Genomic DNA, 55,197 nt, shown 5'->3' with positions numbered 1-55,197 from the left:
CCCACAAGCGGTCCGTCGCGAAGAAATGAACCAGGAATTGATCGCCTCAGAGCGCGAGATCTATCGCAAGCAAGTGCTCAACGAAGGGAAGCCGGAAAAGATCGTCGACAAGATCGTTGACGGCAAGATCGAGAAGTATTACACCGAGGTCGTCCTGATGGAACAGCTGTTCGTCAAGGATAACGACAAGACCATTGGCGATATCGTCAAGGCGGCGGTCGCCAGTCTCGGTGAAAACGTCGCGATCAAGCGGTTTGCCCGCTTCCGCCTGGGCGAATAACCGATGGATACCGACTCACCTACACCTGCGTATAAGCGGGTCCTGATCAAGCTGTCCGGTGAGGCCCTCATGGGCCCCACCGATTACGGCATCCACACTCCCACTGTCGAATTTATCTGCCGTCAGATCGCTGAGGTCAAATCGCTCGGTATCGAGCTGGGCCTGGTTATCGGGGGCGGGAATATCTTTCGCGGCATGAAGGGGGCCGAGCGCGGCATGGATCGTGTCACCGGCGATAATATCGGCATGCTCGCGACTGTGATGAACTCTCTCGCCGTGATGGATATGCTCGAACAGATGGGGATCTACACCCGCGTTATGTCGGCGGTCAAGATCGAAGCGTTCGCTGAGCCGTATATCCGCCGTCGCGCCATTCGCCACATGGAGAAGGGGAGAACGGTGATCTTCGCCGCCGGAACCGGCAATCCCTATTTCAGCACCGATACCGCCGCTTCACTCCGGGCGATGGAGGTTGGCGCACAACTGATGGTCAAAGCGACCAACGTCGACGGCGTCTATTCCGCCGACCCGAAAAAAGACAAGAATGCTGTTTTCTTCCCGAAACTGTCGTATATGGATGTTCTCACGAAAGAACTCAAAGTGATGGATTCAACCTCGATCTCGCTGCTGAAGGATAACAAGATCCCGGTTCGGGTGATCGACCTGAATGTGCCGGGGATCCTCAAGCAAGTGGTTCAGGGAGAGAATGTCGGCACTCTCATTTGCTAGGCAGTCCGACAGGGTAAAGGAGCATTGATCATGATTGAAGAGATTCTCAAACAGACCAAAGAGAAAATGCACAAGTCGGTGGAAGCTATTCACCGCGAGTTGGGGACTGTCCGAACGGGCAAAGCCTCGACTCACCTGCTCGACACCGTACGTGTCGAAGCGTACGGCAGCCAGATGCCGCTCAACCAGGTCGGCACTGTCTCCGCTCCCGAAGCGCGCATGCTGACTATCCAGGCATTTGATAAGACGGTAGTGGGCGAGATCGTCAAAGCGATCCAGAAAGCCGATCTCGGCCTCAACCCTCAACCCGATGGCACGCTCATCCGTATCCCGATCCCCGCACTCAACGAAGAACGACGCAAAGAGCTGGTCAAGCATTGCAAGCATATCGCTGAGGAGGGGAGAGTGGCGATCCGCAATATCCGCCGCGACGCCAACGAGCATCTGAAGAAAGCGCTCAAGGATCACAAAGTCGCCGAGGATTCAGAAAAGGATGGGATCGATAAGATCCAAAAGATGACGGACGATTACATCCGTCAGATCGATGATCAGCTTTCGAAGAAAGAGAAGGAGATGATGGAGGTATAACTCTCCATCGTCATCTCAGATATCAGAAACCCCGGTCTTTTCGGCCGGGGTTTTTTGTTAAAAAGCACACCAGGCTGACCGCAAATACCAAAATACCTCTGCAACAAACGCAACCCTTCTCACCGGTCACGATTATACTCGTACAAAGGAACGATTGTTGGCTCTGAACGAAGAAAGGCTCCTCAAGGAGATTGAAGATGATCCTCGCAGATTCGGGGAGATCTATGATGCCTTTTATGGCCGGATATTCGGGTATGCCTTCCGCCGAACCGGCAGTTACGATGCCGCCAAGGACATTGCCGCCGAGACCTTTCTGAAAGCATATGCCGGTGTCGGGAAATTTAAGTGGCGCAATATCTCAGTCCTGCATTGGCTGTATCGAATCGCGACGAACGAACTCAACAAATACTCCCGGGACCGTGCCTATGCGCCGGAGTCGTTGAGCAGGATACAGGAAGAGTACGGGATCGAGATAACGGACTACTCGAACGCGGAGACAGAAAGGGCGCGGCTTGCCGAAGAACTGGCGAAACACCGGGAGTATCTCAGGATAAATGAAACTATCAAGAAGCTCGATCTCAAGTATCAGGAAGTCATTTCACTGCGGTTCTACGAGCAGAAATCGATAAAGGAGATCTCGCTCATTCTCGGAAAGCGAGAAGGCACGATCAAGTCGCTTCTGTCACGGGGCATGGACAAATTGCGAGGATATCTCACAGGAGAATAGTATGAAAAAGCCAGAAGATGAAAGTCCGTTTAACGGGATACGAGTGCCGCAAGTCGAGGGGGTGGAGCACCAGCAGGAACTAAAGATCCCTCTGCTCAGATACCGGAAATCTTCGCGGGCGGGCCTTTGGCTGCTCGCGGTACCTATCGTCTTTGCTCTTACTGTTGTCCTGAAGTACGAGTTGGGGGTCTCTTTCCCAGGCTTCGATTATCTGCATGACTTCTTTGACTACGTGAGCGCCAACCAGTTTCTTACGATACTCATTCCCATCATATTCGTTGGTCTGCCGCTGCTTGCCATGACCATGAATTTTCTGGCGATCTGCCATTTTGCTTCGGCAAAGGGTAAGAACGAACTTTTGATAACGATCAAATGGCGGCCGGTCAATTTGGCAATATTCCTGCTCTCGTTTGCGGTGCTGATCTACTACGTCTTGCCGGACAATTTGCCGTAAGGGTGTAGTCACGCTCAAATTGTGATGGAATGTCAGGCGCGCAGATAATCGACTTCGCTTTGCTTGTCGACCGCGCCTGACCTACACGACTAATCCCGAACGGTTGCGGGTTCCCTACCCCGGATAACTCCCATTGATATACTGCCACAAGTGACGGTTCTCGAATTCGATATCCGTCATCTGCGTTTTCACCACGTCGCCGATCGAGATCAACCCGACCAAACGATTCCCCTTTACGATCGGCACATGCCGTATTCGGTTCTTGGTCATCACCCCGGCGATATAGCTCACATCGTCCGTCTCCAGTCCGACAATCACATCCGAGGTCATCAATTCTCCCACAGCAAGTTCGGCGAAGCCGTGGCAGTCGTGGTAGGCGCGGCGGAAGATATCTTTGTCGGAGAGGATCCCTACCAGCTCCTGCTGGTCGTTCAGCACCGGCAGGCAACTGACCTCATGTTTGATCAGGAGATTCATGGCGCTTCGGATCTTGGTGAGAGGGGAAGCGATGATCACCTCGCGCTTGCTTTTGGATTGCAGCAGCTCACGTACGGTCATACTTTCCTCCTGAACTTCGCTTTCGACAGCCGTGCGATGGGGTGAAATGCTGGTTGTGGCTGCCGTCGGGAAATGATATGTTTGACTAACCTGGCCGGACAGGCAGGTCGTTAGTATAATAGATACGGATGGAACGGGAGAGATGTCAAGACAAAAAAGGTCTATAATAGTCTGCTTGCTCCTTTTTGTCACAAGCGCCGCATGGCTCGCCATGGCGCAAAATGACTCCGCACAGACTATCAGCAATGACCCTATCCTCAACTACTACTGGAAACGGGCCGATGCCACACTGACCACTGCCGACCCCAATCAGCGAGGTATCAGCTACTCGTTTCTCGCCACAAGTTACTACAAAGAGATTCGCGATGAAGGGGCTGTTGCCTGGGTGGATTCGGTGAAAACCGCCTACTTCTACAGTTTCGGCAAGCTTGATTCATCGGTGGTGCGACGTTCACCTTCGCGCAAGATTCGCGATGTGCGACTCGACTACGTGAATGTTTTCCATGACCGGTATTATCTGAATGACTTCCCCAACGACACCGGCGGAGCATCCCTGGCCATCGGATTTGATACTGATACGACTCAGCCGAAACTTCCGACCGGTATCGCATTGATCGACCGGACCAGCTATTTCCCGCGTTGGCTCTATTTGCATTATGCCGCTGAGCCGGGGTACCGACGGTTCACTCGCTCGTTCCGCTTTACGGTACAGGACGGGATGGTTTTCCCCGATTCGATCTGGGAGGTTGCCACCCAGGATGGGCTCTTTTATTCCACCAGTTACCGAATGGAGACTCGGTTCGATAGCCTGACGATCTACCGGTAGCCGCTTGCCGCAATTGCGCTTGCGTCAGACCACTCGCCCGACTACTTTGGACCCGCTATGACCGATCACTTAGACGACCTCAAGGCCAGGATACTGGCACGCCCCGACCGGATTCCGACGCATATCGCGATCATCATGGACGGGAACGGCCGGTGGGCCGCGCAGCGACAAAAGCCGCGCACATATGGACATGAACACGGGGTAGAGGCGGTCAAGCGGGTCGTCGGTGCCTCAGGCGAGTTGGGCGTGAAGTACCTGACGCTTTACACCTTTTCAGTGGAGAACTGGAAGCGTCCCAAGGCCGAGGTCGACGCCCTTATGTCGCTTCTCGCCAAAACAACGCTCGACAACATCGACGAACTGATTGAGAAAGATGTCAAGCTGATCACAACTGGTCGGATCAATGGCTTGTCGATGACCCGACGGGCTGTGCTCGGCGAAGCGGTCCGTCGCACGCGAGACAACAAAGGTCTGGTACTCAATCTCGCCCTCAACTATGGCGGACGAACCGAGATTCTCGATGCCGTCAAGTCGATAGCTACTTCGGTCAAAGCGGGAGTGCTCGATGTTAATGATATCGATGAAAAGCTTTTCTCAGAGTTTCTCTATACCGCCAATATTCCTGATCCCGACCTGCTGATCAGAACATCGGGGGAGATGCGCATCTCCAATTTCCTTATCTGGCAGACGAGCTATACCGAACTCTATATCATCGATACCCTATGGCCGGATTTCGGCAAGAAGGAATTATTCGAAGCGGTGCTGGCGTATCAGAGCCGTGACCGACGGTTCGGCAAAGTATCCGAGGAGACCGAGGATGAGCCGCAATCTGCTTAGCCGCATCGCGGTTGCCGCGGTTGCCATTCCGGTCATTCTCTGGATCTGTTTTCAGGGGGGGATCTGGCTTTTCGGCATGATTGCGTTGTTCGCCGCTGTCGCTACCTTTGAGTTTTTGCATGGCGAGGGCATCAGCCCAAAGCGATTCTTCTTCTGGTTCACGTATCTCGCGGTTGCCTCCTGCTTTTTTGTCGCGTATAAGGCGGTTCCGTTTGATGAGCCGACCAACTTCATCATGGTGCGTTTCTCTTGGATCATCTACCTGATCGCCGGGGGAGCGGTAGTGGTACCGTTTCTGCTGGTGACCGGTATGATCCTGGCTATGGGGAAAGATTCCCCCTCCGAGCTTTTCCGCCGTCACACGCGACTGGTCTGGGGAGTCGCCTATATCGGTATGCTATACCCGATCGTCTATTTGATCGGCAACGACTACCTGATCGCCGACATGATCAAACCATCAGTTAATGGCGATATGCTGATGCTATTGTTCGGCATTCTCTGGGTGGGGGATACCTCCGCCATGGGGATAGGGAAGTGGCTCGGCAAACACAAGCTTGCCCCAGCGGTCTCGCCCAATAAAACGGTCGAAGGACTGATCGGCGGGTTTGCTGGAGCGATAGTCATTAGTCTGATCGTATATTACTGGAAATTTCCGCATCTGCCTATTCACCATTTCCTGATCATCCCCGTACTCTGTTCGCTGTTTGGCCAACTGGGTGATCTGGTGGAGTCGATGTGGAAACGGTCGCTTGGGCTGAAAGATTCGTCAGCGATCATCCCGGGGCATGGCGGCGTACTGGACCGATTTGATTCACTCCTCTTTGCCGCGCCGGTGCTCTACTATTATTCGCATCTCTTCCTGAAATGAGTCGACTCGACTATATTTTCGCGGCCCGGCCAATGTTGCATTTGCCCGGTTGGTCGATCTTCCTGGTCGCCTTGCACTACCATCACCAACTCTCCGGCGACAGATTCTCGCTGGAGGATCTTCTGGTGTTGCTTGGTATTACCTGTATGACTGCCGGAGCGATGTACCTTAACCAGGTATTCGACAAAGAATCCGACGCCATCAACCAGAAGCTGGGCTATGTCTCCAATGGCATTATCAGCGAGCAAAAGATGATGCGTGCGTTTTTTTTGATATCCGGAGTGGGGCTTGCGATCGGCTATCTTATCTCGTTTGTCACCGCCGCTATCTTCATTGTCGCGTTTCTGCTCTCCTGGCTTTATTCGGCGCCGCCGTTTCGACTCAAGGACCGTCCGTTTTTGGGGCTGTTCGCTAATGGCTTCTCTATAGGTTTCTTGATTTCGATCGCCGTTATGCCCGATCTCAATCTGCACAATGCTGGACTGCTTGGCTGGGACAACCCGTTCTATTTCGGTCTCGTCGTCTCCGCCACCTACTGTCTGACCACTATCCCTGATATATCCGGTGACACAGCCACCGGCAAAAGAACAATTGCCGTAGCCTCGTCGCCACGCTTCGCCGCTTTGCTGTCTACTTTGCTGTACGCTACAGCGACTTATCTTGCCTACCGATCCGGCTATTCGGTCCTGGCCGTTCTTTCCGGATATGCGCTTTGCCTGGCGATTTGGTATCTGGTCACCCCCTCGATGAAGGCAGTCTTGATTGCGACGAAAATTCCGATCCTTATTCTCAGCGGACTGGCCGCTTATTTCTATCCCGCCTACTTTGTTTTTATGATTGTCATGATCTGGCTGACCCACCTATACTATAAGCGTCGCTTTAACCTGAATTACCCGAGTCTGAGATGACCTTCTGCCGCTTGCTCATCGGAATCGCACTTATCTGCCTGGTTGGTTGTTCACCATACCCGCGTTTTGCGCAGTATGGGTCTACCACGCCGGAACAGAAGAGTGAGACTGCCGAATGGCGCCGCACCGAAGACTACCTCAATTTCGGCGCGATCGTTCAGAAGTATCTTGGGAAACCATATGCCGGCAGTTCGCGTTATCAACCAGGAATAGATTGTTCGCTCTTCACGCAGGAAGTGATGCGCGAGTATGCGCGGATCATGCTTCCGCGGTCGGCCGCCGAGCAATACACCCAGGGGCTGGAGGTCTCGCGGCGCAATCTGATGTATGGCGACCTGGTCTTTTTTGAGACCGAACGAGGACGGATCACGCATGTCGGAATTTATATCGGTTTTGGCGAGTTCATTCACGCCTCCAGTTCCCAGGGGGTCATTATCAGCGCCCTCAATGAGACGTACTGGGCCCAGCGGTTTGTCGGCGCCCGACGGATCCTGCAGTAATCCAGTCCCGTGTTTCGCCATCAACTCTCTCCGCACCAACTGACAGGAATGTGATATCGTGGAACTGAAACTTGCCAATCTCCCCGAATCCCCCGGCGTCTATCTTTTCAAGAACGCCCAGGGGAAAGTGATCTACATCGGCAAGGCGAAAAACCTCAAGAACCGGGTCCGCTCCTATTTCCAGGATTCCCATCGTGATGTCAAAACTGCCGCCCTGGTGGCGCACGTAGCCGATTTCGAATTGATGGTCACGCACAATGAGATCGAGTCGCTCATCCTCGAAGCCAACCTGGTGCACGAGTATAAGCCCCGCTATAACATCTTTCTGAAAGACGACAAGCACTTCCCGTATATCAAAGTTTCCACTCAGGAACTCTATCCGCGGATCTTTGTGGTCCGCAAGCTGCAAAAGGATAACTCGCGCTATTTCGGACCCTACACCAACATCAAGAGTATTTACAAGACTCTGCAGTTTCTGGCTCGGCTGTTTAAGATCCGGAGTTGTCATTTGGTGATTCCCAATCCGACCAATAAAAAGTACAAGGTCTGTCTCGACTATCATATCAAGCGATGCGAAGGGCCATGCGAGGGGCTGGTGTCGCCCGAGGTCTATCGCCGCAATGTCGATTCGCTGATAATGATGCTCTCCGGCAAATCGAAAGAACTGATCCGTCAGTTGAGTGAGCGGATGGCCACAGCCTCCGACGAGACCCGCTTTGAAGAAGCGATGGCGATCCGCGACCAGATCGAGCAGATCAAAACGATGATGACCAGGCAGTCGGTTGATGTCGGCGAACTGGTCGACCGCGATGTGGTCAACCTGGCCCGTGAGGGGGGACTGACCGTGGCGGTGGTGATGCAGATTCGCGAGGGTGTGTTGATTGGCCGACAGGATTTCTATGTCGAATCCGAGGTTGCCGATGGCGACGACGAGGTGTTGCAGACCTTTCTCACTCAGTATTACAACCACCAGCCAAACCTTCCCGAAGAGATCGTTATCCCGACCGAGGTTCCGGACATGAAGCTGCTGCAAAGCTGGCTGAAAGAGAGCCGCGAATCGCGTATCAAATTGCTTGTCCCCAAGATCGGCGACAAGATGCCGATGTTGACTTTGGCGGCCAAGAACGCCCGGATGTTGCTCGATGAAAAGTTGATCCAGCGCAAGATGCTTTCCGAACGAATGAGTAAAATGGTCCTGGCCCTGAAAGACGAATTGAAGTTGTCCAGTTCGCCGCGGACCATGATCTGCTTTGATATCTCCAATACGGGGGAGACCGATGCCGTTGGTTCGGGGGTCTATTTCGACAATGGTAAACCGAAAAAGTCGGAGTACCGCCACTTCAAGATCAAGGGAGTGAAAGGGCAGGATGATTTTAAGATGATGCGCGAGGTGGTCGGGCGCTATTTCCACCGGATTCGCGAAGAGAACTTGCAGCCACCCGATCTGGTGATTGTGGATGGCGGCAAGGGACAGCTCTCCAATGCGCAAGAAGAACTAATGTCGTTAGGGTTTGACAAACAGATGATCATCTCGCTCGCTAAGCGACTGGAGGAGGTCTATTTGCCTGACCTCTCCGAGCCGATCACGATCCCGAAATCCTCTCCGGCTCTCAATCTGTTGAAGCGGATTCGCGACGAAGCTCATCGTTTTGCCATTACCTACAATCGCAAGGTCCGAACACAACGGACTATCAAGTCCGCCCTGGATGATATCCCCGGAGTTGGTCCGGCCAAACGGCAACTCCTGTTGACCGAATTCGGCTCGGTCGAACGGATCAGAAAGCTCTCTGTCGAAGACCTGACTCAGATCAAGGGGATCACGCCGAAACTGGCACAGGCGATATTACAGAAATTGACCGCCGAAGCGAGCTAATCGCTTTTGGCGCAAAAGTAATTGCCAGCCGAACCTCCTCATTCTATACTCGAACCATGACTCCACTGCCAGACAAAAAGGAACCTCGCGCCTATACGGTCACCGCCATTACGCGGATGATCAAAACCGCCCTGGAAGAGAGCTTTGTTGATCTCTGGGTGGAAGGGGAGATATCGGATTACAAACACCACACCTCCGGGCATCGTTACTTTATTCTCAAGGATGAAAATGCTTCGATCCGGGTCACGCTCTGGCGCGGAGCGGCCTCGGCCGTGAAGTTTGATATTCAGAATGGCCAGCATGTCCGGATCTACGGCGAGATCTCCGTCTACGAAAAGCAGGGGAATTATCAACTCAACTGCCGCCAGATCGTCCCGGTTGGTGTTGGCGCACTTGAACTGGCCTTTCGACAGTTGCATGAGCGACTGCAAAAGGAAGGGCTGTTTGATCCATCGCTCAAGAAACCAATTCCCGAGTATGCAACCAGGATCGGCATTGTTACTTCGCCGACCGGGGCGGCGATCCGCGATATCATCCAGATTAGTCGTCGACGAAACAGCTCAGTCGAGCTGATCATATACCCTGCCGCGGTACAGGGGGATGGCGCCGAGAAAACGATTGCGGCGGGAATTGACTATTTCAACAGTCGCGATGATATCGATCTGTTGATAGTTGGGCGTGGCGGCGGATCCCTCGAAGACCTATGGGCTTTCAATACCGAAATAACCGTGCGCGCTATCGCTCGCTCACGTATCCCGGTTATCTCCGCAGTCGGCCATGAAATAGATGTTACTCTGTCCGATCTGGTAGCGGACCATCGCGCGCCTACTCCTTCGGCAGCGGCGGAGATCGCCGTCTGGTCAAAGAAGGATTTTCAGGAGCAAGTGCGCGGGACGATCACCGCTTTGGCCGGCGAACTGCAATATCTTGTCGAGCAAGCTCGTGCGACCCTGACGAATCTGACGGACCGTCCGCCGTTTCGACGTCCGCTCGATCGGATACAGCAACTCCAGCAGACACTTGATTACACGCGCAAGGCGCTGGATAACGCCGGAAAATACCATTTTGACGCCCACAAAAACCGGCTATCTTTGTTCATCTCCCAGCTTGAGGCGCTGTCTCCGTTGAAAGTCCTGGCTCGTGGATATTCGGTGGCACGCAAGCTGCCTGCTGGTCCGGTGCTGGTAGCCCACAACGAAATAACGCCCGGCGATCGACTTGAAACTGTGTTAGCCAAAGGGAAGATAATCTCCGTGGTTGAGTCGACTACGGAATAACGGGAAACGATATGGCGACCAAGAAAAAATACGCGGATTTTGAATCCGCCATGAATCGCTTGCAGGAGCTGACCGCCACGCTCGAATCGGGTGAGGCAAAACTCGAAGAAGCGATCGATCTTTACACCGAAGGGCTGGAGATCGTAAAATTCTGCGATCAGAAACTGGCTGAAGCCGAGAAAAAGATCAAGATCATCACCGAACAGAACGGCCAGATGGTTGAAGCCGATTTCGAGGGAGAAAAATAGTGGCTCAAACCACTTCCCTCAATGGTCTGCAGTATCTCGAGCAGAATCGGATTCTGGTCGACCGTCTGTTGGACCGATTCACGCCGCCTGCCGACCAGCACCCGCAGTCGATCCATGCGGCAATGCGTTATTCGTTGATGGCGGGCGGCAAGCGGATCCGTCCTATCCTTTGCCTCGCTGCGTATGAATATTGTACCGGCGGGCGGGTAACTGATCTGGAAAACGTCTATCGCGCCATGGCCGGGCTGGAAATAGTCCATACCTATTCGCTGATCCATGACGACCTTCCGTGCATGGACGATGATGACCTCCGCCGCGGCATTCCAACCTGCCACAAGCAGTTTGGCGAGGCGATCGCGGTTTTGGCGGGGGATGCCCTGCATGTCGTCGCTTTCCAATTGATGGCCGAGACCGGCAACCCGCAGGTGGTGCTGGAATTAGCCGAGGCAGTCGGAACAAGCGGAATGATCGGCGGTCAGGTGGCCGATGTTGAGGCCGAAGGGAAACCGGTCAGCCAATCTGATGTTGTATATATTCATACCCGTAAGACGGGCGCTCTTATCAGAGGGGCGGTCAGGATCGGCGCCATTTTGGCCAATGCCGAACCGGCGATGCTCAAGCGGCTGACCAGCTATGGAGAAAAGGTCGGTCTGGCATTCCAGATCATCGATGATATTCTGGATATTGAGGGTGACCAGAAAAAACTTGGCAAACAAGTCGGGTCCGATTGTAAGAACCAGAAAGCGACCTACCCGGGGGCTGTCGGGTTGGAACAGGCAAAACGGGACGCGGGCCGTCTGATAGACGAAAGCCTGAGTCTGTTCGATGACGACAATATGTTGACATTTCTTGCCAGATTCATTGGACATCGTGAGCAGTAGGATTGTGTTGGCGCAACTATGAAATATCTGCCGAACATACATTCTCCGGAAGACCTGAAGAAGCTGACCCAGGAAGAACTGGTTGAGTTGGCAGCAGAGGTACGTCAGGAGATCGTTGCGGCCGTTTCCGAGACCGGCGGACATCTCGCCTCCAATCTGGGGGCGATCGAGCTGACGGTTGCGCTTCACTATCTCTTTGATTTCAAGCAGGACCGACTCGTCTGGGATGTCAGTCACCAGACCTATGCGCACAAATTACTCACCGGACGTGGCGAACGACTGAAAACGATTCGCCAATATGAAGGTTTGGCGGGTTACGCCAAAAGGACCGAGTCAGAGTACGATCATTTCGGCGCCGGGCATGCCTCGACCTCAATTTCCGCGGCGCTCGGTTTTGCCCTCGCTCGCGACCTGCAGGGAAAAGAGCATAAAGTTGTCGCGGTGATCGGCGATGGCGCCATGACCGGCGGACTGGCATTCGAAGGAATGAACAACGCCGGCTCGATGAAGAAAAATCTGCTCGTCATTCTTAACGACAATACCTGGTCGATCTCCAAGAATGTCGGCTCCATCTCCAAATATCTCACCGGAATCATGGCCGATGAGAAATTCCAGCGCCTTCGCACCGAGGTTTGGGAACTGACCGGCAAATTCAAACGCCGCGATAAGATCCGTGACACCATCAAAGGGATCGAGAACTCCATCAAGGGTCTGCTCGTCCCCGGAATGCTGTTCGAAAAACTCGGCTTCAAATATTTCGGCCCGATCGATGGCCACGATCTCCCGTTGCTAATCAAAACGCTCGAGGATCTCCGCAATATCCATGGTCCGGTGATGCTTCACATCGCCACCAAAAAGGGGAAGGGGTACCTTCCGGCCGAAGATGACGCGTTTAAGTATCATGGGATCGGCAAGTTCGACAAAGTAACCGGTAAAGCGGCGGCATCCTCCGCCGACCTTCCAGCCTACACACAGGTTTTTGGCAAGGTAATGTGCGAACTTGCGGAAAAAGACAAGCAAGTAGTCGCGATTACCGCGGCCATGTGTTCCGGCACCGGCCTGGTGGAATATTCGGAGAAGTATCCGGAACGGTTCTTTGATGTCGGTATAGCGGAAGGGCATGCCACGACATTTGCCGGTGGGTTGGCCGCCGACGGTGTCAAGCCGTACCTGACGATCTATTCGACTTTCCTCCAGCGCGCCTATGATCAGGTCATTCATGACCTTGCCATACAGAAACTGCCGGTCGTCATTTGCATGGATCGTGCCGGTCTGGTCGGCGAAGATGGCCCAACACACCATGGCGTCTTTGATATCCCCTATTTGTCGACTGTGCCTAACCTGACACTGTGTGCCCCCAAAGACGGGAATGAGCTTCGCGCGATGATGCACCACACCGCTGATCATCCGCAGGACGGAATTGTGGCGATCCGCTATCCTCGTGATATCGTCCCGACACCGATCGAAGAGGCTATTCAGCCGATCGATTGGGGGAAATGGGAGATGCTGAATGGTCAGTCCCAGGTAGCGATATTGGCGGTTGGTTCGATGGTGCAGCCGGCTGTTAAGGCTGCCGAAAAGTTCGCCGAACGTGGCATCGATATCGCCGTGATCAACGCCCGGTTTGTCAAACCGTTTGATCAGTCGATGCTCGATCAGGTCAAGACTGACGCCCGCGTGATTGTCACTATCGAAGAGGGACAGTTGCGGGGTGGATTTGGCCAGGCGATCGCGGAACATCTGTTGTCATCCGGGTGGGAAGGGAAATTCAAAGCTCTGGCGATCCCGGATGGATTCGTCACACACGGAAGCCGCGCCCAGTTGCTCAAAGATGTCGGCCTGGATACGGACGGCATCGTCAACTCGCTCGAACAATTCCTGCAACAGCAGGCGAAAACCAACGCGTCGCTCTTCCAGCGACTGATCCTCAACAATTTTTCTCGCCGCAAAGACTCGCTGAAGAATGTCGGCTAAGCCGGACAGACCTTTTCAGGCGCAGATGCATTCCATATTTGTTGACTTGATTTTGGTCGAATCGACCTCGTATGTTGTCTTATGCGCTTTGGACTAATAGCGAACCTCTCCCGGATCGGCGCCCGCAAGGCGATCGACACCGTCCTCACCTGGGCACAGCAGCAGAAGCATGAACTTGTTCTCTGTTCGGACCTGCAACAAGCGGTCCCCGGCGACTGGCGGTTCGTTCCACAGAACGAACTGGCTAACCAGGTAGATATGATCGTTTCGATGGGCGGGGATGGGACTCTCCTTGGCACTGGACGATCGGTTGGAGCCTCCGGTACGCCGATCCTCGGGGTCAACCTTGGATCGCTTGGATTCCTCACTACCCGCACTCCGGAACAGATCGTCCCCAGTCTGGAGGCCGTTGTGGCCGGGGAGTATACCATTGCCGAGCGTATGTTGCTGAAAGCACTGGTGTATGGCAAAGAAGTGACTGAGCTGTCGACCGCTCTCAATGATATCGTATTGGATAACGGACCGAGCAGTCGCGTGCTTGATATCAATCTTCGCGTGAACGGGGAAGATGTCGTCACCTACAAAGCCGATGGACTGGTGATCTCCACAGCAACCGGTTCGACCGCATATTCATTGGCAGTTGGCGGCCCCATCATGCATCCGAAAATGGAAGCGATGATCGCCGCGCCGATCGCCGCGTTTTCGCTGACCACCCGCCCGATGATCTTTTCCGGAGACGATATCCTGGAACTTCGCGTTTTGAGCCGGGGGAGAGTTGCCAACCTGACGCTGGATGGACAGATCGTGGTTGGAGTCAGGGAGGGAGAGCCGGTCACCATCAAAAAGGCCGATTTCAAATTGCGGTTTGTTTCGTTTCCGGAAAGCTCTTACTACAAACTGCTGAAGAACAAACTTCACTGGGGTGTCCCGCCGGATTACCATTCGGAAAAGGGATGAACTTCCAGTCAATGGCTTCTGTTTCACTAGTGAAAAAGCACTTGCACGGTACCGGCCTCGCCTGTACTTTCAGGGCAACCAGCGGGAGTAACTCAGTTGGTAGAGTCACAGCCTTCCAAGCTGTTGGTCGCGAGTTCGAACCTCGTCTCCCGCTCTTAATTTTCGGTGACCACCCGTGACACGCAGATCATTCCGTCTCGCATTCCTGTTCATTGGAACGTTGTCTGTTCTTCTGCTGAATGGCTGTATCGAGCGCAAGGCAGAGACCCAGAACAAAAAAGAATCCCCAGTCTCGGCGGAGCTGTTGTCCATGCTCGAAGAGCACCAGCAGATGCGATCTTGGAAGGACTACCCGGTCGATTTGTTGCGGGAGGCTGATCTGAGACATCGCCAGACGGTCTATCAATTATTAGCCCAGGCCTTGATTGTTGAGCCAGCCGATCTTTATCGAGCGGCGGTTCTGCTCCAATCCTCGGATTCTTCGTCCGGACCGGAGGAGATCATGCTGGCGTACTATTGTGCCTTGGAATCGGCTCGAAAAGGGAATAACGAGGCGCGACATCTGTCCGCCGAGTACCTCGATAAGTATTTGATAAAGAACGGCTTACCTCAGAAGTACGGTACCCAGAACTTCCTTGATTCGAAGGGGAATCGAGTGCTGTATCCGTACGACTCGAGTACGACGGACGCTGACCGTGCAAACTGGAATGTCCCCTCCCTTGATTCACTTAAGCTGTTGTTATCAAATAAGTAACGACAGTTCTTTGTTCTGTCGGGTGTTTTTGGCCCTGGCGGAACGATTTTACCCCTCCGGACATTAATGCCAAGTCGGGCAGTTACTTCTATCCAGTGAATCAACAAAAATACCCCTTGACACTTACGGGGGGGACGGATATTTTCTGGGTTCCACCAAGGGCGGGGTACGCCCGCTTTTGGCTTTTTTTGGCTTGTAGTTGTACCGTTGGTAACGATAAGCCCAGATAGCTCAGTTGGTAGAGCACATCCTTGGTAAGGATGAGGTCACCAGTTCGATCCTGGTTCTGGGCTCTTGTAGACGCAGCAGAGGAGCGTTCCTGATGGCGAAGGAGAAATTTGTTCGCAAGAAGCCCCATGTGAACGTGGGGACGATCGGTCACGTTGATCATGGTAAGACGACGTTGACTGCGGCGATCACGATGGTGATGAGCAAACTGACGGGTTCAGCGATCCGGACATTTGATTCCATTGACAATGCGCCGGAAGAGCGGGAACGCGGGATCACGATTGCGACGGCTCACGTAGAGTACGAGTCGGCGAATCGTCACTATGCGCACGTTGACTGTCCGGGTCACGCGGATTATGTGAAGAACATGATCACGGGTGCGGCGCAGATGGACGGCGCGATCCTGGTGGTGAGCGCAGCGGATGGTCCGATGCCTCAGACGCGCGAGCACATTTTGTTGGCTCGCCAGGTGGGTGTGCCGTTCATCATCGTGTTCCTCAATAAAGTAGATATGGTTGATGATCCGGAGTTGCTGGATCTGGTTGAATTGGAAGTCCGCGACCTGTTGACGACGTACGGTTTCCCGGGAGACGATATTCCGGTGATCCGTGGTTCGGCGTTGCAGGCGATGACTGCCGGTGCGGGTGGCGCGGCGGCGACTGATCCGGCGTTTGAGCCGATCAAGAAGCTGGTGCAGGCGTGCGATGAGTACATTCCTCAGCCGAAGCGCGAGGTCGAGAAGCCGTTTTTGATGCCGGTGGAAGACGTGTTCTCCATTACGGGTCGTGGGACGGTCGGGACCGGTCGTGTGGAGCGCGGGATCATCAAGCAGGGGCAGGAAGTCGAAGTGGTGGGGATCCGGGAGACGCGCAAGACGGTGGTGACCGGCGTTGAGATGTTCCGCAAGCTTCTGGATGAGGCTCAGGCGGGTGACAACGTAGGATTGCTGCTTCGCGGTATTGACAAGGAAGATCTGGAGCGTGGGATGGTGCTGGCGTGGCCGGGTTCGATCACACCGCACAAGCGCTTTAAGGCTGAGGTGTACGTGTTGAAGAAAGAGGAGGGTGGTCGTCACACGCCGTTCTTCAACGGGTATCGTCCGCAGTTTTACTTCCGTACGACGGACGTGACGGGAGTGGTGAAGATGCCCGAAGGCGTCGAGATGGTGATGCCTGGGGATAACACGACGATGGAGATCGAGTTGATCATGCCGATCGCGATGGAGAAAGAGCTTCGTTTCGCGATCCGTGAGGGTGGCCGTACGATCGGCGCCGGCGTCATTCACGAGATCCTCGAATAGAACGTAGAGACCTTTTATAGATTGGTGAAATTGTGCCACGAGATCGCGTAACATTGGCCTGCGGTGACTGTAAACGCCGCAATTACGACACGATGAAAAACAAGCGGTTGCATCCGGAACGCGTGGAGTTCCGTAAGTTCTGCCCGCATTGTAATAAGCATACCGCCCACAAGGAGACCAGGTAACCAGGGTTCGTGTTAGGCCAGTAGCTCAATTGGCAGAGTTCCGGTCTCCAAAACCGGCGGTTGGGGGTTCGAGTCCCTCCTGGCCTGCCAGACTTTATTGAGGAGTATGTTGGAGAAGATCAAACGATATCTCAAAGAAACGGCTGCCGAACTTCGGAAGATGACCTGGCCGACCATGGATGAATTGAAGGGGTCGACTATTGTGGTGATCATCGTGTCGTTGGTGGTTGCGATTTTCATCGGCGTGGTGGATCGAGTCCTCACGTTTATGGTCCGAACCATTTTTGGCGGGACACTGGGAGGTTAAGTGACGTTACGTTGGTACGTTGCGCATACATATTCAGGGCATGAAGCCAAGGCCAAGCGTTATCTCGAGTCCGCCATTGAAAATGCCGGACTGACCGAACGCTTTGGTCAGATCCTCATTCCGACTGAGCAAGTGACGGAAATGAAGCAGGGAAAGCGCGCAACCTCTACCAAGAAGTTCCTTCCCAGCTATATCCTGATCGAAATGGATCTCGACAAAGAGACCCAGAACCTGGTGGTGAATACCCCCGGGATCACTAATTTCGTCGGCGCGGCCGGTAAGCCGCAGCCGCTTCGCCTCGAAGAGGTACAGCGGATAGTCGGGCAGATCGACCGTAGCCGCACCGAAGAGGTGCAGGAAGTTCCGTTCCAGGCCGGTGATCCGGTGAAGGTGAAGGATGGTCCGTTCCAGGATTTCTCCGGAACGGTCAGCGAAGTCAATATGGAACGTCGCAAAGTCAAAGTGATGGTTTCCATTTTCGGCCGGCCGACGCCGGTCGAGCTTGATTACCTCCAGGTGGAGCTGGTCAAGGCCAAGGCGTGATGAAGAGTATTTTTAAGGGATAGATTACACGTGGCAAAGAAGATCACAGCATTCGTCAAACTGCAGATTCCTGCGGGCTCGGCCAATCCGGCCCCGCCGGTTGGTCCTGCGCTCGGTCAGCGCGGTGTCAACATCATGGAGTTCTGCAAGGCGTTTAACGCCAAAACTCAGGGTGGTAACGGCATATTGACACCGGTCATTATCACCGTGTACTCCGACAAGTCGTTCACCTTTGTGACCAAAACCCCGCCGGCATCGACGCTGCTTAAGATGGCAGCCAAACTGCAAAAGGGTTCGGCGATCCCGAATAAGGATAAGGTGGGACGAGTCTCTCATGACCAGGTAAAAGAGATCGCACAGAGCAAAATGGCCGACCTCAATGCTGCCTCCTTGGATGCAGCCATCAAGATGGTTGAGGGGACCGCGCGCTCTATGGGGATCGAAGTAATATAATTGAACGCTAACCGTTCGTTACCACCTGGGCTGCCGAGACGGCAACCGCAGGGAGAATAGGAGCCTATGCACCATTCGAAGAAGTACCTCACGTTCCGTGAGAAGATCGACCGTCGGAAGCGGTACCCGCTTGCCGATGCGGTCAAGCTTCTCAAGGAGAACAAGTTTGCCAAGTTCGACGAGTCCGTAGAGGTCTCCGTGCGGTTGGGTGTCGACCCGAAGCATGCTGACCAGATGGTTCGTGGAACAGTCGCGCTTCCCAATGGCACTGGTAAAACAGTGCGCGTCGCGGTTTTTGCTGCCGGTGATAAGGCAAATGAAGCTCGCGAAGCCGGCGCTCAGCATGTCGGCGCGGAAGACCTGGCTGAAAAAGTGAAAGGCGGTTGGACCGACTTTGATGTCGCCGTCGCAACCCCTGATATGATGAGACTGCTCGGTCCGCTGGGAAAAGTCCTCGGTCCGCGCGGCTTGATGCCGAATCCCAAAACCGGCACCGTGACGATGGATGTCGCTCGCACAGTCAAAGAACTGATGGGCGGCCGAATCGAATTCGTGTTGACCGTCAGGCCAACATCGCGGTTTCGGTAGGGAAGATTTCGTTCGATGAGACGGCCATTATGCAAAACGTACAGGCGTTCATCGACGCCCTCATGCGTGCCAGACCGGCGACTGCCAAGGGGACCTATCTCCTGAGCATCTCCCTCTGTTCTACCATGAGCCCGGGCATCAAGCTTGATCAGAGCGAGCTACAAGCTTCGCTGAAGAAGTAAGGAGAGGAATAGCTAGCATGCCGAAACCAGAGAAAATTGAGACGGTAGCCGAGCTGAAGGACGTCTTTACGTCTGCTCCCTCCTACTTTGTCACGGACTACCAGGGGCTCAACGTGGCGGATATCTCCGCACTGCGTAAAAACCTCCGGGAAAACGATGTCCGATTCGTCGTGGCGAAAAATACGCTTTTCCGGATCGCCGCTCGCGAGGCCGGAATGCCCCCGTTGGACCAGCACTTCAAGGGTCCGACCGCCGTCGCTTTTGCGATGAAAGATGCCTCGGCCGCTGCCAAGATCTTGCAGGATTCCTTCAAGGAAAAGCAGCTCCCCCGCATCAAGGCGTTTGTCTTCGACAAGGAAATTCATGGTCCAGACAGAGTTGCGGCCCTCGCCGAACTGCCGTCGCGTGACGTTCTGTTGTCGATGGTTGTGTCTGCCGTCGAGGCTCCGCTGACCCAGTTGGTCTCCGCCGTTGAAGCGGTGATGATCGAGCTGGTCCGGTCGGTTGATGCCGTGGCGGAACAGAAGAAGGGCGTAGAACAAGCCTAAGGTGAGACGACCAGGCCGCCACCGACCCATGCTTCTAAGCGGATTCGTCTCGCCGCTTGGGCTCGGAGCAGCCACGATAAAAACGAAGAAAATAGTAAGCGTTAATAGTTGATTGAGAGGTTAGTACAGTGGCAAACGCAGTAATTGAAGAAATCGTCGACAAGATCGCCGGTTTGAGTGCGATGGATCTCGCTGATCTGTCCAAAGCGATCCAATCCAAGTTCGGTGTCACCGCGGCCGCCCCGATGATGATGGCCGGTCCGGCTGCCGGCGGCGGCGCGGCTGCCAAAGCTGAAGAGCAGACCGAGTTCACCGTCATGATCACCGGTTCCGGCGACAAGAAGATCCAGGTGATCAAGGTCGTGCGCGAACTGACCAGCCTGGGCCTGAAGGAAGCCAAGGACCTGGTTGACGGCGTCCCCGCCAAGCTCAAAGAGGGTGTCTCCAAGGCCGAGGCCGATGCTGCCAAGGCGAAACTTGAGGAAGTCGGCGCAACTGTCGAGATCAAGTAGTTTTCCGATTCCAGCCGACCGGGAACCAATTGACCCCCGGTCGGTTGTAGCTTGCACGAAGGTAGGAGTTAGTATTTCCCCGTTTTGTCGTTTAGATTGGTTGATTGACTGCATTTCTGGCTCCCCAGCACTCAATACGAGGCGGGAGAATTAAGTGTAGATGACAGGATCACCAGACGTTTTGAACAGATTACCAGCGGAATGTGCCCAGAGCGGGAAAGCCTCGCTTTGTCTGGGCGTTCTGTCTTTGTAGGAGGGTATCGACTTGGCCCGATCAGGAGTGATCACTCGCAAGAATTTCGCGTCGATTCCCGATGCGACCGACATGCCCAATTTCCTGGAAGTCCAGATCAAGTCTTATGAGGACTTCCTCCAGGCCGGCCTCCCTCACGCCAAACGCGAGATGCAGGGTCTCCACCAGATATTTACGGATATCTTTCCCGTAACCGACATTCACGAAAATTACTCCCTTGAGTATGTCGGCTTTTATCTCGGTCCGACCCGTTACAGCATCGAAGAGTGTCGCGAACGGAACATGACGTTCGCCGCGCCGCTCAAAGTGACCATGCGCCTGGTCACCCGTCAGGGCGAAGGCCAGCAAAAAGAGATCAAAGACATCATTGAACAGGATGTCTACCTCGGCGAACTGCCGCTGGTGACCGAATGGGGAACGTTCATCGTCAATGGCGCCGAACGCGTTATTGTCAGCCAGTTGCACCGCAGCCCGGGTGTCTCCTTCGATGAAGAGATCCACCCCAACGGCAAAAAACTGTTCTCCGCCCGCGTTATCCCGTATCGCGGAAGCTGGGTCGAATTCAGCATGGATATCAACGATATCATGTATGTCTATATCGACTCGAAGCGAAAGCTGACGGTTACCACGCTGTTGCGCGCTATCGGCTATTCCACCGATGACGAACTGGTGAAGCTATTCTATACCCCCGAGAAACTCTCTCTGACCGGGAAAAAAGAGAAAGAGTTCGAAGGCGTTTTCCTTTGCGAGAACCTGATCGACAAGGAGACCGGCGAGATCGTTTTTGGAGTCGGCGAGCCGATCACCGAAGCGATCGCCGAGAAGATGGTCGACAAGGGATTCAAGTCGATCCATATCGTGCGCCAGCATGACAAGAAGGAGACGATGGTCATCCTGAACACGCTGCGCAAGGATCCGACCAAGTCTCGCGAAGAAGCATTGATGCGTATCTACAACCTGGTTCGTCCGGGTGAAACCCCCACGCTCGAAATGGCCGAAGGGTTGATTGAAAAGCTTTTCTTCAACAATAAGCGATATGATCTCGGCGAAGTCGGCCGGTATATGATCAACCAGCGCCTGAGCCTGGATATCCCGACCGAGAAAACGGTCTTCGACCCGAAAGACTTCGTGGCGATCGCCAAATATCTTATCGGCCTGCGGAATGACGATGGATTCACCGATGATATCGATCACTTGGGGAATCGTCGCTGCCGCACCGTCGGTGAATTGCTCTCCAACCTGTTCTCAGTTGGTCTGTCGCGTGTCGCCCGTACGATCCGCGAACGGCTGTCGCTGAAGGATCAGGAGAATGTGACTCCTCAGTTGCTGGTCAATGCCCGTACGGTTTCGTCGGTCATTGACACCTTCTTTGGATCGTCACAGCTCTCGCAGTTCATGGATCAGACGAACCCGCTGTCAGAACTGACCCACAAGCGCCGTCTCTCGGCTCTTGGACCGGGCGGTTTGACGCGTGAGCGCGCCGGATTCGAAGTCCGCGACGTGCACCATACCCACTACGGTCGTATGTGCCCGATCGAGACTCCGGAAGGTCCGAACATCGGTCTTATCACGTCGATGGCGACTTTTGCACGGATCAACAAGTACGGATTCCTCGAGACGCCGTATCGTCGTGTCGAAAAGGGTATCGCGACCCATAAGATCGATTACCTGTCGGCCGACCAGGAAGACCGCTACTTCATCGCCCAGGCGAATGAACCGTTGGCCGAAAACGGCGCGATCATCTCCGAATATCTCGTCGCGCGCCGTCGCTCCGACTATCCGCTGGTGAATCGCGATGATGTGCAGTACATGGACGTTTCGCCGCGCCAGATCGTTTCGGTGGCGGCGTCGCTCATCCCGTTCCTGGAGCACGATGACGCCAACCGCGCACTGATGGGCTCCAACATGCAGCGCCAGGCCGTGCCGCTTCTCAAGACCGAAGCGCCGGTGATCGGCACGGGCATGGAGCGCAAAGTAGCGCAGGATGCCGGTGTGGTGGTCCGCGCTCGTCGCGGCGGCAAGGTCGTACATGTCGACGCCGAGCGCGTGATTGTCCGCCCCAATGTCAAATCCAAGGCGGGTGAACTCGGCTACATCGAAGATGACGAGTATCGCCTGACCAAGTATCGCCGCTCGAACCAGGATACCTGTATCAGCTATCGCCCTGTCGTTTCTCTCAATGATGAGGTGAAAGAAGGGGATACGCTGGCAGACGGCCCGGCTGTCGATCGCGGCGAACTCGCCCTCGGCTACAATACGTTGGCTGCTTTTGTACCGTGGCGCGGATATAACTACGAAGACGCTATCATCCTGTCTGAACGCCTCGTTCACCAGGATATCTTCACCTCGATCCATATCGAGGAATATGAACTGCAGGTACGTGACACCAAGCGCGGCGCCGAAGAGATCACCCGCGAAATTCCCAACGTCTCGGAAGAGGCGCTGTTGAATCTCGATGAACAGGGGATAGTGCGCGTCGGTGCTGAAGTTGAGGCCGGCGATATTCTGGTCGGCAAAGTCACGCCCAAAGGCGAGACCGAGCTTTCGCCTGAGGAACGGCTCTTACGAGCTATCTTCGGGGAGAAGGCCGGCGACGTACGCGACGCTTCTTTGAAGGCGCCGCCCGGCATGAAGGGGATCGTCATCAAGACGCGTGTTTTCTCCCGCAAGGAGCGGACAGAAGACGCGAAAAAGCAGGAGAAGAATGATATCGCGGCCGTCAAGAAGGTCTACAACAAGAAGATCGCCGATATCACCGCTCTCCGCGCCAAACGTCTGGGCGAGCTGCTCGATGGGCAGACCTCGCGGATGATCCGCTCGGCCATAGATAATTCCGTTATGGTGCGAACCGGTCACAAGTTCAAAGCGGAAGAATTCGAGTCGTTTGATGTCGAAAACGCCATCGCGCCCGAAGGCTTCAGCAATGAGAACAGCGTCAACAAGCATGTTGACCGCATCATCGAGGAATCGACCGGTCTGATCAACCACAAGAAGGCTGAGTTGGAGATCGAGATCGACAAGATCCAGCGCGGCGCCGAGCTTCCGCCCGGTGTCAAGCAACTGGTCAAAGTGACGATCGCGATCCGCCGCAAGATCTCGGTGGGTGACAAGATGGCCGGACGCCACGGGAACAAGGGTGTCGTGTCGAAGATCGTACCGATCGAAGATATGCCGTATATGGCGGATGGAACGCCGGTTGATGCCGTGTTGAATCCGCTTGGCGTACCGTCGCGTATGAACGTTGGCCAGATCCTGGAGACTCACCTTGGGTGGGCCGCCAAGCACCTGGGCCAGCATATCGCGACACCGGTGTTTGATGGTGCGACCATTACCCAGATCAAACAGGCTTTGCGCGAGGCTGGCCTTCCGGAAAACGGCAAGGTCACCCTGTACGACGGCCACACCGGCAACTCTTTCGATAATCCGGTGACGGTCGGGTATATGTACATGCTCAAGCTGTCGCATTTGGTTGATGATAAGATCCATGCGCGGTCGATCGGGCCGTACTCGCTCGTCACACAGCAGCCGCTGGGTGGTAAAGCGCAGTTCGGTGGACAGCGTTTTGGTGAAATGGAAGTCTGGGCTCTTGAAGCGTACGGCGCCGCCTATACGCTGCAGGAGATGCTGACGGTGAAGTCGGACGACGTCACCGGGCGCAGCCGTGTCTACGAAGCGATCGTCAAGGGAGAGAACCCGCCGGAGCCGGGCTATCCCGAAGCGTTCAATGTTCTGGTGAAAGAGCTGCAGGCATTGGGCCTGGACATTAAGTTGATCGAAAAGTAGTCGTGCGCGGGAGCTTCCGCTCCCGCGTCGACCCGTTATAAAGGAGTATGCCGTGGTCGAGATGATGGGCAAAAATCCAGCGCCTCAGAAAAAGCCTTCGGATTTCTCGGCGATACAGATTCAGATCGCTTCACCCGAAGTGATTCTGTCATGGTCGTACGGCGAAGTGACAAAACCGGAAACCATCAACTACCGGTCGTTTAAGCCGGAACGTGATGGTCTTTTCTGCGAACGGATCTTCGGTCCGGTCAAAGATTGGGAATGCAACTGCGGTAAGTACAAGCGGATCCGCTTCCGCGGTATCGTGTGCGATCGCTGCGGCGTTGAAGTCACCCAGTCCAAAGTCCGGCGCGAACGGATGGGTCACATCGAACTGGCCGTCCCCGTCTCGCATATCTGGTATTTCAAGTCGCTGCCGTCACGTATCGGCCATATGCTGGATCTGTCGATCCGTGAGCTGGAAAAGATCCTCTATTATGAGGCGTATATCATCGTTGACCCGGGCAACACCTCCTTTGAACAGGGAGATGTTGTCACCGAAGAAGAGTTCCTCGAACTGGAAGAAGCCGGCAAGCAGTTCGACGCCCGCATGGGCGCCGACGCCATTCGCGAACTGCTCCGCCGTATTGATATGGATGAGATGGTCGCCACCTTGCGCGCCCAGGTGAAGGTCGAAACCTCCGCCCAGCGTAAGAAAGATCTGCTCAAGCGTCTTCGTATTTTCGAGGCGTTTCGTCAGTCGCAGAACCGCCCCGACTGGATGGTCATGTCGGTCATCCCGGTCATTCCTCCGGACCTTCGTCCGTTGGTGCCGCTCGAAGGCGGACGATTCGCGACCTCAGATCTGAACGACCTCTATCGCCGCGTTATCAACCGTAATAACCGGTTGAAAAAGCTGATCGAGATCAAGGCGCCCGAAGTGATTCTGCGCAATGAAAAGCGCATGTTGCAGGAAGCGGTCGACGCATTGTTCGACAACGGTCGTCGCACCCATTCTGTCCGCGGTGACTCCAAGCGCCCGCTCAAGTCGCTCTCCGACTTGCTGAAAGGAAAGCAGGGACGTTTCCGTCAGAACCTGCTCGGTAAGCGTGTCGACTACTCCGGTCGTTCGGTTATCGTCGTTGGTCCTGAACTGAAACTGCACCAGTGCGGTCTGCCGAAAAACATGGCACTCGAGCTGTTCAAGCCGTTCATCATTATGAAGCTTGAAGAGAAGGGCTACGTCCAGACCGTCAAGTCTGCCAAAAAATTAGTGGAAAAAGAGCGCCCCGAAGTTTGGGACATTCTCGAGGAGATCATCGAAGATCATCCCGTGATGCTCAACCGCGCCCCCACGCTGCATAGACTCGGTATTCAGGCCTTCTACCCGGTGTTGGTCGAAGGTAAGGCGATCCGTCTTCACCCACTCGTTTGCGCGGCCTTCAACGCCGACTTCGATGGTGACCAGATGGCCGTTCACGTGCCGCTATCATTCGAGGCTCAGCTTGAAGCGCAGGTGCTGATGTTGTCGACCAACAACATTCTGGTGCCGTCGTCCGGTCGCCCGATCGCGATCCCGAACCAGGATATCGTTATCGGCTGCTATTACCTCACCAAGTCCCGTAAGGGAGTTAAGGGAGAGGGAATGATCTTCCGCTCGGTCGATGAGGCGCTGGCCGCATACGACCACGGTTATGCCGACCTGCATGCGGTGGTCGATATTCGTCTGACGGATGGGACTCTGTATCGGACTACTCCTGGTCGTGTGATCTTCAACAATATCCTTCCCAAAGGTATGCCGTTCTTCAACGACAGCACCTCCAAGGGGAAACTGGAAGATATCGTCAGCCGCTCGTTCTGGCTGTTTGGCCAGAATGAAACGGTCGCCTTGCTCGACCGGCTCAAACAGACCGGATTCGAATTTGCGACCCGCGGAGGCGTGACGGTTTCCATCGATGACCTCGTGGTCCCTGATGAGAAAGACCAGTTGATCGACGAGGCCAAGAAGGCGGTCGCCAAGATCACCAAGCAGTACGAAAAAGGCGCCATCACCAATGGTGAGCGTTACAATAAAGTCATTGACCAGTGGACCAAGACCACGAACGAAGTTTCCGAGGTGATGTTCGCCAACCTGGCGGCACAGAACCAGGGCTTCAATCCGGTCTTTATGATGGCCGACTCCGGCGCTCGTGGATCTCGCGAACAGATCCGCCAGCTCGCCGGTATGCGCGGTCTTATGGCCAAACCGCAGAAGAAGATCACCGGTGGCGTCGGCGAAATTATCGAGACCCCCGTTATCTCTAACTTCCGCGAAGGTCTCACCGTGCAGGAATACTTCATTTCCACGCACGGTGCTCGTAAGGGTCTGGCTGATACCGCCTTGAAGACGGCCGACGCCGGTTACCTGACACGCCGTCTGGTCGACGTGGCGCAGGACGTGATCGTCCGCGAGATCGACTGCGGTACCATTCTCGGTCTGGATGTCCAGGCACTCAAAGAAGGTGAAGAAATCATCGAATCGCTCCGCGACCGAATCCTCGGACGCGTGGCTCTTGATGATGTGTATGATCCGATCTCTGAGAAAGTGCTGATCGAAGCCGGCGGTGAGATCAACGAAAAAGAAGCGACCGCGATCGACGATGCCGGCATTGAGTCGGTCCGCATCCGGTCAGTGCTGACCTGCGAAGCCAAGTGGGGAGTTTGCGCCAAATGTTATGGCCGAAACCTCGCCTCTCGCAAACTGGTCGATATCGGCGAAGCGGTCGGTGTGATCGCCGCCCAGTCGATCGGTGAGCCGGGTACGCAGTTGACGCTCCGTACGTTCCACATCGGTGGCGCCGCGGCCCGTATTGCCGAACAGTCGCAGACCCGGTCCAAGTACGAAGGTACTATTAAGCTTGAAAATATTCACACCGTCCAGAAAGAGGACGGGACTGAGATCGTCGTCAGCCGTGAAGGCATCGGCGAGGCTCACATCATAGATAACCGCGGACGTGTCCGGACTCGTCTCAAAGTCCCGTATGCGGCCCACCTGCTGGTCAAGGACGGCCAGGAGATCCACAAGGACGATATCATCTACGAATGGGATCCGTACACCGGCTCGATCGTTTCCGAACGTGGCGGTAAGGTGAAGTTTGAGGATATCATCCCGGATATGACGATGCGCGAGGAAGTGGACGAGCAGACCGGTTTGTCGGTTATGCGAATTGTCGAATACCGCGATCGTACACTCTTCCCGCGAGTCACTATCGTTGATGTGAATAACGAAGCGAAAACCCAGGCCAGCTATCGCATCCCGACGGATGCTCAGTTGCAGGTACACGACGGGCAACTCATCAGGCCCGGCGATATCGTGGTCAAGATGCCGCGCGTGATCTCGAAATCCCGAGACATCACCGGCGGTCTCCCGCGCGTCGTCGAGCTGTTCGAAGCCCGCCGTCCGCATGACCCGTCAGTTATTTCCGAGGTTGATGGTATTGTCGAATTCGGCAAGATCGTCCGCGGCCAGCAGCAGATCATCGTGAAGGGCGAGCAGGACGAAGTCCGCGAATACCTTGTCCCGCACGGCAAGCACATGATGGTCCACAATGGCGACTTTGTGCGCGCCGGTGACCGGTTGTGCGAAGGCTCCGTGGATCCCCACGATATCCTCCGGATTCTCGGCGTTTACAAGGTGCAGGAGTACCTGGTGAACGAGATCCAGGAAGTGTACCGTCTCCAGGGCGTGAAGATCAACGACAAGCATATCGAAACGATCGTTCGTCAGATGTTGCAGAAGGTCGTGGTCGATCATCCCGGTGACACCAATTTCCTTGAGGGAGAGAAGGTTGACAAGATCTCCTTCTCAGAGGAAAACTCTCGCGTTATCGCCGAGGGTGGCGATCCGGCGACCGCCGAGTCGTTGCTCCTTGGAATTACCCGAGCTTCATTGTCGACCGAATCGTTTATTTCGGCGGCCTCGTTCCAGGAGACAACACGTGTCCTGACCGAAGCGGCTATTTCCGGTAAAGTCGATTATTTGCTTGGACTTAAGGAAAACGTGATCATTGGTCACCTGATTCCGGCCGGTACCGGAATTGAGCGGTATCGAAATACCGAGGTGATCGACGACTCGCCGGCCTTCGATGACGAGGAAGAACAGGTCGTAGAGACGACCGTTGCGGACATTTTCAAAGAAAACGCTTGACAGTTCTCGCGTTAGGACTAAATTGCGAGTCTCTTTGCGAGATATAGGCTTTTTGTAAGGATTGTTCAGGAGATAATGTGCCCACAATAAACCAGTTGATTCGTATTGGGCGTCGGGTTGTTGAAGAGAAAACAAAGACCCCGGCACTGGCAGGCTCACCGCAGAAGCGCGGCGTCTGTACCCGTGTCTATACCTCTACTCCCAAGAAGCCGAACTCGGCGCTTCGAAAAGTTGCCCGTGTTCGACTGACGAACCAGATGGAAGTGACCGCGTACATTCCGGGTGAAGGTCACAATTTGCAGGAGCACTCGATCGTGTTGATTCGCGGTGGTCGTGTCAAAGATCTCCCGGGCGTACGCTATCATATCATTCGTGGTACGATGGATACTTCAGGTGTGTCGGATCGCCGGCGTGGACGCTCCAAGTATGGGGCAAAGAAACCTAAATCGTGATTCGGGTAACGGACTAGTAATATGCCTCGTCAAATCTCTCTGGGACATCGCCGACCGATCGAGTCGGATTTCAAATACAACGACCGAGCGGTCGCTGAATTTATCGCCTGCCTCATGAAGCAGGGGAAACGTTCGACCGCCGAGCGCATCATGTATGGTGCCATCGACCTGGTCGAGAAGAAGTCCGGCCAGGCCGGGATCGACCTCTTCCGCAAGGCGTTGAACAATGTCAAGCCGGTACTGGAAGTGAAGTCCCGCCGCGTTGGCGGCGCCACCTACCAGGTGCCGACTGAAGTCCGCCCCGATCGACGGACCGCCCTCGCTATTCGATGGATCATTTCCTACTCGAAGAGCCGCGGTGAAAAATCTATGGCTGAAAAACTTGCGGCAGAGTTCCTCTCCGCCGCCAATAATGAAGGCGCATCCATTAAGAAGAAGGAGGATACTCACAAGATGGCCGAGGCTAATAAGGCCTTCGCCCACTTCAAATGGTAGAATTGCTCTCTAAAGAGAGAGGTTTTCTCTCTCTGCAGTTTACATCGTAAACCATACGAGGGTGACTTTGCGCGCCTTACTTACGCGGATATGATGAGAAGCTGACTCTCAGGTCCATCCGTCCCCTGCTGACCGGACGAAAACCTTTGTGTCGCTTCTGTGATGATAAGCACTGAAGGTTTTGTATAGGAGTTAGACAGGGATTTTTTATGCCCGTTGATGCAGATCTGAAAAAGGTGAGAAATATCGGGATCATGGCCCACATTGATGCCGGTAAAACCACCACAACCGAGCGTATCCTGTTCTACACAGGTAAGTCGCACCGTATCGGGGAAGTCCATGAGGGCGCCGCGACGATGGACTGGATGGAACAGGAGAAAGAGCGCGGTATTACCATTACCTCGGCTGCGACGACCTGCCTCTGGGACGGACACATTATCAATATCATTGATACTCCCGGTCACGTTGATTTTACGGTCGAAGTAGAGCGCTCCCTGCGCGTCCTGGACGGCGCGGTTGCGCTGTTTTGCGCAGTCGGCGGCGTGGAGCCGCAGTCGGAAACCGTCTGGCGCCAGGCCGACAAATACAATGTCCCTCGCCTCGCGTACATCAATAAGATGGATCGCGTCGGCGCCAATTTCGCCCACACCCTCCAGGAAATGAATGAGCGCCTGTCGTCCAATTGCGTGGCGATCGCCGTTCCGGGTGGCGAAGGGGAGATGTTTGCCGGCGTTATCGACCTGCTTACTATGAAATTCCGCGTCTTCCATGAGGACTCTCAGGGAATGACGTTTGAAGATGTAGATATTCCGGAAGACCTTATCGGTATGACCAACGAGTATCGCGAAAAGATGCTCGAAGCGGTCGCGGATTTCGATGATCATCTGCTGGAGCAGTTCCTGCACGATGAGCCGATCGACCCGAAAGATGTCATGATTGCGGTCCGCAAGGCCTGCATCGCCGGCAAAATGGTTCCGGTCCTCTGCGGTTCTTCCTTCAAAAACAAAGGGATCCAGAAACTGCTCGACGGTATCGTCGACTTCCTGCCGTCCCCGCTAGACAAGTTCCCGGTCAAGGGTCACCGTATCGATGACACCGAGAAGTTGATGGAGCGCAAATCGTCGATGGACGAGCCGACCGCCGCGCTCGCCTTCAAAGTACAGACCGACCCGTATGTCGGCCGCCTGACCTACATCCGTGTTTACTCCGGTAAGGTCGAGGCAGGCTCGTATCTGTACAATCCGAACAGCGATGTCAAAGAGCGCATTGCGCGTCTGCTCCGCATGCACGCCAACAAGCGCGAAGATATTCAGGTCGCATATGCCGGCGATATCGTCGCTGCCATCGGCCTACGTAAGACGACCACGGGTGACACGCTCTGCGATGTCAAGCACCCGATCGTCCTTGAAAAAATGTCCTTCCCTGAGCCGGTGGTAGCGGTCTCGATCGAGCCGAAATCCAAAGCCGACCAGGATAAGCTGACCGATGGTTTGGTCAAGCTGGCCGAAGAAGATCCGACATTCCGCGTTCGTCAGGATGACGAGACCGGCCAGACGATCATCAGCGGGATGGGGGAATTGCATCTCGAGATCCTGGTGGATCGCCTGATGCGCGAATTTGGTGTTGGCGCTTCGGTTGGCCGTCCGACTGTCGCCTACAAAGAGACCATTACCCGGGCCGTTGAGTGCGAAGGGAAGTTCGTTCGCCAGTCCGGTGGTAAGGGTCAGTTTGGTCATGTCTATATGCGGATGCGTCCGACCACCGATGGCACCGAGTTCCATTTTGAGAATAAGGTGATCGGCGGCAAGATCCCGCGCGAATATATCCCGGCAATCGAAAAGGGCGTGAAGGAAGCGATGACCAATGGTGTCCTCGCCGGCTATCCGCTCACCGGCATTCACTGCGAAGTGTATGACGGCTCGTATCACGAAGTTGACTCTTCCGAAATGGCGTTTAAGATCGCCGGATCGATGGCCTTCCAGGATGGCGCCAAAAAAGCCGGCGCGATCATTCTGGAACCCATCATGGATGTTGAGGTGGTGGTCCCCGAAACCTACATGGGCTCGGTGGTCGGCGACCTCAATTCCCGACGCGGCAAGATCGGCGGCATGGTCGCTCGCGGTGACCTGCAGGTGATTGCGTCGCACGTTCCGCTGTCTGAGATGTTCGGGTATGCCAACCAGCTCCGCAACATCACCCAGGGACGCGCGGTCTTTACTATGCAGTTCAGCAAGTACTCGCCGGTCCCCCAGGAAGTGTCTAAGAAAATGTTGGAAAAAGTGGCCTTATAGAAATGCAAGAGGAGCGTTCCTGATGGCGAAGGAGAAATTTGTTCGCAAGAAGCCCCATGTGAACGTGGGGACGATCGGTCACGTTGATCATGGTAAGACGACGTTGACTGCGGCGATCACGATGGTGATGAGCAAACTGACGGGTTCAGCGATCCGGACATTTGATTCCATTGACAATGCGCCGGAAGAGCGGGAACGCGGGATCACGATTGCGACGGCTCACGTAGAGTACGAGTCGGCGAATCGTCACTATGCGCACGTTGACTGTCCGGGTCACGCGGATTATGTGAAGAACATGATCACGGGTGCGGCGCAGATGGACGGCGCGATCCTGGTGGTGAGCGCAGCGGATGGTCCGATGCCTCAGACGCGCGAGCACATTTTGTTGGCTCGCCAGGTGGGTGTGCCGTTCATCATCGTGTTCCTCAATAAAGTAGATATGGTTGATGATCCGGAGTTGCTGGATCTGGTAGAATTGGAAGTCCGCGACCTGTTGACGACGTACGGTTTCCCGGGAGACGATATTCCGGTGATCCGTGGTTCGGCGTTGCAGGCGATGACTGCCGGTGCGGGTGGCGCAGCGGCGACTGATCCGGCGTTTGAGCCGATCAAGAAGCTGGTGCAGGCGTGCGATGAGTACATTCCTCAGCCGAAGCGCGAGGTCGAGAAGCCGTTTTTGATGCCGGTGGAAGACGTGTTCTCCATTACGGGTCGTGGGACGGTCGGGACCGGTCGTGGAGCGCGGGATCATCAAGCAGGGTCAGGAAGTCGAAGTGGTGGGGATCCGGGAGACGCGCAAGACGGTGGTGACCGGTGTTGAAATGTTCCGCAAGCTTCTGGATGAGGCTCAGGCGGGTGACAACGTTGGGTTGCTGCTTCGCGGTATTGACAAAGAAGATCTGGAGCGTGGGATGGTGCTGGCGTGGCCGGGTTCGATCACACCGCACAAGCGCTTTAAGGCTGAGGTGTACGTGTTGAAGAAAGAGGAGGGTGGTCGTCACACGCCGTTCTTCAACGGGTATCGTCCGCAGTTTTACTTCCGTACGACTGACGTGACGGGAGTGGTGAAGATGCCCGAAGGCGTCGAGATGGTGATGCCTGGGGATAACACGACGATGGAGATCGAGTTGATCATGCCGATCGCGATGGAGAAAGAGCTTCGTTTCGCGATCCGTGAGGGTGGCCGTACGATCGGCGCCGGCGTCATTCACGAGATCCTGGAGTAAAGCAGAACTACTGCGAGAGAACTATGGAAATGCAGAAAATCAGGATTCGCCTCAAAGCGTACGATCACTATTCGCTCGATCGCTCCACCAAGGAGATCGCGCGGACCGTGCTCCGGACCGGCGCCAAGATCGTTGGCCCAGTCCCGCTTCCGACCAAGCGCACTGTTTACACGGTGCTTCGGTCGCCTCACGTCGACAAAAAGTCGCGCGAGCAGTTTGAGACCCGAGTCCATAAGCGACTCATAGACATTTACGATTCGACTCCGCAGACGGTGGACGCGCTGATGAAGCTCGACCTCCCGGCCGGTGTCGATGTGGAGATCAAGACCTGAGAAGGTTGCCGTCATGAAAGAGATTCTTGGAAAGAAAATTGGCATGACCCGTATCTTCAAAGAGACGGGGGAGATGGTCCCGGTTACCGTGATCGAGGCCGGTCCCTGTTCGGTGGTTGCGAAATCATCCGCCAAGGGAACGATCGCGTATCAGGTTGGCTTCGAGGCCCGTCGTGCCAAATTGATCAACAAGCCGCTCGCCGGCATTTTCGCCAAGGCAAACGTCTCGCCGACCCGTTGGCTGCGCACCATTCGTTTGGATGGTACGGAGCTCGAGCCGGGCGCAGTCGTTAATGTCGACATCTTCAAAGAGGGCGAAAAAGTGGATGTTACCGGTATCTCCCGCGGATTGGGATTTGCCGGCGCAATGAAACGGCATCATTTTGCTGGTGGTCCGGTCACGCACGGTCAGTCCGATCGTCTGCGCGCGCCGGGTTCAGTCGGTTCCTCTTCCTATCCGTCACGCGTTTTCAAGGGAATGCGCATGGCCGGTAAGATGGGTAAAGACCGAGTGACCACTCTCAACCTGCCGATCGTCAAGATCATCAGCGACCAGAACCTCATGTTGGTGCGTGGCGCCGTCCCGGGGTTCCGTGGTTCACTGGTGACAATCCGGTTGTCGAACCGGGGCAAAAAGTAGTGGATGCAGGCAATGAACGTTAAAGTCTACAATCAAGAAGGTGTGGCGGTCGGTTCCGTCGAGCTCAGCGAAGCCGTTTTTGGCGTCGAGCCGAACGAAGGAGTCGTCCACCAGTACATCACGAATTACCTCGCGCGTCAGCGCCAGGGGACTCACGATACGAAAACTCGTAAAGAGGTCTCCGGCGGCGGCAAAAAGCCGTGGAAGCAAAAGGGAACTGGTCGCGCTCGCGCCGGTACGATCCGCTCGCCTCTGTGGCGTGGGGGTGGTACTGTGTTCGGTCCGCATCCGCGCAGCTATGGCTACGAGTTTCCCCGCAAGATGAAGCGCGTCGCCATCCAGTCCGTTTTCTCGGCGAAAGCCAAAGCGGAAAAGATCATGGTCCTGGACAAGCTCGAATTGTCCGCGATCAAGACCAAGGCGATGGCCGGTATTCTCGGCAAGCTGCAGGTGGCCGGTAAGAAGTGCATCATCCTCGATGAGGGGATCAATCAGAACGCCACGTTGTCGCTGCGCAACATCCCGAAAGTGACCTACCGTCGTGCCGCACTGGCCAACGGCTACGAGTTGCTGCATGCCGACCTGATCATCATGACCAAGGCCGGTCTGGAGAAAGTGCACGAGGTGTTCGCATGAGTTACGATCCGCGTCACATCATCAAAGAGCATATCACCACGGAACGGACCACCCGTCTCAAAGAGATCTCGGGCGAGTACGTGTTCGTCGTGGATAAAAAGGCCACCAAGCATACCATCAAGGATGCTGTGGAGAAGGCCTTCAATGTCAAGGTGCTGGAAGTCCGCACCCTGATCATGCCGGGCAAGACCAAGCGTCTCGGTCGGTATGAAGGTAAGTCGTCAACCTGGAAGAAGGCGATCGTTCGCCTCAAAAAAGATCAAACCATTGCGTTGTTTGATAATGTCTGAGTGGTGCAGTAGTTATGGGAATTAAACGTTTTCGTCCGATCACACCTTCGACCCGGTTCCGTACGGTTCCGACTTTCGAAGAGATCACGTCGACCGTCCCCGAAAAAGGTCTGCTCGAGCCGTTGCGCAAGAGCGGTGGCCGCAATAACAAGGGACGTGTGACTGCATTCCAGCGCGGCGGCGGCCACAAGCGTTTCTATCGTATTATCGACTTCAAGCGCAACAAGCGTGACATTCCCGCTCGCGTTGCCTCGATCGAATACGATCCGAATCGTTCTGCCCGCATCGCCCTGCTGCACTATGCCGATGGCGAGAAGCGCTATATTCTGGCGCCGCTCGAAGTCAATGTCGGTGACACTTTGGTCAGCGGCGAACAGGCCGATATCCGCACCGGCAATGCGATGCCGCTGAGCCGTATGCCACTCGGCACCAACGCCCACAATATCGAAATGCGTCCGGGCAAAGGCGGCCAGATGGCCCGCTCCGCCGGATCGTTCGTCCAGGTGGTCGCCAAAGAAGGCAGCAAAGTTATTTTGAAGATGCCGTCCGGCGAAGTCCGCACGGTGCCGGCCGAGTGCTACGGCACGATCGGCCAGCTCTCGAACATCGATCATAAGAACCTGGTCCTTGGCAAAGCCGGTGCCTCGCGCTGGCGCGGCCGTCGCCCGTCCGTCCGTGGCGTCGCCATGAACCCGATCGATCACCCGATGGGTGGTGGAGAGGGCCGTACGTCGGGAGGTCGTCACCCTACCACGCCGTGGGGTAAACCAACCAAGGGTTACAAGACGCGAAAGAAGAAAAAATCGCTTTCGCACCTGATCGAAGATCGTCGCAAGAAGAAAGTCTGAGTCTGGAGTAGATAGATTATGCCCCGTTCCTTGAAAAAAGGTCCGTATGTGGACGAACCGTTGATGTCGAAAGTGGAGTCGATGAACAAGTCCGGCGACAAAAAGGTCATTAAGACTTGGTCGCGCCGGTCGACCATCACGCCCGATTTCATCGGGCACACGTTCGCCGTGCACAACGGCAACAAGTTCATCCCGATCTATGTGTCCGAAAACATGGTTGGTCACAAGCTGGGCGAATTCGCCCCGACCCGGACCTTCCGCGGCCATGGTGGCAAGCTTGTGGAACGGGCCACGGCGGTGAAAGGATAAGGCCTCCGAGCATGGCATTACCACGTCAAAATGAAGTAGCGAAATCCGGCCTCCTGGCTGTTGTTCGCCAGATGAATACCGATGGCGAGAAGCGCCCGATCAAGACCTCGGCCAAATCGGCGACCGTCCGCCGTGAATTTGTCGGTCACACGATCGACCTGTTCAACGGACTGAAGTACGAACGCATTCATATCACCGAAGAGATGGTCGACCGTGAACTGGTCGAGTGCCTCCCGAAAGGGATCACCGCCCGGTTGTCGTTCGTTTCGATCCCGGCGCGCAAGATGCGCTTCGTGGCCGACGTCATCAAAGGGATGCCGATCCAGAAGGCCATGGATGTGCTGAACTATACCAAGCGTGTTGCGGCGGGTCATATCGCCAAGACACTGAAGGCCGCCGCCGCCAACGGCATGTCGGTCTCCGGTACCGCGCATATTCGCCCCGAGGATCTGTACGTCAAGAATGCGCGAGTCGACGAAGCCCCGACCGCCAAGCGGATCCGCTTCCAGTCAATGGGTCGCGTCTTCCGCTATCGCAAGCGCTATTGCCACCTGATCATCGAACTCGAAGAGCGCGCTGATCACAGAGCTGCCGTGACAACCGGCAGCAAAACGAAGAAAACCGACGCCGCTGATGCGACTTCGACGACCAAGCCAAAAACCGGAGCGCGCAGCAAATCTGCCAAAGCGCCGGCGAAAAAGGCCGCGGTGAAAAAAACCGCCAAGAAGTCAGCGACGAAGAAAACCAAATAGATGACGTTAGCGAGTTAGGTTACAAGGAGATACTTTGGGACAGAAAACCCATCCGATCGGTTTGCGCCTTGGCATCATTAAAGCCTGGAATTCCAGGTGGTATGCCCCGGATCGGCTCTTCGCCGACCTGGTTCATGAGGACATGCTGATCAAGCGCTACATCAATCGGCGCTTGGATAATGCCGGCATCTCGAACGTGCTGATCCAGCGGCAACCCAAGAAAGTGACGGTCGACATCCTGACCGCTCGCCCCGGTATCGTCATCGGACGCCGCGGCGCTGAGGTCGACAAGCTGAGAGAAGAACTCCAGCTCCTCACGCACAAGGATATCGCCCTCAATATCGTCGAGGTCCGCAAGCCGGAACTGGACGCCAAACTGGTCGCCGATTCCATCGCCCGCCAGCTCGAGGGACGCGTCTCCTTCCGTCGCGCCATGAAAAAATCCATCAGCTCCTCCATGAAGATGGGAGCCGAAGGGATCAAGATCCAGTGCGGTGGACGTCTCGGTGGCGCTGAAATCGCTCGTACAGAAAAGTATATGGAAGGCCGTGTGCCGTTGCATACCCTTCGCGCGGATATCGATTACGCTACCTCCACCGCGAATACCACCTATGGCACGATCGGCGTCAAAGTCTGGATCTGCCGAGGTGAGGTACTCGATGGCGGCATGCGTCAGAAGACCGAAGATGCCAAGGCGGAAGCCGAGAAGATGGCCCAGATGCCGCAAGGTGGTGGTCGCCCCGGACGTGGTCGTGATGACCGCGGACCTGGTGGTGGCGATCGTGGGCACCGTCGCCCGCCGCGTGGCCGTGTCCGTCGCCCCGAAGGCGGTGGCGATAACCGTCCGCCGCGCGGACGTCGTCCCGATGCCCCCCGTGGTGATAATCGCGGTGGTGACACCGGTGGCAGCCAGGGTGAGAAGAAGTAGCAGTCAACGGTGCGTGCAAGGAAATAACCTATGTTGATGCCCAAAAGAACAAAGTTCCGCAAAGCCCAGCGCGGCCGGATGACCGGACTCGCTAACTCGGGTGCAGCGGTCGATTTTGGCGAGTTCGGCCTGAAGGCGCTCGAACCCTGCTGGTTGACCAACCGGCAGATCGAGGCGGCCCGTGTCGCTCTGACTCGTCACCTGAAACGTGGCGGTAAGATCTGGATCCGAGTGTTTCCGGATAAGCCGGTCACCAAAAAGCCCGCGGAAACCCGTATGGGCAAAGGAAAAGGCGCGCCGGAATACTGGGTTGCCGTCATCAAGCCGGGACGCATGCTCTTCGAGATCGAAGGGGTGCCCGAAGCTTTGGCTCGTGAGGCAATGCGGCTGGCCGCTAACAAACTGCCGCTGCGAACCAAGTTCGTCGGCCGTGCGGAAACGGAAGGCGCATAAGCTATGGCAGACAAAGTAAAGATCACTGACCTGCGTGAAATGACACGCGATGAGCTGGCCCATCGACGCCGCGATCTCGAGGACGAATTGTTCAACCTCCGGATGCGTAAATCGATGAAACAGCTTGAAAATCCCCTTCGCCTCCGGCATATCGGCCGCGAGATCGGTCAGATCATGACCGTGATGCGCGAAGATGAACTGGGAATCAGGAAGCTTGCCCAGGCCAGATCCTCCATCATGGAAACGGCCGGCAAGAAGGGCAAGAGTTGATAGGAGCTGATGTGACGATGGCTGAATCTACGCCGCGGAGCGCACGAAAAGTTCGAGTGGGTCTCGTTGTCTCGGACAAAATGGATAAGGGCTTGGTGGTACGCGTTGACCGTACCATGAAACATCCCCTCTATCTCAAGACCGTCCGCACGTTCTCGAAACTGTATGTGCACGACGAAAAAAACGAGGCGAAAGAAGGAGATCTGGTCCGGGTGATGGAAACCCGCCCGCTCTCCAAACTAAAACGCTGGCGATTGGTCGAGATCGTCGAGAAAGCGAAATAGGCAGGTCGGTTCCTCCGCCGTCTGGAAAGGTGTCTTACTATGATTCAGGAATTTACCGTTCTGTCCGTCGCCGATAACTCGGGTGCCAAACGCGCCATGTGCTTCCGTATCCTCGGTGGCAGCAAAAAGAAATACGCCTCGATCGGTGACATCATCGTCGTGGCGGTTAAAGAAGCGATCCCGGGTGGGACAGTGAAAAAGTCGGAAGTCTGTAAAGCGGTGGTGGTCCGGACAACCTCCAACCTTCGCCGCAAAGATGGCTCGCTTATCCGATTCAGCGACAACGCCGCGGTGATCATTAACGACCAAAACGAGCCGCGCGGGACCCGTATCTTCGGACCCGTCGCCCGTGAACTCCGTGAAAAACAGTTCATGAAGATCGTATCCCTCGCCCCAGAGGTGATCTAAAGGGAAGCTGACAACGCTATGCGGATCAAAAAAGGTGATACAGTCTTTGTCCGGAGCGGTGCTTACAAAGGTAAGACCGGACGCGTCCTCTATGTCAACACCGTCAAGAACACGGTGTTGGTCGAAGGACTCAACAAGAAACAGCGCCACCAGCGCCCATCGCAGCGCAACCAGAAGGGCGGCATCGTTGCCAAAGAGGCTCCTATCCATATGAGCAACCTCGCGCTCATGGATTCGACCGTCAATGGCCCGACCCGGCTTGGAACGAAGGTGATCGATGAGGGCGGCTCTAAAAAGCGCGTTCGCATCAGCCGCAAATCGGGCGAGATAATCTGAGGCTCAGTAAGATGACACGACTGAAAGAAAAATACGAAACCGAAGTGCGGCCCAAATTGATGAAGGATAATGGTTATTCCTCCGTCATGCAGGTGCCCAAACTGACCAAGATCACGATCAATATTGGTGTCGGTGAAGCTACCCAGAATTCGAAGACGCTGGACGCCGCGGTCGGCGACCTGCAGACCATCACCGGCCAAAAGCCGCTGGTGACCAAGGCCCGCAAAAGCATCTCGAATTTCAAGCTTCGCCAGGGCGTCAATATCGGCTGCGCCGTCACCCTCCGTCGCGACCGCATGTATGAGTTCCTCGATCGCCTGGTGAATATCGCCATGCCGCGTATCCGCGACTTCAGAGGCGTCAGTCCGAAGTCGTTTGATGGCCGGGGGAATTACAACCTCGGCTTGCGCGAGCAGTTGATCTTCCCCGAGATCGACTACGATAAGATCGATAAAGTTAGAGGCATGACCATCAGTTTCACCACAACCGCACAGTCGGATGACGAAGCGCGCCAGTTGCTGTCCGAACTGGGCATGCCGTTTCGAAAGTAGGAGTCCATGGCCAAGAAGTGTTTGATTGAGAAACAGAAGAGCACACCGAAGTTTGCGGTTCGTAATTACAGCCGCTGCCGTCGGTGCGGACGGCCCCGTGCCTTCCTCCGTAGGTTTGGCATTTGCAGAATCTGTTTCCGTGAAATGGCCCTGGCCGGTGACCTGCCCGGTGTGGTCAAGGCCAGTTGGTAGTTGTCAAGAGATTGGGAGTAACGACGTTATGAGCATGACCGACCCGGTCGCCGACCTGTTGACCCGAATCCGGAACGCCTCCAAGGCTCGCAAGCCTGCGGTAGACATTCCGGCGTCCAATCTCAAGCGTGAGATTGTTCGGATTCTCAAGGACAACAGTTTCGTTCGCGATTACCTTGAACTGCAGGATTCCAAGCAGGGGATCATCCGTGTCTACCTGCGCTATAGCCGCGGTGATATGCCCGTTATCAAAGGGATTCGTCGCGTCTCAAGCCCCGGCCTGCGTAAATACTGGGATGCCCAGGATGTTCGCCTGTCAACCCGCTTTGCCCAGGGTATCTCTATCATTTCCACCTCCAGCGGTGTCATGACCAATTTCGAAGCCGCCCAAAAGGGCGTCGGCGGCGAAATCATGATCCGGTGCTGGTAAGGAAGGATTGTAGCTATGTCTCGTATTGGCAGAAAGCCGGTTCCGATAGTCGAGAAGACCAAGATCCAGATAGCCGAGCACGACGTCACTGTCACCGGACCGAAAGGTACCCTGACCATGACCGTCCACCCGGATATCTCGGTCGCCATCGATGGCGGCCAGTTGCTGGTCACCCGGCCGTCCGACCTGAAAAAACACCGTGCCCTGCACGGCTTGACCCGCGCGTTGATCAACAATATGGTGCACGGCGTCTCCGCCGGGTTCACCCGTCAATTGCAGATCATCGGCGTCGGATATCGCGCGGAACTCAAAGGCCGCACCCTCATCATGTATATCGGATATTCGCATCCGATCGTCTTCAATCCGCCGACTGGTGTGAACTTGACGGTCGAAGCGAAAGAGAACAGAATTACCGTTGAAGGTATCAATAAAGAATTGGTCGGTCAGGTGGCTGCCAAGATCCGCTCGTTCCGTCCGCCGGAGCCCTACAAAGGCAAAGGCATTCGATACGTCGGCGAGCATGTCCAGCAGAAAGCCGGTAAGGCCGCGGCCAAGTAATGTGGGATCACTGTAATGGCTGACAAGAATATCATTAAGAACAAACAGGCTGACCGTCGCAAAAGCCGCGTGCGTAAGAAAGTCCTCGGGACCTCCGAACGTCCGCGCCTGACCGTGCGCAAGTCGCTCCGCAATGTCTTCGCCCAGATCATCGACGACGAAAAAATGTCGACCCTGATCGGGATCGCCTCTGACTCGAAAGAGATGCAGACGGTCATTTCGGAGAAAGACAACAAGACCGCGGCGGCGAAAAAGGTCGGTCTCAAGCTGGCCGAACTGGCCAAAGCCAAGGGGATCGAATCGGTCGTCTTCGACCGTAATCGCTTCCGCTACCATGGACGCATCAAAGCGGTCGCCGATGGCGCCCGCGAAGGTGGCCTGAAATTTTAACCTGGCAATGTGTCGCCTGCAATAGATGAGGTGAGGTTTTGGCGAAGTTTGAAATGGAAAACTCCGATCTCGAGGAGAAAGTTGTCAGCGTCAACCGCGTGGCTAAAGTAGTCAAGGGCGGACGTCGCTTCAGCTTTACGGCGCTCGTCGCCGTCGGTGACCGCAACGGCAAAGTCGGTATCGGCCTGGGAAAAGCCTCGGAAGTCTCCGAAGCGATCCGCAAGGGAACCGATGCTGCACGCCGCGCCATGGTCAAAGTCAATCTGGTTGAAGGGACCATCCCGCATCGGATCGATGGCCGCTTCGGTGCCACCACTGTGGTCATGCGCCCTGCCTCGGCCGGAACCGGCGTTATCGCCGGCGGCGCGGCTCGCGCGATTCTCGAGTCCGTCGGGATCCAGGACATCCTGGCCAAAGTGCTCGGCAGCCGCAACCCAAATAACGTCGTGAAAGCGACCATGAACGGCCTGAAACTCCTCCGCACGCGTGACCAGGAATTGGCATTCCGGGAACAGGCGTAGGGTGGAAAGAGAAAGCATAGCCATGGCCAGACTTAAAGTTACCCAGATCAAAAGTACGATCGACAAGAAAGAGCCGCAGAAGCGTACGATCAAGGCGCTCGGCTTGGGTCGTCCGCGCAGTACGGCGATCCACAATGACACTCCGCAGATCCGCGGCATGATTCGCGCCGTCACCCATCTCGTGACGGTCGAAGAGATAGAGTAAAGGAGAAGCCTCGCATGGAACTTCACACCTTACGACCCCCTGCGGGCGCAAAGAAGGCTCGCAAACGGGTCGGACGCGGCCCCGGCAGCGGCATGGGCAAAACCTCTGCTCGCGGACACAAGGGTGCCAGAGCGCGAGCCGGCTACAAAGATAAACGTTACTTCGAGGGCGGCCAGATGCCCTTGCATCGTCGTTTGCCGAAATTCGGCTTCACTAACGTCTTCAAAGACGAGTTCCAGGTCGTCAATCTGACCGACCTCGCTCGCTGCACCGGATCAGAGATCTCGGTGAAGACGCTCAAAGAAGCCGGCGTCATTCGCACGATCAACACTCCGATCAAGATCCTGGGCAACGGCTCGATCGATCGTCCGCTCACCGTTAAGGCGGCGGCTTTCTCCAAATCGGCTATTACCAAGATTGAAGCTGCGGGCGGCAAAACCGAGGTAACCAAGTAGTGTTTGAGACATTTAGATCGATATTCCGCATAGAAGAGCTGCGCCGGCGCATTTTCTTTACGCTGGCGCTTCTGGTTGTCTATCGGGTTGGCGGACATATCCCGACCCCGGGTGTGGATGGCTCTGTGCTGGCCGCATTCATGGGACAACAGGGTTCGATTTTTGGTCTGTTGGATCTGTTCGCCGGCGGCGCGTTCGCCAAGGCGACTATTTTCGCCATGGGGATCATGCCCTACATCTCAGCCTCCATTATGTTGCAGTTGCTCGGTGCGGTCGTCCCGTACCTGCAGCGCCTGCAGCGTGAAGGGGAAGAGGGACGTCGCAAGATCACCCAGTATACCCGTTACCTGACCGTGCTCATCGCGGCCCTCCAGGCGTACGGGACGGCGGTCTTCATTACCAGTATCAACTACAACGGCGTACCGGCAGTCCATATGGCTACCGCCGGATTCATTCCGTTAACGATCCTGACTTTCACCTGCGGTACGATCTTCATCATGTGGCTCGGCGAGCAGATCACGGAACGTGGTATCGGCAACGGTATCTCGTTGATCATCTTCATCGGCATCATCGCCCGCTTCCCGGATGCGATCGTCGAAGAAGCCCAGTTCGTCCTTTCCGGGACCCGCTCCATTCTCGTTGAGATCCTGGTCGTCGCCCTGATGATCGGTGTCATCGCCGCGGTCATTCTGATGACGCGCGCCCAGCGCCGCATCCCGGTCCAGTATCCCCGCAAGGTGATCGGTCGTCGCGTTTATGGTGGCGCCACCACGCACTTGCCGCTGTCGGTCAACTCCGCCGGTGTCATCCCGATCATTTTCGCCCAGTCGATCATGTTCCTGCCGTCGACCGTCGCGCAGATCTTCCCGAATACGGAATGGCTGCAGAACCTGGTCGCCGTTTCGCTCGCTCCGGGCGGCTGGTGGTACTCGATCATCTATGCATTGATCATTATCTTCTTCGCGTATTTCTACACGGCGATCGTGTTTAACCCGATCGAGATCGCGGACAATATGCGGAAGAACGGTGGCTATATTCCGGGTATTCGTCCCGGCAAAAACACCGCCGACTATATCGAAAAGATCCTGACCCGTATCACGCTCCCCGGCGCGCTCTTTTTCGCCGCGATCGCGGTCCTGCCGTGGGTGTTGGTCGGCCAGTTTAACGTGAACTATTTCTTCGGCGGCACCGGCCTTCTGATCGTGGTTGGTGTGGCGCTTGATACTCTCCAGCAGATCGAGTCGCATCTCTTGATGCGACACTACGACGGCTTCATGAAGAAGGGTCGTATTCGCGGGAGATCGATGTAAGTATGAATTTGGTCTTCCTTGGCCCTCCCGGTTCTGGAAAAGGCACGCAGGCAGCGCGCCTTTCCGCACGTCTGGGACTGGTGCATCTTTCGACCGGTGACCTGCTTCGTGAGGCCGTCAAACACGGCACTCCGCTCGGCCAGCAGGCCGAAGGGTTCATGAAGCGCGGCGAACTGGTATCGGATGCACTCATCATCGGGCTGATCGAAGAGAAGATCAATAAGGGTGAATTGAACACTGGGGTCATCTTTGACGGCTTTCCTCGGACCATTCCGCAGGCCGAAGCCCTCAAACAGATGCTGACCGGTCACGAGATCGGTCTCGATCATGCCGTCTTGTTCGATGTCCCCGATGAAGAGATCGTTCGTCGACTTTCCGGGCGCTGGTATTGCCCGACCTGCAACGCCGGATACAATTACCCGCTGCAGGTGCCTAAAGTTGACGGCAAATGTGACAAGGATAACAGCCAGTTGAAGCGCCGCCCCGACGATGAAGAGTCGGTGGTTCGCAATCGTCTGGACGTTTATAAGAAGCAGACCCAGCCGATCGAAGAGTACTATCGGCGTGAGGGACTGCTGATCGCAATAAAGGCTGACATCGCCCCGGAAGCCGTCTTTGACGCCCTTCTGGAAGCGACACGTGGTCAGAGAACCAGGTGATAGTGCTGAAGACGACAGAAGAACTCGACATCATGCGTGAGGCCGGTAGAATTACCGCCATGACGCTGGATATGGTCGAGGAGAATATCGAAGCCGGTCTCACCACCGGACAGCTCGATATGCTGGTCGAGGACTTCATCCGGTCGCACGGCGCCATTCCGGCCTTCAAGAATTACCACGGCTACCCGGCCTCCGCCTGTGTCTCCATCGATAGTGAGGTGGTCCACGGCATCCCGGGGAAACGGGTGATCAAGGAAGGGCAGATCGTGTCGGTCGATATCGGGGCGATCGTGAACAACTATTACGGCGACTCCGCCCGTACATTTGGTATTGGCGAGGTTTCGGCAGAGAAAAAACGGCTGATGAAGGTGACTCAAGAAGCACTTTCGGCTGCTATTGACAAAGCCAGAAAAGGCAATAGATTAGGGCAAGTTTCGTCGACTGTCCAGCAGATTGCGGAAGCGGCCGGTTTTGGCGTGGTACGTCAACTGGTCGGTCATGGCATTGGCCGCAAAATGCACGAGGAACCCCAGGTCCCTAACTTTGGTTCGCCCAACGAGGGTCCGGTCCTGCAAGTCGGTATGGTCATTGCGATTGAACCGATGGTGAACTTGGGAACGTATGATGTGAAGACAATGCCGGACGGATGGACCATCGTCACTGCCGATGGCGCACCTTCCGCCCATTTTGAGCACACGGTCGCCATTACGGATAATGGCCCCGAAATATTGACTAAAGCGTAAAGGAGAGTATGCCCAAAGAAGAAACGATTACCGTTGAAGGCAAGGTGGTAGAGCCCTTGCCGAATGCCATGTTCCGGGTACAACTCGACAACGGTCACATCGTTCTGGCGCATATCTCCGGTAAGATGCGAATGCACTTTATCAAGATATTACCCGGTGACAAGGTCACGCTGGAGCTGTCACCGTATGATCTCACTCGCGGCCGGATCACGTACCGGTACAAGTGAGCAGCGATAGAAGGATCGAATAAATGAAAGTCAGATCGGCGATCAAAAAACGGTGCGAACACTGCAAGGTCATCAGACGGCGCGGCGTTCTGCGCGTGATCTGCACCAAAAACCCCAGCCACAAACAGCGCCAGGGGTAAGCAGGAAGATAACCATGCTGTCAGGCATAGAGGAGTAAAGTCAATTGGCTCGTATTGCCGGTGTTGATCTACCGAAAGACAAACGGATCGAAATCGGGTTGACCTATATTTATGGGATCGGCCGATTCACCGCCACCGAGATCCTGCAGAAAACCGGCATCAAGCCCGAAGTTCGTGTGAACAAACTGTCGGACGATGATGTCGCAAAACTCCGCCGAGTGATCGAAAACGAATACTCGGTCGAGGGAAACCTGCGTGGCGAAGTGAACATGAGCATCAAGCGGCTGATCGATATCGGCTGCTATCGCGGCCTGCGCCATCGTCGCGGTCTCCCCGTGCGCGGCCAGCGCACCAAAACCAATGCCCGTACTCGTAAGGGTCCGCGCAAATCCGTGGGCGGCCTGAAGAAGAAGGCCCCCGGCAAGACTTGATGATTAACTTGTTTCTGAGGATATACCGTGGCTGAACCAAAAGGCAAAAAACGCGTCAAAAAGAAAGTTCGTACCACTGAGTCGAACGGCATCGCGTTTATCAAGGCGACGTTCAACAATACCATCGTGACCGTGGCTGATTCCCAGGGACGTACCATCTCGTGGGGAACGGCCGGCAAAGTCGGCTTCAAGGGCTCCAAAAAGTCCACGCCGTTTGCCGCCCAGATGGCGGCCTCAACCGCCGCGAAAGAAGCGATGGATCTCGGCTTGCGTCGAGTCGAAGTGCATGTCAAAGGCCCGGGCGCCGGTCGCGAAGCCGCGATCCGTTCGCTCTCGGCTGCCGGTCTCGAAGTGACCCTGATCAAGGATGTCACGCCGATCCCGCACAACGGCTGCCGCGCCCCCAAGCGCCGCCGCGTCTGATCTGAACGTGTGAGTGTTGGAGTATAGAGGAGAGTAGATGGCTCGTTATCATGAAGCTGTATGCAGACTGTGCCGCCGCGAAGGAGAAAAGCTCTTTCTTAAAGGCGCGCGCTGTCTGACCGATAAATGCGCGATCGAACGGCGTCAGTTCGCCCCCGGTCAGCACGGTCAGAACACTCGTCGGAAAGTCTCTGCGTATGGTTTGCAGTTGAGAGAAAAGCAGAAGATCCGCCGTACCTATGGCGTGCTCGAAACGCAATTCCACAACTACTTCGAAAAAGCCGACGCCAAAACCGGTATTACCGGCGAAAACCTGGTCCAATTCCTGGAATGCCGCCTGGACAATATCGTCTATCGTCTCGGGTTCGCCGCCTCGCGCAAGCAGGCACGCCAACTCGTCCGGCATCGGCATATCCTGGTCAACGGTAAAATAGTCGATATCCCGTCCTACCAGGTGAAACCTCAGGAAGTTATCCGCGTTAAGGATAAGTCCAAGAATCTCGAGCAGATTCACGCATCCCTGAAACTGGGTCACGGCGCCGAATTCGCCTGGCTCCGTCTCAACAAGGCTGCGTTGGAAGGTGAACTGTTGGCTGTCCCGCAGCGCTCGGATGTGCCGCTGACCGCCAATGAGCAGCTCGTTGTCGAGTTGTATTCCAAGTAATCCCCGCGGAGGAGGTAGCAAGATAGTATGAAGTGGAAACCGCTGACCATGCCCAAAGAGGTCGTCAACGATCAGTCGTCGTCGACTGAAAACATGTCGCGCTTTATCGTGGAACCGCTCGAACGCGGCTACGGCGTGACCCTGGGCAACAGCCTTCGCCGGGTGCTCCTCTCGTCCATTCAGGGAGCTGCGGTGACAGGTATTCGCGTCAAAGGGGCGCTGCACGAATTTGCCACCATCCCTGGCGTCTATGAAGATGTCACGCACATCGTGCTCAATGTCAAAAGCATTATCGTTCGCTTTCATGCCGAAGAGATGAAGACCGTCCGCCTCAGAGCCAAAACCATTGGCAAACTGACCGCCGGTATGATCGAGGCAGACGGCGATGTCGAGATCCTCAATCCCGAACAGCCTATTTGCGAACTGACCGAAGCGATCGATTTCGAGATGGAACTCGATATCGAACCGGGTCGTGGCTATCATATCGCCGATATGAACAAGCGCCCCGACGCGCCGGTCAACACTGTCTTTATCGATTCGCTGTTCTCGCCGGTCACCAAGGTCTCGTACTTCGTGGAGAACACCCGCGTTGGACAGAAGACCGACTATGACCGCTTGATCCTCGAACTCCATACCAACGGCGCCATCACTCCGGAGGACGCGCTCTCCTACGGCGCCAAGTTGCTCAAGGACCACTTGCAGCTCTTCATCCATCTCGACGAACAGGTCATGGTGGAAGAGATGCCGCAGGAGGACGAAGAGATACTGCGCGTGCGCAACCTGCTCAAGACCCGGGTGGATGAACTGGAGCTTTCCGTTCGTTCCTCCAACTGTCTGCGGGCCGCGAACATTCAGACCATGGCCGACCTGGTCACCAAGTCCGAAGCCGAGATGCTGAAATATCGCAATTTCGGTCGTAAATCGCTAAACGAGATCGGCGCCTTGCTGGAGCAGATGAACCTGTCATTCGGCATGGACATCTCCAGATTCATGGAACCGGCCAAGAAGTAAACAGGTGAAAGAGTAATGGGACATCAGGATAAAACCGCGAAACTGAACCGCACCAAATCCCACCGGGAGGCGATGCTGTCCAATATGGCGATGTCGCTGTTTCAGCATCGCATGATCAAAACAACCAGTGCCAGAGCAAAGGCCCTGCGCCCGGTGGTTGATCGTCTCATCACGATCGCCAAAAAGAATACCCTCGCCTCCAAACGGTTGGTCGCTGATACGGTCAGAGTGAAAGAAGTCTACACCAAGCTCTTCACCGAGATCGTCCCGCAATTCACCGACCGCAATTCCGGCTACACCCGGGTTATCAAACTCGGCGTGCGTCGTGGCGATGGCGCCCCGATGTCGGTGGTCGAACTGCTGACCGCCAAACCGCCGATTGAGTCGGAGGAGAAGGACAAAGCGGCCGAGAAGAAGGGTGGCGGGCTGAAAGGCGCGCTCTCCCGTGCTCGCGCCAAAGCCGGCTCCAAAGGCAAGAAGGCAACTGCCGCCAAAAAGACGGCGAAGAAGCCTGCCAAGAAGGCCGCTTCCAAAGCGAAGTAGCCAACCGCAATCGACTTTCCCAAACCCCGCTTCGGCGGGGTTTTTTTTCGTGCATCCCCGACTTGCCAGACCTCCCGCCATTTGTTATATAGCTTTACAGCGAAACATCAAACTGTCGCATGAACTGCAAGGCATCAAAGCTCTTATGCTCTGATAGGGAATCGCCCGGCACATCATGCGCATGCACCTGAGGTCACTATGGAACAACCGGCTCAGAAATCCGGATTGCCTCGCGGCTGCTTCATCGCTCTCATCGTCGGCGGTATTCTCATCGTCCTGCTCGTCGCGCTTATGGGAGTCTGTTATTTCAACAAAGACAAAGTCTTCAAGTGGACGATCCGCACCGGTGTCGTGTATGCCCAACAGGCGCTGGCCAAAGATCCTGCTGGCATTGATACCGTCAAATTCAACGCCCTTGCCAACGAGTTCATTGTGCAACTCGATGCCGGCGAGATCACCGATGAGCAGTTCACTGCGATAGGGCCGATCTTCCAGGGAACCATGGCCGACAAACAGATCGACGCCAGCGATGTGTACAAACTTTCTGATGCGATGGTGACGCTTTTTCCGAGTCTCGAACCGCTGAAAATGATTCCGGGCAAAAGTGAAGAGATGGTCACGGATTCAACTCTGCCGAACGGGACAGACACGATCGCGCTTCCCGCCGAGACGTTGACTGATAGCTCGGACGGTGACTGACCTTGACCAGAGGTGATCGCTCGCGCTTATGATCACGGCGATAGCTGTTCTGGCGCTCGCATTCCTGATCGGCGGAATTCCGTTTGGATTGCTGGTCGCGAAAGCTTATGGCATTCGCGACCTCCGCGCTCAGGGTTCCGGTAATATCGGTGCCACCAATGTCTGGCGCGTGGCCGGTGCCAAAGCCGCGCTCTGGGTCTACCTGCTCGATATCGGCAAGGGTGTGGTGGCGGTCCTGATCGCCCGCTTGATAGATCAATCCGCCATGCCACGCGACTGGTATCTCGTGCTGGCGGCACTGTTGGTTGTTTTGGGACATATCTTTTCCCCCTACCTGCGCTTCAAAGGCGGGAAAGGGGTTAATACCGGCCTCGGCGTGATGCTGGTGCTTATGCCGGTCGAAGTTCTCATTTCGCTTGGAGTATTTGTAATCGTGGTTTCCTTGACTCGCTATATCTCTCTTGGCTCGATCATCGCGTCGCTGACGTTGGTCACCGTAGCGCTCATCGAGCGACTTGCACTCGTGAGAGAGATCAGCTTCGTATACATCGGCCTGACTATCCTGCTTGCACTGGCGATCATCCTGACTCACCGAACCAACATTCGACGACTCATTGAGGGGACCGAAAGCAAGTTCAGCCTGTCATCGAAGGGGAGAGGTTAGCATGGCCGAACGGATCACTATTCTGGGGGCCGGATCCTGGGGAATGGCGATCGCTCGATTGCTCGACCTGAATGGCCGCGACGTTCTCCTCTGGGCCTACGATCCGCGAGAATACTATCGACTCCTGCAGGAACGCGGTGATCCCACCAAATTGCCGCGACTGCATCTTGCTCAGACCATAGAGATATCCAACGACCTGCAGGCGGCGATCGAAGATTGTGATCTCGTGGTCCTGGCTGTCCCGGCACAACATCTCCGCGCAGTATTGCGGGAATTGGGCAGTCGCCTTCGTCCGCGAATTGGCGTCGTCAATCTGGCCAAAGGAATAGAGACCGGTTCGCTCAAGCGAATGTCTGAGGTCGTCTATGAGGAGACGCAACTCTCCCTCGATCGTATTTGCACGCTCTCCGGACCATCACATGCCGAAGAGGTCGCGCTTGATATGCCGACCACCGTGGTGGTTGCCGGTTCCTCCGACCCGCTCATTGGGCGAGTCCAGGAAATATTCAGTAATCTGGTTTTTCGCGTCTATCGAAGCTCCGATCTTTTGGGGGTTGAACTCGGCGGATCGCTCAAAAACGTCATCGCGATCGCGGCCGGGATTGTTGACGGCCTCGGCTTCGGTGACAACACCAAAGGGGCGCTGATCACGCGCGGCCTGGCTGAAATGACCCGGCTCGGAGTTACTCTCGGGGCAAAACCGGAGACGTTCGCCGGACTCTCCGGACTTGGCGACTTGGTCACCACCTGCTGTTCCCGACACAGCCGCAACCGCTGGGTGGGAGAACAGATCGGAACCGGCAAAAAACTGCATGAGATCCTGCTGACTATGAGCATGGTCGCGGAGGGTGTGGAAACGACTCGTTCCGCCTACAGTCTCGCCCGACACTGTGGCGTCGAAATGCCGATCACAACCGAGGTCTTTCGGGTGCTCTTCGATGGCAAACCGCCGCTCGAGGCTATCGAACAACTGATGGGACGATCACTCAAAGCTGAGGTCTGGCGACAGCCCGACTGACACGAGGTGCAGGTAAGATGCAGAAACAAGAAAGCACCGAAAAACTCTATTACACCATTAGCGAGGTCTCCAAAATGACCGGCCTGGAGGCCTATGTCCTTCGCTACTGGGAAAAGGAGTTTCCGCAGCTCCACCCGCGCAAAAACCGGGGAGGAAGCCGCCTCTATACCACCAAAGATATCGAGATCATCAACCAGATCCGATATCTCCGGACCAAAGAGAAGCTGACCATTGCCGGTGCCCGAAACAAGCTGTTGCTCAGGCGTGGCAACGAGGAACGGACCGATATCGAACAACAGGCCAGAACCCGCTCGCTCATTGGCAAGATTCGCAAGGAGTTGGGAGAGTTACTGAAATTTTTCCCTTGAGTTTTGGCCCCTTTTGGCTACCTTGAACTCCCCGTAACCGGATAGCGGTTCATCACGTCGGAGCGTAGCGCAGTTGGTTAGCGCACTCGCTTGGGGTGCGAGAGGTCGGCCGTTCGAATCGGCTCGCTCCGACCATTTTTTCATCACCTCTCTTTGGCCGTCGGTATAAGCAGAAGCTATGACCTCGCCACAAGCAGAAATCTCAACGCTCGTTCTTGTCCCGGCCTACAACGCGGCTAAATATCTCCCTGACCTGATCAGACGATGCCGCCAGTTTGTTTGCGATGAGAATCTCCTGGTTGTTAATGATGGTTCCACCGACAACTCCCTTTCAATCCTCAAGGAAACCGGAGTCAACTACATCTCTTTCCCACAGAATAAGGGGAAGGGTGCCGCCCTCAAAGCCGGCTTTGACTACGCCGTTAAACATCGGTACCGCTCAGTACTGACAATAGATGCCGACCTGCAGCATCTCCCGGAAGAGATCCCGCGATTTTTCGCGCTCGACAATGGTCAGCGTCTGATCATGGGGACACGGTCCATTGACCGTTCCATCATGCCGTTTGATCGATGGCTTACCAATAATCTTACCTCTCTGATTATCTCCGTATTCTCCACTCAACGAGTAAGGGATTCGCAATCTGGATTCCGCCTGATTCCAGTCTCGGTTCTCTGCGCGATGCCGCTAAATACTATCAAGTACGATTTGGAGTCCGAGATGCTATTCAAGGCCGGAGCGCTCGGTTGTGAGATCGCCGAAGTCCCGATCTCTACCATTTACGAAGGCTCACATTCGTTCATCAATCCCTTCAAAGACACCATGCGCTTCATACGCCAGATCTGGAAACGGATCTGGGCCTGATTCCGGCTTGCTTTTCCCTCCCGACCTCCCTAAACTGCCGCCATGCCGGAAAAAAAACGAATTCTTCTGACCAATGATGATGGGTATGCTTCCGCCGGAATCCGCGCACTCTATGCGGTCCTCTCGCGGCAATACGATGTTTTCCTGGTTGCTCCCGATCGTGAGCAGTCAGCCAGCTCGCATTCACTGACGCTCAACCATCCGCTTCGCGTGCAACGCCTCGATGCTCGCCGGTATCATACCGATGGCACCCCGACTGATTGCGTCATGCTGGCGATCCATCTTCTCTTCAAGAAATCTCGCCCGGATATGATCGTTTCCGGGATCAACCATGGTGGCAATATGGGGGATGATATCACATACTCCGGGACCGCCGCCGCCGCGATCGAAGGGGCGATTCTGCGCATTCCGTCAATTGCCGTCTCCATGTTCGGCTGGGAACCGGGGACTCCAATGGTTCGCGCGGCCAATTTTGTCGCCCGATTTCTTAAGGAGTACGAGAAACTGAAGATCGATCCGTCGACTTTCCTCAATATCAATTTCCCTCGGGATAACGGAAAACCGTACCGAAGCTACGAATTCACCCGCCAGGGCTTCCGGACCTACCGTGATATCGTGGTTCACAAAACCGATCCGCGCGGCAAGCCATACTACTGGATAGGGGGGAAGCCACAGTGGAAAATGATTCCTGGCTCCGATTTTGAGGCGATTCATCGTGGAGTGGTCTCCGTGACCCCAATGAAGCTTGATTTTACCGATCTGCCGACCCTCGGAAGGCTCTCTGCGGCAAACAAAAGGCCCTCTCCAAAGAGGTCTGAATAAACAGTTGACAAGTTTGGACGATTCCCTATACTGAAACCTCATTTCGGTGATAAACGGGGCGTAGCGCAGTTGGTAGCGCGCTTGGTTCGGGACTAAGAGGTCGCTGGTTCAAATCCAGTCGCCCCGATTTAATCCAGCGAAATGACCACTCGACTATGCACTCCCCGAAACCAGCAAGCGTCATCTCCAGAGAAGGTTGGCTACTAACCAGATGCGTAGAAAACTGACTATCGCTGTCGTTGGCCAAAACGAATGCACTGCCGAAACCGCCGAGATCGCAGCCCTCATCGGCAAGACGATCGCCCAAAACAAAGGTGTGGTCATCTGTGGTGGGTTGGGTGGCGTGATGGAAGCCGCCGCGCGAGGTGCCAAAGAAGCCGGTGGCGTGACTGTCGGTATCCTCCCATCCATGAATAAATCTGATGCCAACCAGTTCATTGATCTCGTCATTCCAACCGGCCTGGGTGATGCCCGCAATATTCTGGTCGCGCGTGCCGCCGATGCTGTCATTGCCTTGCCCGGAAAGTACGGTACTCTCTCCGAGATCGCTTATGCCCTGATGGCCGGTATCCCCGTCGTTTCTGTCTCCTCCTGGGTGTTGGGTGCAGATGTACATCAGGTGGAAAATCCGCTCGAAGCAGTTGAGTTGGCGATGGAGCTTGCCGCCAAACGGTTCGCATGAATGGCGCGGAACTGAGAGTCACAGGGAGAGTCCAGGGCGTAGGATACAGATATTTCTGCCAGACCCGCGCCTCTGTACTTGGCCTGACCGGCACGGTGGGGAATCAGGACGATGGTTCGGTTCTGCTGACTGTCGAGGGAGATCGTACGTTAATAGAGCAGTTCATCGAGCAATTGCGCCACGGACCTTCGCATGCCGAAGTTGACTCGATCAGTGTCTCCTGGAAACCGTTTACCGGGAAATTTCAATCCTTTTACATCACTCATTAATGCACCATGGAACAGATCAAAAAGTATATTCGCGAAGTACCTGATTTCCCCAAACCGGGGATCAATTTCTACGACATCACCACGCTCTTTCAGGACCCGGCAGGGTTTGATCTTGCGCTTGATGGTATGGAGAAATACATCCGTTCACGCACGCCCAACAAACTGGTTGCCATTGAAGCACGCGGTTTTGTTTTCGGAGCGGCTCTGGCGGACCGACTGAAACTCCCGCTGATCCCCTGTCGCAAACCTGGGAAACTCCCTTACACCACGATCACCGAAGAGTACGATCTGGAATACGGGACAGATAAGATTCAGATTCATTCTGATACAATTACAGCCGGAGATAGAGTCGTCATCATAGATGACTTGGTTGCAACCGGTGGTACACTGCTCGCCGCCTGCAAATTGGTCGAGCGACTCGGGGGAGAGGTGGTCGGGATCTCGTCCGTGATCGGCCTCACGTTTCTCCCATACCGAGGGAAATTGGCCAACTACGATCTTAACTACCTGATCTCTTACGACTCGGAATAGAGCGCTTGCGTCGCGCGTTACCGAGTACTACCTTGTGATCCACGATGGTGCAGGGTCGCTCTGCACTGGGTGAGATGCCCCCGTAGCTCAGTTGGATAGAGCTGTGGCGTCCTAAGCCAATGGTCGCAGGTTCGACTCCTGCCGGGGGTATATTGTTTCATGGCACGGAGTCAGCTCCGAGGTCGCTCAACCCTCCCCAACATATTTCCCCTGAACAAGATAGCCCCGGAAATTCACCACGAAATCGTTTGACAGCCCTTTCCGGCAGCCATATATTCTTTGATTATTTCCAGCGGCCTCTGCGTCTTGTCTGGGAAACGAATGATTCTGTTGGGATAAGGAGTTCTTTGAATGAAACGGTTGTGGCTGTACTCGTGTCTGCTGTTGGTTGCAATGACCGGTCTGGCATCGGCGCAAATCACGTTCGATTTCACCGGAGCCGGCGCACGAGCCGAAGGAATGGGCAGAGCCTATTTTGGGATTGCTGATGATGCGTCCTCGATTACCTGGAACCCGGCCGGTCTGGTCTCGCACGACAAGCCAATTCTCGGCTTCTCGTATGTGACCGCCAAACCGCATGGCACATTCCAGGA

71 protein-coding genes, 6 tRNA genes and 2 pseudogenes (2 of these 79 only partly in view) are annotated in these 55,197 nt (G+C 55.4%); 78 read left to right on the top strand and 1 reads right to left on the bottom strand.

The genetic code is table 11. From position 1 onward, the window contains the following. The 5 genes from IPH75_15825 to IPH75_15805 all read left to right on the top strand — a co-directional run. Positions 1-280, top strand: partial view of an elongation factor Ts gene (locus IPH75_15825; protein ID MBK7143533.1) — the 3' portion only. Its footprint begins 590 nt before the window's first position; 280 of the gene's 870 nt are visible here — the last part of the coding sequence; its start codon lies beyond the left edge, outside the window; the stop codon is at positions 278-280. A 3-nt stretch (positions 281-283) separates the two neighbouring features. Then, positions 284-1,009 carry a UMP kinase gene (locus IPH75_15820; protein MBK7143532.1) on the top strand — a complete coding sequence of 242 codons (726 nt, stop codon included), beginning with the start codon at positions 284-286 and terminating at the stop codon, positions 1,007-1,009. A gap of 30 nt (positions 1,010-1,039) precedes the next feature. After that, positions 1,040-1,597 carry a ribosome recycling factor gene (gene frr, locus IPH75_15815; GenBank protein ID MBK7143531.1) on the top strand — a complete coding sequence of 186 codons (558 nt, stop codon included), beginning with the start codon at positions 1,040-1,042 and terminating at the stop codon, positions 1,595-1,597. A gap of 157 nt (positions 1,598-1,754) precedes the next feature. Continuing rightward, on the top strand, positions 1,755-2,324 hold the full coding sequence (locus IPH75_15810) for an RNA polymerase sigma factor (GenBank protein ID MBK7143530.1): 570 nt from the start codon (positions 1,755-1,757) through the stop codon (positions 2,322-2,324). 1 nt (position 2,325) lies between these two features. Continuing rightward, the gene (locus IPH75_15805; GenBank protein ID MBK7143529.1) at positions 2,326-2,778 is read left to right on the top strand and encodes a hypothetical protein; all 453 of its coding nucleotides are present in this window, start codon (positions 2,326-2,328) and stop codon (positions 2,776-2,778) included. 114 nt (positions 2,779-2,892) lie between these two features. Here the strand turns inward: IPH75_15805 and IPH75_15800 are convergent, their stop codons facing one another. Further along, on the bottom strand, positions 2,893-3,336 hold the full coding sequence (locus IPH75_15800; protein ID MBK7143528.1) for a CBS domain-containing protein: 444 nt from the start codon (positions 3,334-3,336) through the stop codon (positions 2,893-2,895). A 175-nt stretch (positions 3,337-3,511) separates the two neighbouring features. Here IPH75_15800 and IPH75_15795 point away from each other — a divergent pair, with 175 nt between their 5' ends. The 73 genes and pseudogenes from IPH75_15795 to IPH75_15435 all read left to right on the top strand — a co-directional run. Beyond that, the gene (locus IPH75_15795; GenBank protein MBK7143527.1) at positions 3,512-4,162 is read left to right on the top strand and encodes a hypothetical protein; all 651 of its coding nucleotides are present in this window, start codon (positions 3,512-3,514) and stop codon (positions 4,160-4,162) included. Positions 4,163-4,219: 57 nt separating this feature from the next. Next, positions 4,220-4,999: an isoprenyl transferase gene (locus tag IPH75_15790; protein ID MBK7143526.1), complete on the top strand. Its 780-nt coding sequence runs from the start codon at positions 4,220-4,222 to the stop codon at positions 4,997-4,999. Then, a complete protein-coding gene (locus IPH75_15785; GenBank protein MBK7143525.1) occupies positions 4,980-5,867 on the top strand; it encodes a phosphatidate cytidylyltransferase in 888 nt (295 codons plus the stop codon). Before IPH75_15790 ends, IPH75_15785 begins: the two co-directional genes overlap by 20 nt. Then, on the top strand, positions 5,864-6,775 hold the full coding sequence (locus IPH75_15780) for a UbiA family prenyltransferase (protein MBK7143524.1): 912 nt from the start codon (positions 5,864-5,866) through the stop codon (positions 6,773-6,775). Before IPH75_15785 ends, IPH75_15780 begins: the two co-directional genes overlap by 4 nt. An 11-nt stretch (positions 6,776-6,786) precedes the next feature. Continuing rightward, positions 6,787-7,275, top strand: a complete 489-nt coding sequence (locus IPH75_15775; protein ID MBK7143523.1) for a C40 family peptidase — start codon at positions 6,787-6,789, stop codon at positions 7,273-7,275. Between the two features lie 58 nt (positions 7,276-7,333). After that, positions 7,334-9,148, top strand: a complete 1,815-nt coding sequence (gene uvrC / locus IPH75_15770) for an excinuclease ABC subunit UvrC (GenBank protein MBK7143522.1) — start codon at positions 7,334-7,336, stop codon at positions 9,146-9,148. Between the two features lie 56 nt (positions 9,149-9,204). Beyond that, a complete protein-coding gene (xseA, locus tag IPH75_15765; protein MBK7143521.1) occupies positions 9,205-10,425 on the top strand; it encodes an exodeoxyribonuclease VII large subunit in 1,221 nt (406 codons plus the stop codon). An 11-nt stretch (positions 10,426-10,436) separates the two neighbouring features. Beyond that, positions 10,437-10,673 carry an exodeoxyribonuclease VII small subunit gene (gene xseB / locus IPH75_15760; protein ID MBK7143520.1) on the top strand — a complete coding sequence of 79 codons (237 nt, stop codon included), beginning with the start codon at positions 10,437-10,439 and terminating at the stop codon, positions 10,671-10,673. Continuing rightward, positions 10,673-11,554, top strand: coding sequence for a polyprenyl synthetase family protein (locus IPH75_15755; protein ID MBK7143519.1), 882 nt, complete (start codon positions 10,673-10,675; stop codon positions 11,552-11,554). Before xseB ends, IPH75_15755 begins: the two co-directional genes overlap by 1 nt. Before the next feature lie 18 nt (positions 11,555-11,572). Beyond that, the gene (locus IPH75_15750) at positions 11,573-13,528 is read left to right on the top strand and encodes a 1-deoxy-D-xylulose-5-phosphate synthase (protein MBK7143518.1); all 1,956 of its coding nucleotides are present in this window, start codon (positions 11,573-11,575) and stop codon (positions 13,526-13,528) included. An 81-nt stretch (positions 13,529-13,609) separates the two neighbouring features. Further along, positions 13,610-14,485: an NAD(+)/NADH kinase gene (locus IPH75_15745; GenBank protein MBK7143517.1), complete on the top strand. Its 876-nt coding sequence runs from the start codon at positions 13,610-13,612 to the stop codon at positions 14,483-14,485. An 81-nt stretch (positions 14,486-14,566) separates the two neighbouring features. Further along, positions 14,567-14,639: transfer RNA gene (locus IPH75_15740), tRNA-Gly, on the top strand. A gap of 21 nt (positions 14,640-14,660) precedes the next feature. Beyond that, a complete protein-coding gene (locus IPH75_15735) occupies positions 14,661-15,239 on the top strand; it encodes a hypothetical protein (GenBank protein MBK7143516.1) in 579 nt (192 codons plus the stop codon). Between the two features lie 220 nt (positions 15,240-15,459). Continuing rightward, a tRNA-Thr gene (locus IPH75_15730) sits at positions 15,460-15,532 on the top strand. 29 nt (positions 15,533-15,561) lie between these two features. After that, positions 15,562-16,767, top strand: a complete 1,206-nt coding sequence (tuf, locus tag IPH75_15725; GenBank protein ID MBK7143515.1) for an elongation factor Tu — start codon at positions 15,562-15,564, stop codon at positions 16,765-16,767. Positions 16,768-16,799: 32 nt separating this feature from the next. Then, complete coding sequence (gene rpmG, locus IPH75_15720; GenBank protein MBK7143514.1) at positions 16,800-16,952, top strand: 50S ribosomal protein L33; 153 nt, start codon at positions 16,800-16,802, stop codon at positions 16,950-16,952. A 14-nt stretch (positions 16,953-16,966) separates the two neighbouring features. After that, positions 16,967-17,042: transfer RNA gene (locus tag IPH75_15715), tRNA-Trp, on the top strand. Positions 17,043-17,058: 16 nt separating this feature from the next. Then, positions 17,059-17,259, top strand: coding sequence for a preprotein translocase subunit SecE (gene secE, locus IPH75_15710; protein ID MBK7143513.1), 201 nt, complete (start codon positions 17,059-17,061; stop codon positions 17,257-17,259). Then, positions 17,260-17,802, top strand: a complete 543-nt coding sequence (gene nusG / locus IPH75_15705; protein MBK7143512.1) for a transcription termination/antitermination factor NusG — start codon at positions 17,260-17,262, stop codon at positions 17,800-17,802. Positions 17,803-17,832: 30 nt separating this feature from the next. Further along, the gene (gene rplK / locus IPH75_15700) at positions 17,833-18,255 is read left to right on the top strand and encodes a 50S ribosomal protein L11 (GenBank protein MBK7143511.1); all 423 of its coding nucleotides are present in this window, start codon (positions 17,833-17,835) and stop codon (positions 18,253-18,255) included. 66 nt (positions 18,256-18,321) lie between these two features. After that, positions 18,322-19,025: pseudogene (locus IPH75_15695) on the top strand (50S ribosomal protein L1). A 17-nt stretch (positions 19,026-19,042) separates the two neighbouring features. Beyond that, positions 19,043-19,573, top strand: a complete 531-nt coding sequence (gene rplJ / locus IPH75_15690; GenBank protein MBK7143510.1) for a 50S ribosomal protein L10 — start codon at positions 19,043-19,045, stop codon at positions 19,571-19,573. A gap of 143 nt (positions 19,574-19,716) precedes the next feature. Further along, positions 19,717-20,085, top strand: coding sequence for a 50S ribosomal protein L7/L12 (gene rplL / locus IPH75_15685; GenBank protein MBK7143509.1), 369 nt, complete (start codon positions 19,717-19,719; stop codon positions 20,083-20,085). Between the two features lie 265 nt (positions 20,086-20,350). Continuing rightward, positions 20,351-24,121: a DNA-directed RNA polymerase subunit beta gene (rpoB, locus tag IPH75_15680; GenBank protein ID MBK7143508.1), complete on the top strand. Its 3,771-nt coding sequence runs from the start codon at positions 20,351-20,353 to the stop codon at positions 24,119-24,121. 61 nt (positions 24,122-24,182) lie between these two features. After that, complete coding sequence (gene rpoC, locus IPH75_15675; protein MBK7143507.1) at positions 24,183-28,286, top strand: DNA-directed RNA polymerase subunit beta'; 4,104 nt, start codon at positions 24,183-24,185, stop codon at positions 28,284-28,286. 77 nt (positions 28,287-28,363) lie between these two features. Further along, positions 28,364-28,738: a 30S ribosomal protein S12 gene (locus tag IPH75_15670; GenBank protein ID MBK7143506.1), complete on the top strand. Its 375-nt coding sequence runs from the start codon at positions 28,364-28,366 to the stop codon at positions 28,736-28,738. Positions 28,739-28,759: 21 nt separating this feature from the next. Next, positions 28,760-29,233, top strand: coding sequence for a 30S ribosomal protein S7 (gene rpsG / locus IPH75_15665; GenBank protein ID MBK7143505.1), 474 nt, complete (start codon positions 28,760-28,762; stop codon positions 29,231-29,233). 209 nt (positions 29,234-29,442) lie between these two features. Then, positions 29,443-31,524, top strand: a complete 2,082-nt coding sequence (gene fusA, locus IPH75_15660) for an elongation factor G (protein MBK7143504.1) — start codon at positions 29,443-29,445, stop codon at positions 31,522-31,524. Positions 31,525-31,546: 22 nt separating this feature from the next. After that, positions 31,547-32,750: pseudogene (gene tuf, locus IPH75_15655) on the top strand (elongation factor Tu). Positions 32,751-32,773: 23 nt separating this feature from the next. Then, on the top strand, positions 32,774-33,082 hold the full coding sequence (rpsJ, locus tag IPH75_15650; GenBank protein MBK7143503.1) for a 30S ribosomal protein S10: 309 nt from the start codon (positions 32,774-32,776) through the stop codon (positions 33,080-33,082). A gap of 13 nt (positions 33,083-33,095) precedes the next feature. Further along, entirely contained in the window at positions 33,096-33,722 is a 627-nt protein-coding gene (gene rplC, locus IPH75_15645; GenBank protein MBK7143502.1) for a 50S ribosomal protein L3, read from the top strand. A gap of 12 nt (positions 33,723-33,734) precedes the next feature. Then, complete coding sequence (gene rplD / locus IPH75_15640) at positions 33,735-34,358, top strand: 50S ribosomal protein L4 (GenBank protein ID MBK7143501.1); 624 nt, start codon at positions 33,735-33,737, stop codon at positions 34,356-34,358. Then, positions 34,355-34,648, top strand: a complete 294-nt coding sequence (rplW, locus tag IPH75_15635) for a 50S ribosomal protein L23 (protein MBK7143500.1) — start codon at positions 34,355-34,357, stop codon at positions 34,646-34,648. Before rplD ends, rplW begins: the two co-directional genes overlap by 4 nt. A 14-nt stretch (positions 34,649-34,662) precedes the next feature. Next, positions 34,663-35,496: a 50S ribosomal protein L2 gene (gene rplB, locus IPH75_15630; GenBank protein MBK7143499.1), complete on the top strand. Its 834-nt coding sequence runs from the start codon at positions 34,663-34,665 to the stop codon at positions 35,494-35,496. A gap of 18 nt (positions 35,497-35,514) precedes the next feature. Continuing rightward, on the top strand, positions 35,515-35,805 hold the full coding sequence (gene rpsS / locus IPH75_15625) for a 30S ribosomal protein S19 (GenBank protein MBK7143498.1): 291 nt from the start codon (positions 35,515-35,517) through the stop codon (positions 35,803-35,805). Positions 35,806-35,816: 11 nt separating this feature from the next. Next, positions 35,817-36,557, top strand: a complete 741-nt coding sequence (rplV, locus tag IPH75_15620) for a 50S ribosomal protein L22 (GenBank protein MBK7143497.1) — start codon at positions 35,817-35,819, stop codon at positions 36,555-36,557. A gap of 34 nt (positions 36,558-36,591) precedes the next feature. After that, positions 36,592-37,485 (top strand): 30S ribosomal protein S3, encoded by an 894-nt coding sequence (gene rpsC / locus IPH75_15615; protein MBK7143496.1) that lies wholly within the window; start codon positions 36,592-36,594, stop codon positions 37,483-37,485. A 30-nt stretch (positions 37,486-37,515) separates the two neighbouring features. Continuing rightward, complete coding sequence (gene rplP, locus IPH75_15610) at positions 37,516-37,938, top strand: 50S ribosomal protein L16 (protein MBK7143495.1); 423 nt, start codon at positions 37,516-37,518, stop codon at positions 37,936-37,938. 3 nt (positions 37,939-37,941) lie between these two features. Further along, on the top strand, positions 37,942-38,208 hold the full coding sequence (gene rpmC / locus IPH75_15605; GenBank protein ID MBK7143494.1) for a 50S ribosomal protein L29: 267 nt from the start codon (positions 37,942-37,944) through the stop codon (positions 38,206-38,208). 17 nt (positions 38,209-38,225) lie between these two features. Next, positions 38,226-38,492, top strand: coding sequence for a 30S ribosomal protein S17 (rpsQ, locus tag IPH75_15600; GenBank protein MBK7143493.1), 267 nt, complete (start codon positions 38,226-38,228; stop codon positions 38,490-38,492). Positions 38,493-38,531: 39 nt separating this feature from the next. Next, entirely contained in the window at positions 38,532-38,900 is a 369-nt protein-coding gene (gene rplN / locus IPH75_15595) for a 50S ribosomal protein L14 (GenBank protein MBK7143492.1), read from the top strand. An 18-nt stretch (positions 38,901-38,918) separates the two neighbouring features. Beyond that, positions 38,919-39,236, top strand: a complete 318-nt coding sequence (rplX, locus tag IPH75_15590; GenBank protein ID MBK7143491.1) for a 50S ribosomal protein L24 — start codon at positions 38,919-38,921, stop codon at positions 39,234-39,236. An 11-nt stretch (positions 39,237-39,247) separates the two neighbouring features. Then, positions 39,248-39,787 carry a 50S ribosomal protein L5 gene (gene rplE / locus IPH75_15585; protein MBK7143490.1) on the top strand — a complete coding sequence of 180 codons (540 nt, stop codon included), beginning with the start codon at positions 39,248-39,250 and terminating at the stop codon, positions 39,785-39,787. Positions 39,788-39,793: 6 nt separating this feature from the next. Next, entirely contained in the window at positions 39,794-39,979 is a 186-nt protein-coding gene (locus IPH75_15580; protein ID MBK7143489.1) for a type Z 30S ribosomal protein S14, read from the top strand. 28 nt (positions 39,980-40,007) lie between these two features. After that, a complete protein-coding gene (rpsH, locus tag IPH75_15575) occupies positions 40,008-40,409 on the top strand; it encodes a 30S ribosomal protein S8 (protein MBK7143488.1) in 402 nt (133 codons plus the stop codon). Positions 40,410-40,424: 15 nt separating this feature from the next. Beyond that, positions 40,425-40,967, top strand: coding sequence for a 50S ribosomal protein L6 (gene rplF / locus IPH75_15570; protein MBK7143487.1), 543 nt, complete (start codon positions 40,425-40,427; stop codon positions 40,965-40,967). Positions 40,968-40,982: 15 nt separating this feature from the next. Next, positions 40,983-41,357 carry a 50S ribosomal protein L18 gene (locus IPH75_15565; protein ID MBK7143486.1) on the top strand — a complete coding sequence of 125 codons (375 nt, stop codon included), beginning with the start codon at positions 40,983-40,985 and terminating at the stop codon, positions 41,355-41,357. Positions 41,358-41,410: 53 nt separating this feature from the next. Continuing rightward, a complete protein-coding gene (gene rpsE, locus IPH75_15560) occupies positions 41,411-41,878 on the top strand; it encodes a 30S ribosomal protein S5 (protein MBK7143485.1) in 468 nt (155 codons plus the stop codon). 22 nt (positions 41,879-41,900) lie between these two features. Further along, complete coding sequence (gene rpmD, locus IPH75_15555; GenBank protein MBK7143484.1) at positions 41,901-42,083, top strand: 50S ribosomal protein L30; 183 nt, start codon at positions 41,901-41,903, stop codon at positions 42,081-42,083. Positions 42,084-42,097: 14 nt separating this feature from the next. After that, positions 42,098-42,538 (top strand): 50S ribosomal protein L15, encoded by a 441-nt coding sequence (rplO, locus tag IPH75_15550; protein ID MBK7143483.1) that lies wholly within the window; start codon positions 42,098-42,100, stop codon positions 42,536-42,538. Continuing rightward, positions 42,538-43,848: a preprotein translocase subunit SecY gene (gene secY, locus IPH75_15545; GenBank protein ID MBK7143482.1), complete on the top strand. Its 1,311-nt coding sequence runs from the start codon at positions 42,538-42,540 to the stop codon at positions 43,846-43,848. Before rplO ends, secY begins: the two co-directional genes overlap by 1 nt. A 2-nt stretch (positions 43,849-43,850) precedes the next feature. Next, a complete protein-coding gene (locus IPH75_15540) occupies positions 43,851-44,507 on the top strand; it encodes an adenylate kinase (protein ID MBK7143481.1) in 657 nt (218 codons plus the stop codon). Then, positions 44,504-45,250: a type I methionyl aminopeptidase gene (map, locus tag IPH75_15535; GenBank protein MBK7143480.1), complete on the top strand. Its 747-nt coding sequence runs from the start codon at positions 44,504-44,506 to the stop codon at positions 45,248-45,250. Before IPH75_15540 ends, map begins: the two co-directional genes overlap by 4 nt. A gap of 8 nt (positions 45,251-45,258) precedes the next feature. Then, complete coding sequence (infA, locus tag IPH75_15530; protein ID MBK7143479.1) at positions 45,259-45,477, top strand: translation initiation factor IF-1; 219 nt, start codon at positions 45,259-45,261, stop codon at positions 45,475-45,477. Between the two features lie 23 nt (positions 45,478-45,500). Then, positions 45,501-45,617 carry a 50S ribosomal protein L36 gene (rpmJ, locus tag IPH75_15525; protein ID MBK7143478.1) on the top strand — a complete coding sequence of 39 codons (117 nt, stop codon included), beginning with the start codon at positions 45,501-45,503 and terminating at the stop codon, positions 45,615-45,617. Positions 45,618-45,661: 44 nt separating this feature from the next. Further along, positions 45,662-46,048 (top strand): 30S ribosomal protein S13, encoded by a 387-nt coding sequence (gene rpsM / locus IPH75_15520; GenBank protein ID MBK7143477.1) that lies wholly within the window; start codon positions 45,662-45,664, stop codon positions 46,046-46,048. 27 nt (positions 46,049-46,075) lie between these two features. Further along, complete coding sequence (gene rpsK, locus IPH75_15515) at positions 46,076-46,471, top strand: 30S ribosomal protein S11 (GenBank protein ID MBK7143476.1); 396 nt, start codon at positions 46,076-46,078, stop codon at positions 46,469-46,471. 37 nt (positions 46,472-46,508) lie between these two features. Then, the gene (rpsD, locus tag IPH75_15510; protein ID MBK7143475.1) at positions 46,509-47,135 is read left to right on the top strand and encodes a 30S ribosomal protein S4; all 627 of its coding nucleotides are present in this window, start codon (positions 46,509-46,511) and stop codon (positions 47,133-47,135) included. 27 nt (positions 47,136-47,162) lie between these two features. Further along, positions 47,163-48,146, top strand: a complete 984-nt coding sequence (locus IPH75_15505) for a DNA-directed RNA polymerase subunit alpha (protein ID MBK7143474.1) — start codon at positions 47,163-47,165, stop codon at positions 48,144-48,146. A 15-nt stretch (positions 48,147-48,161) separates the two neighbouring features. Further along, a complete protein-coding gene (gene rplQ / locus IPH75_15500; GenBank protein ID MBK7143473.1) occupies positions 48,162-48,689 on the top strand; it encodes a 50S ribosomal protein L17 in 528 nt (175 codons plus the stop codon). A gap of 198 nt (positions 48,690-48,887) precedes the next feature. Then, positions 48,888-49,388, top strand: a complete 501-nt coding sequence (locus tag IPH75_15495) for a hypothetical protein (protein MBK7143472.1) — start codon at positions 48,888-48,890, stop codon at positions 49,386-49,388. Between the two features lie 28 nt (positions 49,389-49,416). Continuing rightward, on the top strand, positions 49,417-50,052 hold the full coding sequence (gene plsY, locus IPH75_15490) for a glycerol-3-phosphate 1-O-acyltransferase PlsY (GenBank protein ID MBK7143471.1): 636 nt from the start codon (positions 49,417-49,419) through the stop codon (positions 50,050-50,052). Position 50,053: 1 nt separating this feature from the next. Further along, positions 50,054-51,070 carry an NAD(P)-dependent glycerol-3-phosphate dehydrogenase gene (locus IPH75_15485; GenBank protein MBK7143470.1) on the top strand — a complete coding sequence of 339 codons (1,017 nt, stop codon included), beginning with the start codon at positions 50,054-50,056 and terminating at the stop codon, positions 51,068-51,070. A gap of 17 nt (positions 51,071-51,087) precedes the next feature. Further along, positions 51,088-51,438: a MerR family transcriptional regulator gene (locus tag IPH75_15480; GenBank protein MBK7143469.1), complete on the top strand. Its 351-nt coding sequence runs from the start codon at positions 51,088-51,090 to the stop codon at positions 51,436-51,438. Between the two features lie 58 nt (positions 51,439-51,496). Then, positions 51,497-51,573 (top strand) — tRNA-Pro (locus IPH75_15475). A 43-nt stretch (positions 51,574-51,616) separates the two neighbouring features. Next, complete coding sequence (locus IPH75_15470) at positions 51,617-52,300, top strand: glycosyltransferase family 2 protein (protein MBK7143468.1); 684 nt, start codon at positions 51,617-51,619, stop codon at positions 52,298-52,300. A 42-nt stretch (positions 52,301-52,342) separates the two neighbouring features. Beyond that, entirely contained in the window at positions 52,343-53,122 is a 780-nt protein-coding gene (surE, locus tag IPH75_15465) for a 5'/3'-nucleotidase SurE (GenBank protein ID MBK7143467.1), read from the top strand. A 54-nt stretch (positions 53,123-53,176) separates the two neighbouring features. Next, positions 53,177-53,249, top strand: a tRNA-Pro gene (locus IPH75_15460). 84 nt (positions 53,250-53,333) lie between these two features. Beyond that, positions 53,334-53,804 (top strand): TIGR00725 family protein, encoded by a 471-nt coding sequence (locus tag IPH75_15455; protein ID MBK7143466.1) that lies wholly within the window; start codon positions 53,334-53,336, stop codon positions 53,802-53,804. Continuing rightward, the gene (locus IPH75_15450) at positions 53,801-54,073 is read left to right on the top strand and encodes an acylphosphatase (protein MBK7143465.1); all 273 of its coding nucleotides are present in this window, start codon (positions 53,801-53,803) and stop codon (positions 54,071-54,073) included. The genes IPH75_15455 and IPH75_15450 overlap by 4 nt, the downstream gene beginning before the upstream one ends. Positions 54,074-54,079: 6 nt before the next feature. Next, entirely contained in the window at positions 54,080-54,604 is a 525-nt protein-coding gene (locus IPH75_15445; GenBank protein MBK7143464.1) for an adenine phosphoribosyltransferase, read from the top strand. Between the two features lie 76 nt (positions 54,605-54,680). Further along, positions 54,681-54,754, top strand: a tRNA-Arg gene (locus IPH75_15440). Positions 54,755-54,955: 201 nt separating this feature from the next. Continuing rightward, a protein-coding gene (locus tag IPH75_15435) for an outer membrane protein transport protein (GenBank protein MBK7143463.1) crosses the window boundary here: on the top strand, positions 54,956-55,197 show its start. 1,129 nt of this gene lie beyond the right edge of the window; 242 of the gene's 1,371 nt are visible here — the first part of the coding sequence; the start codon lies at positions 54,956-54,958; its stop codon lies beyond the right edge, outside the window.

The organism is bacterium (assembly GCA_016708025.1).
GTDB lineage: Bacteria > Zixibacteria > MSB-5A5 > GN15 > FEB-12 > FEB-12.
This window is presented reverse-complemented; position numbering and strand designations above follow the sequence as displayed.

What these genes read in the sequence shown, in the direction of transcription:
- IPH75_15820 (MBK7143532.1), top strand. Translation starts at nt 284, where the DNA reads ATGGATACCGACTCACCTACACCTGCGTATAAGCGGGTCCTGATCAAG.
- frr (MBK7143531.1), top strand. Translation starts at nt 1,040, where the DNA reads ATGATTGAAGAGATTCTCAAACAGACCAAAGAGAAAATGCACAAGTCG.
- IPH75_15805 (MBK7143529.1), top strand. Translation starts at nt 2,326, where the DNA reads ATGAAAAAGCCAGAAGATGAAAGTCCGTTTAACGGGATACGAGTGCCG.
- IPH75_15800 (MBK7143528.1), bottom strand. Translation starts at nt 3,336, where the DNA reads ATGACCGTACGTGAGCTGCTGCAATCCAAAAGCAAGCGCGAGGTGATC.
- IPH75_15790 (MBK7143526.1), top strand. Translation starts at nt 4,220, where the DNA reads ATGACCGATCACTTAGACGACCTCAAGGCCAGGATACTGGCACGCCCC.
- IPH75_15785 (MBK7143525.1), top strand. Translation starts at nt 4,980, where the DNA reads ATGAGCCGCAATCTGCTTAGCCGCATCGCGGTTGCCGCGGTTGCCATT.
- IPH75_15780 (MBK7143524.1), top strand. Translation starts at nt 5,864, where the DNA reads ATGAGTCGACTCGACTATATTTTCGCGGCCCGGCCAATGTTGCATTTG.
- xseA (MBK7143521.1), top strand. Translation starts at nt 9,205, where the DNA reads ATGACTCCACTGCCAGACAAAAAGGAACCTCGCGCCTATACGGTCACC.
- xseB (MBK7143520.1), top strand. Translation starts at nt 10,437, where the DNA reads ATGGCGACCAAGAAAAAATACGCGGATTTTGAATCCGCCATGAATCGC.
- IPH75_15750 (MBK7143518.1), top strand. Translation starts at nt 11,573, where the DNA reads ATGAAATATCTGCCGAACATACATTCTCCGGAAGACCTGAAGAAGCTG.
- IPH75_15745 (MBK7143517.1), top strand. Translation starts at nt 13,610, where the DNA reads ATGCGCTTTGGACTAATAGCGAACCTCTCCCGGATCGGCGCCCGCAAG.
- tuf (MBK7143515.1), top strand. Translation starts at nt 15,562, where the DNA reads ATGGCGAAGGAGAAATTTGTTCGCAAGAAGCCCCATGTGAACGTGGGG.
- secE (MBK7143513.1), top strand. Translation starts at nt 17,059, where the DNA reads ATGTTGGAGAAGATCAAACGATATCTCAAAGAAACGGCTGCCGAACTT.
- rplJ (MBK7143510.1), top strand. Translation starts at nt 19,043, where the DNA reads ATGCCGAAACCAGAGAAAATTGAGACGGTAGCCGAGCTGAAGGACGTC.
- rpoC (MBK7143507.1), top strand. Translation starts at nt 24,183, where the DNA reads ATGATGGGCAAAAATCCAGCGCCTCAGAAAAAGCCTTCGGATTTCTCG.
- rpsG (MBK7143505.1), top strand. Translation starts at nt 28,760, where the DNA reads ATGCCTCGTCAAATCTCTCTGGGACATCGCCGACCGATCGAGTCGGAT.
- fusA (MBK7143504.1), top strand. Translation starts at nt 29,443, where the DNA reads ATGCCCGTTGATGCAGATCTGAAAAAGGTGAGAAATATCGGGATCATG.
- rpsJ (MBK7143503.1), top strand. Translation starts at nt 32,774, where the DNA reads ATGGAAATGCAGAAAATCAGGATTCGCCTCAAAGCGTACGATCACTAT.
- rplC (MBK7143502.1), top strand. Translation starts at nt 33,096, where the DNA reads ATGAAAGAGATTCTTGGAAAGAAAATTGGCATGACCCGTATCTTCAAA.
- rplD (MBK7143501.1), top strand. Translation starts at nt 33,735, where the DNA reads ATGAACGTTAAAGTCTACAATCAAGAAGGTGTGGCGGTCGGTTCCGTC.
- rplW (MBK7143500.1), top strand. Translation starts at nt 34,355, where the DNA reads ATGAGTTACGATCCGCGTCACATCATCAAAGAGCATATCACCACGGAA.
- rplB (MBK7143499.1), top strand. Translation starts at nt 34,663, where the DNA reads ATGGGAATTAAACGTTTTCGTCCGATCACACCTTCGACCCGGTTCCGT.
- rpsS (MBK7143498.1), top strand. Translation starts at nt 35,515, where the DNA reads ATGCCCCGTTCCTTGAAAAAAGGTCCGTATGTGGACGAACCGTTGATG.
- rplV (MBK7143497.1), top strand. Translation starts at nt 35,817, where the DNA reads ATGGCATTACCACGTCAAAATGAAGTAGCGAAATCCGGCCTCCTGGCT.
- rplP (MBK7143495.1), top strand. Translation starts at nt 37,516, where the DNA reads ATGTTGATGCCCAAAAGAACAAAGTTCCGCAAAGCCCAGCGCGGCCGG.
- rpmC (MBK7143494.1), top strand. Translation starts at nt 37,942, where the DNA reads ATGGCAGACAAAGTAAAGATCACTGACCTGCGTGAAATGACACGCGAT.
- rpsQ (MBK7143493.1), top strand. Translation starts at nt 38,226, where the DNA reads ATGGCTGAATCTACGCCGCGGAGCGCACGAAAAGTTCGAGTGGGTCTC.
- rplN (MBK7143492.1), top strand. Translation starts at nt 38,532, where the DNA reads ATGATTCAGGAATTTACCGTTCTGTCCGTCGCCGATAACTCGGGTGCC.
- rplX (MBK7143491.1), top strand. Translation starts at nt 38,919, where the DNA reads ATGCGGATCAAAAAAGGTGATACAGTCTTTGTCCGGAGCGGTGCTTAC.
- rplE (MBK7143490.1), top strand. Translation starts at nt 39,248, where the DNA reads ATGACACGACTGAAAGAAAAATACGAAACCGAAGTGCGGCCCAAATTG.
- IPH75_15580 (MBK7143489.1), top strand. Translation starts at nt 39,794, where the DNA reads ATGGCCAAGAAGTGTTTGATTGAGAAACAGAAGAGCACACCGAAGTTT.
- rpsH (MBK7143488.1), top strand. Translation starts at nt 40,008, where the DNA reads ATGAGCATGACCGACCCGGTCGCCGACCTGTTGACCCGAATCCGGAAC.
- rplF (MBK7143487.1), top strand. Translation starts at nt 40,425, where the DNA reads ATGTCTCGTATTGGCAGAAAGCCGGTTCCGATAGTCGAGAAGACCAAG.
- IPH75_15565 (MBK7143486.1), top strand. Translation starts at nt 40,983, where the DNA reads ATGGCTGACAAGAATATCATTAAGAACAAACAGGCTGACCGTCGCAAA.
- rpsE (MBK7143485.1), top strand. Translation starts at nt 41,411, where the DNA reads ATGGAAAACTCCGATCTCGAGGAGAAAGTTGTCAGCGTCAACCGCGTG.
- rpmD (MBK7143484.1), top strand. Translation starts at nt 41,901, where the DNA reads ATGGCCAGACTTAAAGTTACCCAGATCAAAAGTACGATCGACAAGAAA.
- rplO (MBK7143483.1), top strand. Translation starts at nt 42,098, where the DNA reads ATGGAACTTCACACCTTACGACCCCCTGCGGGCGCAAAGAAGGCTCGC.
- IPH75_15540 (MBK7143481.1), top strand. Translation starts at nt 43,851, where the DNA reads ATGAATTTGGTCTTCCTTGGCCCTCCCGGTTCTGGAAAAGGCACGCAG.
- infA (MBK7143479.1), top strand. Translation starts at nt 45,259, where the DNA reads ATGCCCAAAGAAGAAACGATTACCGTTGAAGGCAAGGTGGTAGAGCCC.
- rpmJ (MBK7143478.1), top strand. Translation starts at nt 45,501, where the DNA reads ATGAAAGTCAGATCGGCGATCAAAAAACGGTGCGAACACTGCAAGGTC.
- rpsD (MBK7143475.1), top strand. Translation starts at nt 46,509, where the DNA reads ATGGCTCGTTATCATGAAGCTGTATGCAGACTGTGCCGCCGCGAAGGA.
- IPH75_15505 (MBK7143474.1), top strand. Translation starts at nt 47,163, where the DNA reads ATGAAGTGGAAACCGCTGACCATGCCCAAAGAGGTCGTCAACGATCAG.
- rplQ (MBK7143473.1), top strand. Translation starts at nt 48,162, where the DNA reads ATGGGACATCAGGATAAAACCGCGAAACTGAACCGCACCAAATCCCAC.
- IPH75_15495 (MBK7143472.1), top strand. Translation starts at nt 48,888, where the DNA reads ATGGAACAACCGGCTCAGAAATCCGGATTGCCTCGCGGCTGCTTCATC.
- plsY (MBK7143471.1), top strand. Translation starts at nt 49,417, where the DNA reads ATGATCACGGCGATAGCTGTTCTGGCGCTCGCATTCCTGATCGGCGGA.
- IPH75_15485 (MBK7143470.1), top strand. Translation starts at nt 50,054, where the DNA reads ATGGCCGAACGGATCACTATTCTGGGGGCCGGATCCTGGGGAATGGCG.
- IPH75_15480 (MBK7143469.1), top strand. Translation starts at nt 51,088, where the DNA reads ATGCAGAAACAAGAAAGCACCGAAAAACTCTATTACACCATTAGCGAG.
- IPH75_15470 (MBK7143468.1), top strand. Translation starts at nt 51,617, where the DNA reads ATGACCTCGCCACAAGCAGAAATCTCAACGCTCGTTCTTGTCCCGGCC.
- surE (MBK7143467.1), top strand. Translation starts at nt 52,343, where the DNA reads ATGCCGGAAAAAAAACGAATTCTTCTGACCAATGATGATGGGTATGCT.
- IPH75_15455 (MBK7143466.1), top strand. Translation starts at nt 53,334, where the DNA reads ATGCGTAGAAAACTGACTATCGCTGTCGTTGGCCAAAACGAATGCACT.
- IPH75_15450 (MBK7143465.1), top strand. Translation starts at nt 53,801, where the DNA reads ATGAATGGCGCGGAACTGAGAGTCACAGGGAGAGTCCAGGGCGTAGGA.
- IPH75_15445 (MBK7143464.1), top strand. Translation starts at nt 54,080, where the DNA reads ATGGAACAGATCAAAAAGTATATTCGCGAAGTACCTGATTTCCCCAAA.